Annotated in this window: 50 protein-coding genes and 1 pseudogene; 27 read left to right on the top strand and 24 right to left on the bottom strand. The window is 45.6% G+C overall.

Annotation, left to right across the window (positions count from 1 at the left end; genetic code table 11):
• Positions 1-79: 79 nt before the first annotated feature.
• Positions 80-1144: an L-asparaginase 2 gene (ansB, locus tag R2S67_RS13195; RefSeq protein ID WP_006741383.1), complete on the bottom strand. Its 1065-nt coding sequence runs from the start codon at positions 1142-1144 to the stop codon at positions 80-82.
• 371 nt (positions 1145-1515) lie between these two features.
• Positions 1516-2772 carry an adenylosuccinate synthase gene (locus R2S67_RS13190; RefSeq protein ID WP_005464135.1) on the bottom strand — a complete coding sequence of 419 codons (1257 nt, stop codon included), beginning with the start codon at positions 2770-2772 and terminating at the stop codon, positions 1516-1518.
• 105 nt (positions 2773-2877) lie between these two features.
• Here R2S67_RS13190 and R2S67_RS13185 point away from each other — a divergent pair, with 105 nt between their 5' ends.
• From R2S67_RS13185 to R2S67_RS13175, 3 genes are all read left to right on the top strand, one after another.
• The gene (locus R2S67_RS13185) at positions 2878-3747 is read left to right on the top strand and encodes a LysR family transcriptional regulator (RefSeq protein WP_006741384.1); all 870 of its coding nucleotides are present in this window, start codon (positions 2878-2880) and stop codon (positions 3745-3747) included.
• A gap of 3 nt (positions 3748-3750) precedes the next feature.
• Positions 3751-4143: a ribosome recycling factor family protein gene (locus R2S67_RS13180; protein WP_317344963.1), complete on the top strand. Its 393-nt coding sequence runs from the start codon at positions 3751-3753 to the stop codon at positions 4141-4143.
• Positions 4144-4222: 79 nt separating this feature from the next.
• Complete coding sequence (locus R2S67_RS13175; RefSeq protein ID WP_006741386.1) at positions 4223-4837, top strand: LysE family translocator; 615 nt, start codon at positions 4223-4225, stop codon at positions 4835-4837.
• A 93-nt stretch (positions 4838-4930) separates the two neighbouring features.
• On the opposite strand, the gene R2S67_RS13170 is transcribed toward R2S67_RS13175, so the two are convergent.
• The 10 genes from R2S67_RS13170 to doeA form a co-directional block, all read right to left on the bottom strand.
• Positions 4931-5452, bottom strand: a complete 522-nt coding sequence (locus tag R2S67_RS13170) for a DUF2058 domain-containing protein (protein WP_006741387.1) — start codon at positions 5450-5452, stop codon at positions 4931-4933.
• 47 nt (positions 5453-5499) lie between these two features.
• Positions 5500-6276, bottom strand: coding sequence for an Asp/Glu racemase (locus R2S67_RS13165; protein ID WP_124007664.1), 777 nt, complete (start codon positions 6274-6276; stop codon positions 5500-5502).
• A 56-nt stretch (positions 6277-6332) separates the two neighbouring features.
• Entirely contained in the window at positions 6333-7292 is a 960-nt protein-coding gene (locus R2S67_RS13160; protein WP_006741389.1) for a cyclodeaminase, read from the bottom strand.
• Between the two features lie 14 nt (positions 7293-7306).
• Complete coding sequence (eutB, locus tag R2S67_RS13155) at positions 7307-8281, bottom strand: hydroxyectoine utilization dehydratase EutB (RefSeq protein ID WP_256898850.1); 975 nt, start codon at positions 8279-8281, stop codon at positions 7307-7309.
• Positions 8282-8367: 86 nt separating this feature from the next.
• Positions 8368-9774, bottom strand: a complete 1407-nt coding sequence (locus R2S67_RS13150) for an aspartate aminotransferase family protein (protein ID WP_317344962.1) — start codon at positions 9772-9774, stop codon at positions 8368-8370.
• A 41-nt stretch (positions 9775-9815) separates the two neighbouring features.
• Complete coding sequence (locus R2S67_RS13145; RefSeq protein WP_317344961.1) at positions 9816-11336, bottom strand: NAD-dependent succinate-semialdehyde dehydrogenase; 1521 nt, start codon at positions 11334-11336, stop codon at positions 9816-9818.
• 155 nt (positions 11337-11491) lie between these two features.
• Complete coding sequence (locus tag R2S67_RS13140) at positions 11492-11971, bottom strand: Lrp/AsnC family transcriptional regulator (RefSeq protein WP_006741393.1); 480 nt, start codon at positions 11969-11971, stop codon at positions 11492-11494.
• 91 nt (positions 11972-12062) lie between these two features.
• Positions 12063-13076, bottom strand: a complete 1014-nt coding sequence (gene dctP, locus R2S67_RS13135; RefSeq protein ID WP_005392727.1) for a TRAP transporter substrate-binding protein DctP — start codon at positions 13074-13076, stop codon at positions 12063-12065.
• A gap of 318 nt (positions 13077-13394) precedes the next feature.
• Complete coding sequence (gene doeB, locus R2S67_RS13130) at positions 13395-14402, bottom strand: N(2)-acetyl-L-2,4-diaminobutanoate deacetylase DoeB (RefSeq protein ID WP_006741395.1); 1008 nt, start codon at positions 14400-14402, stop codon at positions 13395-13397.
• 54 nt (positions 14403-14456) lie between these two features.
• On the bottom strand, positions 14457-15644 hold the full coding sequence (gene doeA, locus R2S67_RS13125) for an ectoine hydrolase DoeA (RefSeq protein ID WP_005392731.1): 1188 nt from the start codon (positions 15642-15644) through the stop codon (positions 14457-14459).
• A 273-nt stretch (positions 15645-15917) separates the two neighbouring features.
• On the opposite strand from doeA, the gene R2S67_RS13120 reads away from it, so the two are divergent.
• From R2S67_RS13120 to R2S67_RS13110, 3 genes are all read left to right on the top strand, one after another.
• Positions 15918-17351: a PLP-dependent aminotransferase family protein gene (locus R2S67_RS13120; protein ID WP_005392732.1), complete on the top strand. Its 1434-nt coding sequence runs from the start codon at positions 15918-15920 to the stop codon at positions 17349-17351.
• Between the two features lie 132 nt (positions 17352-17483).
• Complete coding sequence (locus tag R2S67_RS13115; protein ID WP_167427291.1) at positions 17484-18041, top strand: TRAP transporter small permease; 558 nt, start codon at positions 17484-17486, stop codon at positions 18039-18041.
• The gene (locus tag R2S67_RS13110; RefSeq protein WP_005392736.1) at positions 18038-19315 is read left to right on the top strand and encodes a TRAP transporter large permease; all 1278 of its coding nucleotides are present in this window, start codon (positions 18038-18040) and stop codon (positions 19313-19315) included. The genes R2S67_RS13115 and R2S67_RS13110 overlap by 4 nt, the downstream gene beginning before the upstream one ends.
• A 64-nt stretch (positions 19316-19379) precedes the next feature.
• Here R2S67_RS13110 and R2S67_RS13105 read toward each other — a convergent pair whose 3' ends face one another.
• Entirely contained in the window at positions 19380-20381 is a 1002-nt protein-coding gene (locus tag R2S67_RS13105; RefSeq protein ID WP_317344960.1) for an AraC family transcriptional regulator ligand-binding domain-containing protein, read from the bottom strand.
• Positions 20382-20512: 131 nt separating this feature from the next.
• On the opposite strand from R2S67_RS13105, the gene R2S67_RS13100 reads away from it, so the two are divergent.
• From R2S67_RS13100 to R2S67_RS13090, 3 genes are read left to right on the top strand one after another with little or no spacing between them, the layout of a single operon-like run.
• Positions 20513-21274: an SDR family NAD(P)-dependent oxidoreductase gene (locus tag R2S67_RS13100; RefSeq protein WP_005392740.1), complete on the top strand. Its 762-nt coding sequence runs from the start codon at positions 20513-20515 to the stop codon at positions 21272-21274.
• Between the two features lie 49 nt (positions 21275-21323).
• Entirely contained in the window at positions 21324-21836 is a 513-nt protein-coding gene (locus R2S67_RS13095; RefSeq protein ID WP_134645453.1) for a 2,4'-dihydroxyacetophenone dioxygenase family protein, read from the top strand.
• A gap of 4 nt (positions 21837-21840) precedes the next feature.
• Positions 21841-22899, top strand: a complete 1059-nt coding sequence (locus R2S67_RS13090) for a zinc-binding dehydrogenase (RefSeq protein WP_301576695.1) — start codon at positions 21841-21843, stop codon at positions 22897-22899.
• Between the two features lie 83 nt (positions 22900-22982).
• Here the strand turns inward: R2S67_RS13090 and R2S67_RS13085 are convergent, their stop codons facing one another.
• Positions 22983-24107, bottom strand: coding sequence for an alkene reductase (locus R2S67_RS13085; RefSeq protein WP_226420404.1), 1125 nt, complete (start codon positions 24105-24107; stop codon positions 22983-22985).
• Positions 24108-24117: 10 nt separating this feature from the next.
• A complete protein-coding gene (gene grxB, locus R2S67_RS13080; RefSeq protein WP_317344959.1) occupies positions 24118-24747 on the bottom strand; it encodes a glutaredoxin 2 in 630 nt (209 codons plus the stop codon).
• A gap of 199 nt (positions 24748-24946) precedes the next feature.
• On the opposite strand from grxB, the gene R2S67_RS13075 reads away from it, so the two are divergent.
• Positions 24947-25882 carry a LysR family transcriptional regulator gene (locus R2S67_RS13075; RefSeq protein WP_317344958.1) on the top strand — a complete coding sequence of 312 codons (936 nt, stop codon included), beginning with the start codon at positions 24947-24949 and terminating at the stop codon, positions 25880-25882.
• On the opposite strand, the gene R2S67_RS13070 is transcribed toward R2S67_RS13075, so the two are convergent.
• Positions 25835-26746 carry a LysR family transcriptional regulator gene (locus R2S67_RS13070; protein ID WP_317344957.1) on the bottom strand — a complete coding sequence of 304 codons (912 nt, stop codon included), beginning with the start codon at positions 26744-26746 and terminating at the stop codon, positions 25835-25837. The two genes, R2S67_RS13075 and R2S67_RS13070, sit on opposite strands and share 48 nt — an antisense overlap.
• 220 nt (positions 26747-26966) lie before the next feature.
• Here R2S67_RS13070 and R2S67_RS13065 point away from each other — a divergent pair, with 220 nt between their 5' ends.
• Positions 26967-29825, top strand: coding sequence for an MGH1-like glycoside hydrolase domain-containing protein (locus tag R2S67_RS13065; RefSeq protein ID WP_317344956.1), 2859 nt, complete (start codon positions 26967-26969; stop codon positions 29823-29825).
• Positions 29826-29930: 105 nt separating this feature from the next.
• On the opposite strand, the gene R2S67_RS13060 is transcribed toward R2S67_RS13065, so the two are convergent.
• On the bottom strand, positions 29931-31499 hold the full coding sequence (locus tag R2S67_RS13060) for a DEAD/DEAH box helicase (RefSeq protein ID WP_317344955.1): 1569 nt from the start codon (positions 31497-31499) through the stop codon (positions 29931-29933).
• A 718-nt stretch (positions 31500-32217) separates the two neighbouring features.
• Here R2S67_RS13060 and R2S67_RS13055 point away from each other — a divergent pair.
• The 3 genes from R2S67_RS13055 to R2S67_RS13045 are packed head-to-tail and all read left to right on the top strand — an operon-like array spanning position 32218 to position 35915.
• On the top strand, positions 32218-33573 hold the full coding sequence (locus R2S67_RS13055; protein ID WP_317344954.1) for a diguanylate cyclase domain-containing protein: 1356 nt from the start codon (positions 32218-32220) through the stop codon (positions 33571-33573).
• Positions 33560-34876 carry a glycosyltransferase family 2 protein gene (locus tag R2S67_RS13050; protein WP_182018753.1) on the top strand — a complete coding sequence of 439 codons (1317 nt, stop codon included), beginning with the start codon at positions 33560-33562 and terminating at the stop codon, positions 34874-34876. The genes R2S67_RS13055 and R2S67_RS13050 overlap by 14 nt, the downstream gene beginning before the upstream one ends.
• 1 nt (position 34877) lies before the next feature.
• Positions 34878-35915: an HlyD family secretion protein gene (locus R2S67_RS13045; RefSeq protein ID WP_237284870.1), complete on the top strand. Its 1038-nt coding sequence runs from the start codon at positions 34878-34880 to the stop codon at positions 35913-35915.
• A gap of 62 nt (positions 35916-35977) precedes the next feature.
• On the opposite strand, the gene R2S67_RS13040 is transcribed toward R2S67_RS13045, so the two are convergent.
• A complete protein-coding gene (locus R2S67_RS13040; RefSeq protein WP_317344953.1) occupies positions 35978-36688 on the bottom strand; it encodes a lipoyl protein ligase domain-containing protein in 711 nt (236 codons plus the stop codon).
• A gap of 195 nt (positions 36689-36883) precedes the next feature.
• Here R2S67_RS13040 and R2S67_RS13035 point away from each other — a divergent pair, with 195 nt between their 5' ends.
• Complete coding sequence (locus tag R2S67_RS13035; RefSeq protein WP_005392758.1) at positions 36884-37213, top strand: DUF4156 domain-containing protein; 330 nt, start codon at positions 36884-36886, stop codon at positions 37211-37213.
• A 103-nt stretch (positions 37214-37316) separates the two neighbouring features.
• Here the strand turns inward: R2S67_RS13035 and R2S67_RS13030 are convergent, their stop codons facing one another.
• On the bottom strand, positions 37317-38345 hold the full coding sequence (locus tag R2S67_RS13030) for a hypothetical protein (protein WP_025592802.1): 1029 nt from the start codon (positions 38343-38345) through the stop codon (positions 37317-37319).
• 412 nt (positions 38346-38757) lie between these two features.
• Complete coding sequence (locus tag R2S67_RS13025; RefSeq protein WP_182018749.1) at positions 38758-39906, bottom strand: PLP-dependent aminotransferase family protein; 1149 nt, start codon at positions 39904-39906, stop codon at positions 38758-38760.
• 124 nt (positions 39907-40030) lie between these two features.
• Between R2S67_RS13025 and R2S67_RS13020 the strand changes: the two genes are divergently transcribed.
• Complete coding sequence (locus tag R2S67_RS13020; protein WP_203343479.1) at positions 40031-40900, top strand: GyrI-like domain-containing protein; 870 nt, start codon at positions 40031-40033, stop codon at positions 40898-40900.
• A 114-nt stretch (positions 40901-41014) separates the two neighbouring features.
• Here the strand turns inward: R2S67_RS13020 and R2S67_RS13015 are convergent, their stop codons facing one another.
• Entirely contained in the window at positions 41015-42052 is a 1038-nt protein-coding gene (locus R2S67_RS13015; RefSeq protein ID WP_317344951.1) for a DUF4382 domain-containing protein, read from the bottom strand.
• A gap of 232 nt (positions 42053-42284) precedes the next feature.
• On the opposite strand from R2S67_RS13015, the gene R2S67_RS13010 reads away from it, so the two are divergent.
• Positions 42285-42524: a YdcH family protein gene (locus R2S67_RS13010; RefSeq protein WP_005392770.1), complete on the top strand. Its 240-nt coding sequence runs from the start codon at positions 42285-42287 to the stop codon at positions 42522-42524.
• A gap of 73 nt (positions 42525-42597) precedes the next feature.
• On the opposite strand, the gene R2S67_RS13005 is transcribed toward R2S67_RS13010, so the two are convergent.
• Positions 42598-43269, bottom strand: a complete 672-nt coding sequence (locus R2S67_RS13005; RefSeq protein WP_317344949.1) for a cupin domain-containing protein — start codon at positions 43267-43269, stop codon at positions 42598-42600.
• Between the two features lie 207 nt (positions 43270-43476).
• Between R2S67_RS13005 and R2S67_RS13000 the strand changes: the two genes are divergently transcribed.
• The 6 genes from R2S67_RS13000 (at position 43477) to R2S67_RS12975 (ending at position 50284) form a co-directional block, all read left to right on the top strand.
• On the top strand, positions 43477-44619 hold the full coding sequence (locus tag R2S67_RS13000) for a hypothetical protein (RefSeq protein ID WP_317344948.1): 1143 nt from the start codon (positions 43477-43479) through the stop codon (positions 44617-44619).
• Complete coding sequence (locus tag R2S67_RS12995) at positions 44609-45535, top strand: metal ABC transporter solute-binding protein, Zn/Mn family (RefSeq protein WP_317344947.1); 927 nt, start codon at positions 44609-44611, stop codon at positions 45533-45535. The genes R2S67_RS13000 and R2S67_RS12995 overlap by 11 nt, the downstream gene beginning before the upstream one ends.
• Positions 45536-45537: 2 nt before the next feature.
• Positions 45538-46341, top strand: a complete 804-nt coding sequence (locus R2S67_RS12990) for a metal ABC transporter permease (RefSeq protein WP_317344946.1) — start codon at positions 45538-45540, stop codon at positions 46339-46341.
• 272 nt (positions 46342-46613) lie between these two features.
• On the top strand, positions 46614-47333 hold the full coding sequence (locus R2S67_RS12985; protein WP_005392780.1) for a beta-ketoacyl-ACP reductase: 720 nt from the start codon (positions 46614-46616) through the stop codon (positions 47331-47333).
• 312 nt (positions 47334-47645) lie between these two features.
• Complete coding sequence (locus R2S67_RS12980; RefSeq protein WP_012842374.1) at positions 47646-48377, top strand: hypothetical protein; 732 nt, start codon at positions 47646-47648, stop codon at positions 48375-48377.
• A gap of 533 nt (positions 48378-48910) precedes the next feature.
• A complete protein-coding gene (locus R2S67_RS12975; RefSeq protein ID WP_282150266.1) occupies positions 48911-50284 on the top strand; it encodes a carbohydrate porin in 1374 nt (457 codons plus the stop codon).
• A 63-nt stretch (positions 50285-50347) separates the two neighbouring features.
• Here R2S67_RS12975 and R2S67_RS12970 read toward each other — a convergent pair whose 3' ends face one another.
• Positions 50348-51334 carry a LacI family DNA-binding transcriptional regulator gene (locus R2S67_RS12970; protein ID WP_182033256.1) on the bottom strand — a complete coding sequence of 329 codons (987 nt, stop codon included), beginning with the start codon at positions 51332-51334 and terminating at the stop codon, positions 50348-50350.
• A gap of 235 nt (positions 51335-51569) precedes the next feature.
• On the opposite strand from R2S67_RS12970, the gene R2S67_RS12965 reads away from it, so the two are divergent.
• The 3 genes from R2S67_RS12965 to R2S67_RS12955 all read left to right on the top strand — a co-directional run bounded on the left by R2S67_RS12965 (position 51570) and on the right by R2S67_RS12955 (position 55584).
• Positions 51570-53009 carry a sucrose-specific PTS transporter subunit IIBC gene (locus tag R2S67_RS12965; protein WP_048624798.1) on the top strand — a complete coding sequence of 480 codons (1440 nt, stop codon included), beginning with the start codon at positions 51570-51572 and terminating at the stop codon, positions 53007-53009.
• A gap of 165 nt (positions 53010-53174) precedes the next feature.
• The gene (locus R2S67_RS12960) at positions 53175-54098 is read left to right on the top strand and encodes an aminoimidazole riboside kinase (protein WP_182033257.1); all 924 of its coding nucleotides are present in this window, start codon (positions 53175-53177) and stop codon (positions 54096-54098) included.
• Positions 54099-54129: 31 nt separating this feature from the next.
• Complete coding sequence (locus tag R2S67_RS12955; RefSeq protein WP_317344944.1) at positions 54130-55584, top strand: sucrose-6-phosphate hydrolase; 1455 nt, start codon at positions 54130-54132, stop codon at positions 55582-55584.
• A 66-nt stretch (positions 55585-55650) separates the two neighbouring features.
• Here R2S67_RS12955 and R2S67_RS12950 read toward each other — a convergent pair.
• A pseudogene (locus tag R2S67_RS12950) lies at positions 55651-55761 on the bottom strand (dihydrofolate reductase); the annotation flags it as partial.
• A 254-nt stretch (positions 55762-56015) separates the two neighbouring features.
• On the opposite strand from R2S67_RS12950, the gene yghU reads away from it, so the two are divergent.
• A complete protein-coding gene (yghU, locus tag R2S67_RS12945) occupies positions 56016-56873 on the top strand; it encodes a glutathione-dependent disulfide-bond oxidoreductase (RefSeq protein ID WP_053807951.1) in 858 nt (285 codons plus the stop codon).
• Positions 56874-57671 lie beyond the last annotated feature (798 nt).

The raw sequence follows: 57671 nt of genomic DNA, 5'->3' as shown, positions 1-57671 counted from the left end.
GGCACCAACATCGTCGTGTGCAAGAGGAGGCGAGTAACTCCTCCTCTTGTGCATCTAAAGATGCCTTACACAGAATGATTTAATAGTATTGGAACATCTTTTGGATGTCTTGATAGTTTTTGGTCTGAGTCAGTGACAGCATCAGTAAGATACGTGCTTTTTGTGGGTTTAGTGTGCCTGAGGCAACAAAGCCATATTTGTCGTCATCAATTTCAGCATCCAAAGTGGTTGAGCCGGTTGGTGTGCGAGAGCTCCTTACAACAACAACGCCATCTTTGCTCGCTTTTTCTAACTCATCAAAGACCGTGTGGTATAAGTTACCATTACCGACACCAGCACTTACGATGCCGTCAAACTTCGCATCCACAAAGGCTTTGACTGGTAAGCTCGACGCATTTGCATAGTTATAAACAATGCCTACTTTAGGTAGTGTGTTGAGTTTTGATACATCGAATGGGGTTTCTGTCGTATGTTTACGCTCTGGGCTTCGTTGATATTTGGCATCGCTATTATGAATGTAACCGATAGGACCAAAGTTAGGTGACTGGAAAGTACTGACGGAAGTGGTGTTTGTTTTAGTTACGTCTCGCGCATCGAAAATAGTGTCATTCATCGCGACTAACACGCCGCGCCCTTCAGAATCTTCATCGGTGGCTGTCACGACGGCGTTGTATAAATTAACTGGGCCATCAGCACTCATTGCGGTGGAAGGACGCATTGCACCGACGATCACAACTGGCTTTTTGCTCTTGACGGTCAGATCAAGGAAGTAAGCGGTTTCTTCTAATGTATCAGTACCATGAGTAATGACGATACCGTCAACATCATCTTGAGCGAGCAGTTCGTTGACGCGTTTGGCTAATTTAAGCCATACCTCATCATTCATATCTTGTGAACCAATACTGACCACTTGCTCTCCGGAAATATCGGCAATGTTGGTCATGCTAGGTACCGCAGAAATCAATGATTCGACACCGACTTTACCTGCGGTGTAGTTTGACTCTGTCGCAGATTGACCTGCGCCTGCTATGGTGCCGCCAGTGGCAAGGATTTTAATGTTCGGAAGATCGGATTGCGCAAAAGAGAACGAACTGATGCATAAACCGAGAGTTATCGTACTGAGGCGGAAAAGATTTTTCGTCATAGGAATCACCTGCTGTTAGGTTGGATGTTGGGGAACTCATCTATCCTAAAAACAGCAGGTTAGATTTTTTGAGCACTAGTTCAACAAATTGCAGATGAAGATCGTGATCAAGCAATCAGTTAAAGAACATTAATTCAAACAATTAACTTAAATAACGTGCTTCTTTAACAAGTGAGATGTACTAATAACGTGCACAATGCGTTATATGCTCTAATCTATTGATTGATAAATAAAGAGGGAAGGGAGGCGCGATTAGGTTACTAAACACGAATTGAGAAGTGCAATTTCTTCAAAGTTTACAGTGTAAAAAAAAAGCGGCTTTACCCCGGAACAGATAAAAGCCGCTTGCCAATGATGTGTTAATTCACATCTTATCGCATAATCATTTGTTCACGACCAGGACCCACAGACACCATTTTTACTGGTACGCCCATCAGTTCCTCAATGCGTAGAACGTATTTCTGTGCTGCTACTGGTAGCTCTTCAAACTTACGACAACCTGTGATGTCTTCGCTCCAGCTTTCCATTTTCTCGTAGATTGGTGCTAGTGCTGCCGTTTGAGGCCAGATTGGGTTTTCGCTGTGGTCGCCTTCGTAGCCAACACAGATTTTCAGATCGTTAAGACCAGTCAAACAGTCTACTTTAGTTAGCGCAATTTCAGTTGCTGCTTGCAGTTCAACACCGTTCTTTGTTGCTACTGCGTCGAAGTAACCCATATCGCGCGGACGACCTGTAGTTGCACCGAACTCGCCTGCAAGTTCACGAAAAGCGTCTTGTTCTTCCATTGCCGTGATCAACGTACCAGTACCTACTGATGAGCTGAATGCTTTTGCAACCGCAATAACGCGCTCAGGACGAAGTGCTGGAAGACCACTGCCGATACCCGCATACATTGATACAACGTTAGAAGATGTTGTCCATGGGTACTCACCGTAAACAAGGTCACGACCCGCCCCAAGCTGCGCTTCGAACAATAGTGTTTTGTCTTTTGCTTGTAGTTCTTTTAGAGGCAGCGTTACGTTGCAAATTGAATCACGCCAAGGTGCAGACACTTCTAGCAACCAGTTCGCCATTTCTTCAGCGGTTTGTTCAAACTCGAATGTTGGGTAAAGCGCACGCAGTTGCGGAAGTTTCCAATCCATCATGAATTGAAGGCGTTCAACCAATACTTCTGGTTGCTTCAACCAACCAACTAGGATGCCTTTCTTCATTACACGGTCACCGTACGCAGGTGCAATACCTTGACGAGTTGAGCCGTATGCTTTGTCGCCTAAACGTTGTTCTTCTAGCGTATCTTCTAGTGCATGTAGAGGTAGACACAGTGTTGCGCGATCAGAGATGCACATATTCACTTTTACGCCCGCTTCTTCAACTTCCGCAATCTCCTGAGACAGCAACGCAGGGCTGATAACCATACCCGGACCTAATACTGCCAAACAGTCTGGGTTGAAAACGCCACTTGGTAGCTGGTGCAGCTTGAACGTACCTAGGTCGTTAACCACGGTGTGACCCGCGTTGTTACCACCTTGGAAACGAATGCTTGCAGAAGCTTGCTCTGCCAAAAAGTCAACGATGCGGCCTTTGCCTTCATCACCCCAGTTTGCACCCACAACAACGATAGACGACATAATTTAATCTCCAAAAACAGATGTAAAAATCTTAAGATGTTCGCCATAATAAGAGAAATTAATTATACTCATTAACTTGATAAGAATCTCATATCGGAATTGGCAATGTTAGATTTGAACTGGCTGCGAACCTTCGTAACTCTTGCAGAGGTAAAGCATTTCGGCAAAACAGCGACGGAACTGCACATGACGCAACCGAACGTCAGCTTGCATATCAAGCAGTTGGAGCAGGCCACACGCACGAAATTGATTGAGCGAAATCCTGTGCAGTTGACGCAAGCGGGGAAGCGTTTGTTAGATACGGCGCAGCGGATGCTTAATGAGCTGCAAATTTGCCAATCGGATCTCAATGCCATCAATGATCTTACGCAAGGAACGCTTTCTATTGCGGCGAGCGATATCGTTTCACGTTTACTGCTTATCAAACCATTTCAGCAATTCAAAAGTGAATACCCGGGTATCGACTTGGCATTGTTCAATACCACGTCTTCTCAAGCGGTGGATTTGGTGAAAAGTGCGCGTGCCGATATCGGCTTTGTTATCGCACAAAAAGAGAGTCAACCGCTGCATTTTACGCCTCTCACGCAGATTCATTGGTGTGCGTTCGGCGATAACATTTTTGAGTGGCAGGACAATCGAAAAGAGAGCCAGACGTTGATTCTGCTAGGGCACGACACGCGAACCCGTGAGCTGATAGATGCGTCTTTACCTGAGTTAAATCTGCCGAAGCATCGCGTGATGGAAGTGGGCAGTGTGGAAGCACAAATCGACTGGGCAGAAGCGGGGTTTGGGACCGCCATTGTGCCGGATTTCTCTCTTGATCCGAGGTTAATGCTTTCCCGAGAAGTCACGCCTTTGCCTAGTTTTCCAAACACCGATTTCGGCTACATTGTGCGCCAAAATCAGGTGCTCTCCAAAGCCGCCAAACAGCTACTCACTTGGGTTGGAGAGAATGTGTCAGTGGTGGGAGAGTAACGGATGAAAGATGACGACATTATTGTTTCGCTGCCCTCTCTGATTCATCGCATTGGCGGTGAGAATTCTAAACGCATTAAAGTCATTGCGGCGGATTGCGGGTGTGACGTTAAGCGAGTTAGGCGCTCACGTCATTGGCAAGTTTCTGGAGAAGCTTTGAACTTAAAAGCGTTACTTGATCAGCTAAAAGCAGGGCAGTGTGAAGAGCTAAGGTTTGTGATGAATAAGTTGGAGAAAGGGTTATCCGTTCATCAGGACAAACTGGAACCGTTAGAAGAAAAACTGATTCGGTTGGTGGTGCAAAACCCAAATATCACCTTGGCGGAGTTGATGACAGAAACGCACTGTACGATTGCGCAAGCCAGAGCAGCTCGGTTTGAAGCGGAAATGCTCTAGCGTAGAATTTTTATTTACTCATTCTAGCAGCCAATGTTACGGTGCGGGCTATTACTAAAAATTAAGGCCATTTTTTATCATGGATATTTGGAAGCTCCTCCTTTTTATTCCCGCTTGCTTTGCTCTGAATATGACTCCAGGCCCAAACAACCTATTGGCAATGAATAATGCGCGTTGTTACGGTTTTCGTGCCGCGTTTGTCGCTAGTTTAGGGCGTATTACGGCATTTTCTGGCATGATCGCGCTGTCTGCCTCTGGGCTCGCAGTGATTTTGTACACATCAGAAATGCTGTTTTTAGCGTTAAAGCTGGTGGGGGCGTTGTATCTATTGTGGATTGCATTCAACCTTTGGCGTTCGGAATCGAGCCCGATCTCTGAATTAACGAACTCACGCAACTATGCAGGGCTTGCGAAACAAGAGTTTACGCTTGCCGCCGGTAACCCGAAGGCGATTCTTATTTTTACTGCATTTTTGCCGCAGTTTGTTGACGTGAACGCCAACGTTCAAGAGCAGTTTTTTGCCCTTGGCTCCACGTTTTTGATTTTAGAAATGGTCGCCATTTCAATTTACGCGATTTTTGGTTTGTACCTTAGACATTGGTTCTCAAATCCAAAAATGGCGAAACGTTTTAATCGCGGATGTTCGCTGTTTTTAGCCGCATCTGGTGTGAATTTGCTACTAAGTAAGCAATAACGCACATCATTTCTGTAGCGTATTTTTCTATTAAAAAAGAGCCGCTGATGTTATATCAGCGGCTCTTTTCGTTGATGCATCTATTGTTTGTTGTTACCACATCAAGTCATCTGGCACGACGAAATCTGCGTATGGGTCGTCTTCTGCTGGAATGTCCGATTCTGGTTCTTTCTGTTCGATGATGACGGATTCATCACGTTGAGCAATTTTATTCGCTACTCCGCGTGGAATGACAACGTAGCTTTCACCGACAATAGCAATGGCTAGAATGCCTTTAATCAACTGTTCACGGATGAGAGCATCAACATACAGTGACTTAACCAAGGTGCCATGGGTGAAGTTGTACTTAATATCGCCATCTTTTAAGTCGATCTTGTTCATCTCAATCAATTGATTGATTTGCGCTTTGATCTCTTTATTCAAACGCTCGGCATTTTGCTGTTCGCTCAATTGTTTATCACGCTCTAACTGTTGGCGTTTATTCTCTTCAACCGCCGCTTTTACTTCGCGTGCTTGAACGCGTGATTTTTTAGAGCCTTTCTTCGCTTTCTTTAGTTTCTTTTCATTAACTAAGCCAGCTTTTAGCATTTGTTCTTGAAGGGTAAGTTTTGCCATGTTTCATCCAGTTAGTGCGCAATTTTGTGCATTTTAGCGAGTCCTTATCAGCAAGGAAAGGGCGATGATGACACGTCGGAGAAATTATCGGACTCAAGCAAACGCAATGCGTCCCAAAGCATCACTTGGTTGGAGCTTAGTACAGGAATACCAAAGCGGCTTGAGAAATAAGGCAGTAGATGCATGACTCGCATGTTCGTGCATGAAATAAATACCGCGTCCACCGTGTAATCAATCGACTCAAGCAGCTGCGCTAAGGCATTTTCTACGTCTTGCCCTCCAATGGTTGGGATATGGGGATCGTAGTCGAGATTGAAATACCCAAAGGCCAGAACGTCAATGCCATGTTCGGTCATGGACTCATAAAGTGGGTGATTGACGTCATTGGTATACGGCGTCAGCATAACGATTCTTTGAGCTTGATGGTGTTCAAGCGCTCTCAGTGCGGCTTGCCAAGGGTTAGTTGTTATGGCTTCGGGTCTCTCTTGACGAATTAAATCAGTGATTTTATCGGAGCCAATGAGCACACTAGCTGACGTACAGCCAAACGCCATGACGTTGATTGGCCACATTGGCACGATGGTGCGTACACACTCGCGGATACTGTTTTGCATGTCTGTTAAGTGCAGAGGATCGACAGTACCTGTAGTGAGAAAGCGTGAAGTGTATAAGCGAACATCTGCGGGTAAATGCTCGCGCCATTCGTTTTCTAGCACATAGTCGGTCGCGAGTTGAATGAGTCCGATTGAACGTTGATAAGCGGATACATCCGCCGAAAACTCAAACTGAGTGGTTAAAGATTGAAACGTACAGAGCTCTGGCATGTTACGGCCCTCAAAAAGTGCGGTGGTTGCCCACCGCCAAAGTCACAGGGAATAAGTTACATCGTGGATTGAATGCTGGTGAGTTGTTGAGCAGTATAGTCAGCGATTGCGGTGTCTTGAACGCCAGTCCCTGTTAAATCACATACCGAAACATCGTCAACACGCCTTGAGTAGGGGTGCTTGCCGCAAATGATGTCGCCAAGTTCGACTAGGCTACGGGTGAGCGGTTTGTCTACACCACGTAATTCGCCAAGTGATTCTGACTGACTGATTCGATCAACCACCAGATGCTCAGCGTTTAGGATGACTGAGGTGGCAAGCTCACGTTTATGAGGGCTGTCTGAACCCATAGCGATCACGTGTGCTCCTGATGGGATATCTTCCCAATTCAGCAAAGGTTCTTTTGATGGTGTTGTCGTGACAATAATGTCGGCTTCTTGGCATGCTTGCTGGATAGAGGAATGCACGGATACGGATAGATCGTATCGTTGCTCCATACGTTGTTTGTAAGCCTGCGATTTTGTGTTGTCTCTTGCCCAGATGTTCACTTGGGAGATTGGCCTAACTAATTTTATCGCAGCGACTTGGAGTTCTGCTTGAAGCCCACTGCCAATAACCGTAATTTTGGATGCTTCTGAGTTCGACAGGTATTTCGCGGAGATAGCGCCGGCGAGAGCAGTACGAATGTCGGTTAGATACCCTTCGTCAAACAATACGCTATCAACCAGCCCTGTTTTCGCGCTAAAGAGCACCATCAAACCATTTAGGCTGGGTAGTCCCAGTTTTGGGTTATCAAAAAATCCTGGGCTGATTTTTATCGCGAAGCGCTCATTACCTTTGATATGCGCCGTTTTTACATCCACTTCGCCGTTATGCTCTTCGATTGCCATGCTAAGAATCGGAGGCATAGTGACGTTGCCTTGCCCAAGCGCTTTGAAGCCATTTTCCACGGCCGCTAACGCATTAAGATCTAACTGAGTCACTTGCTCTATCTGAGATTTATTATAGATTTTCATTCGCACGACCTCGGTTATTCTTTGACTTGGCGGCCAATTTTTAATGCCGTCTCAAAAGTGTCTGAAGAGACGTTTTTTCCACTGAGCACCAAAACGACTTTCTTACCGCGCAAGTCCAGTTGATGCTGGTGAATGGCGGCAAGCCCCACTGCGGCCGCGCCTTCTACGGCAAATTTTTCTGCATCGAAAATATCTGCCATGCCTTTGGCGATGTTGTGTTCACTGACTAAAAACGCTTTATCCATGACTTCTTGCACGAGTTTGAAGGTATAGCGATTGTCTAAACCTATGCCGCCACCTAAGCTGTCAGCAAACGATTCGTGCTCTTCAACTTGTACTGGTTTTCCTGCTTTAATGCTTTCTACCATCGCAGCGCCTTTGTCCATGGAAACGCCATACACGTTCACTTTGCTGCTGTTTGATTTTGCGGCTAAGCCAATACCACCAATCAATCCGCCGCCAGATAACCCGGCGAAAATGACGTCGACATCAGGAAGATCTTCAATGATTTCTAGCCCAATGGTCCCTTGTCCGGCGATGATGTCTGGGTGTTCGAATGGTGAGAGATAGGTCATCGACTCTTCTTCTGTTAGCCTCAATGCTTCTCGCTCCGCGTCGTCTTGAGCTTGACCAACTATTCGAACTTCTGCGCCTAATGCTTTAATTGCGTCGACTTTGTTTTGTGGTACTAAATTGGACATACAAATCACGGTGCGGACTCCTAGTCGTTGCCCTGCATAAGCCACGGCACGGCCGTGGTTACCAGTAGAGCAAGTGACGACGCCATGTTGTTTTTGTTCCTGACTCAGTTTGTTCATGGCATGAGTCGCTCCACGCAATTTAAAAGCACCAATAGGTTGTAGTGTTTCCAGTTTTAACCAAATTTCACATTGATATTGTTGCGATAACAGTGGTGAGTGAAGTAATGGTGTGCGACTGACTAATCCGTTAATCGCTTTCTTTGCGGCAAAGATTGCTTGTGTTTCCATGTAGTACGTCTCTTAGGACCGCCCCCTCTAATTTGGTCAGAGGGGGCGGTAATCGTTGGTAGGTTTGTGAGTTGGTTAATTCGCTGCTATTTTGGCTGCCACTGTTTAGACGTGACGAGGTTATCCATCACTTTATTGACCGCTTGGTGCGCTTTGTCGACAATAGTGTCGATGTCATTACGATTTGCGATAAGCGGTGGGGCAAAGCCGAGGATGTCACCATGTGGCATGGCGCGAGCGATTAAGCCTTGCTCTAAACAGGCTGCCGCGATTTGCGGACCCACTTTCAAGTTTGGATCAAAGTGTGCTCGGCGGAGTTTGTCTGAAGAAAACTCCAACGCATGCAACAAGCCAACGCCACGAGTATCACCGATCAATGGATGATCGTTAAACGTTTCCGCCATACGTTGCTGCAGGTAAGCGCCGACCTCGGCTGCGTTTTGCACCAAGCCTTCACGTTCAATGATATCGAGGTTGCAGTTCGCGGCTGCCGCTCCCATTGGGTGACCGGAGTAGGTATAACCGTGTCCGATAGCGCCCCATTGGTCGGTGCCGTTTTCTAGCACACTCCAAACTCGTTCACCGACGATCACGCCAGACAGCGGTTGATACGCTGAGGTTAACCCTTTCGCTACCGTGATGAGATCCGGTTTCATGTCGTAGTGCAGTGAGCCAAAATCGGAGCCGAGGCGACCAAAACCACAGACCACTTCATCCGCAATCAAGAGTACATCGTATTTGTCTAGTACTTTACGAATCGCCTGCCAGTACCCTTCTGGTGGTGGCACAATACCGCCAGTACCGAGCACTGGTTCCGCAATCATCGCTGCTACCGTTTCTGGGCCTTCTTCCAAGATCATCGCTTCGAGTTGATCCGCACAATATTGAGAGAATTCAAGCTCAGACATACTCTCGTCTTCACGGCGATAGTAATACGGCGCCATGGTGTGCTTGATGCGCTCAAGCGGTAAATCAAAATGTGCGTGGAACAGAGGTAGCCCTGTCATTGAACCCGAAGCGATACTTGAGCCATGGTAGCCGCGATCACGGGAGATAATTTTTTTCTTCCCTGGTAGACCACGAGCATTGTTGTAATACCACACCAACTTAAGTTGAGTTTCGTTCGCATCACTGCCTGACATGCCGTAGTAGACTTTACTCATGCCTTCAGGCGCCATTTTGATGATGCGATCTGACAGTGTCACTAGTGCTTCGTTGGTATGACCGACGTAAGTGTGGTAGTACGCCAGCTCTTTGGCTTGTTCATAAATAGCATCGGCCATTTCAGTCCTGCCATAGCCAATGTTCACACAATACAACCCGGCAAAGCCGTCTATCAGCTCGATGCCTTCTGAATCGGTGATGCGTATTCCGCTTCCGCTCGAGATAATTCTTCCCGAAAGCTCCCCAGCCGCATACTGCTTCAGGTGGGTTGAGGCATGAAATACTCTCTGACGGTCGATCTCTAAAAGTTGTTGGGTTTTGTTGCTCATGATCCTTCTCCTCGAATAATTGGATATCCATATTTCGTGCCTTAACTGCCACTGACGGTTGGTAAAGCGCCTAAGCAGCAGTATTTGATTTCACTGTATTCTTCAAAGCCGTGGCGACTGCCTTCTCGTCCAAGTCCAGACTGTTTCACACCGCCAAATGGGATAGGGTGGCCAGTCATCTTGACGGAGTTCACGCTCACCATGCCAAATTCCAAACCACGCATGCAGCGCCAAATTTGGTGAATATCGTGACCATAAACATAGGCAGCTAAGCCGTACTCAGTGTCGTTGCTCATTTCAATCACGGTATCTAAGTCTTGGTAAGGCAACACGCCTGCCACAGGACAAAAATTCTCTTCGCGATACACCGCCATATCAGGGGTGACATCGGCCAGCAATGTCGGCGCGAAGAAGTTTTCTTCTGGTACGGGCTGGTGGTATCCCGCTACCAATCGCGCGCCTTTGTCGAGTGCGTCACGCACCAAATCATGCGCTTTATCCACCGCAGCGCGATTGATCAGCGGCCCCATGGTGGTTTTTTCATCTAAACCATTGCCCAAAACAATGTGGTTCATTTCTTTGGCAAACGCTTCCAAAAACGCTTCGTACTTATCTTCGGGGACGAAAATACGGTTTGCGGCCAAGCAGTCTTGTCCTGCAGTTTGAAACTTGGCATCCACGGCGGCTTTGGCTGCTTGCTCGACATCCATATCTGGCAGCACGATGAAAGGGGCATTACCGCCGAGCTCCATACTGCACTTCTTCACGGTTTGTGCCGCGTCGCGCAGCAGCAACTTACCCACTCGAGTTGAACCGGTGAACGAGAGTGCTTTGACTTTATCGGAGTGACACAAGGTTTGTGACACCATCACCGCATCGCCAGTGATCACGTTAAATACACCAGGTGGAAAGCCAGCTCGGTCCGCTAATTCTGCCAAGGCCAATGCGGAGAAAGGCGTTTCACTGGCAGGTTTGATGAGCACCGGACAGCCTATCGCTAATGCTGCGGCGGCTTTACGGGTGACCATTGCATTAGGAAAATTCCATGGTGTAATCAGTGCTGCGACACCAATCGGCTCGCGTACCGTCGATAGTTGCGCATTCGGAATATGACTTGGGATGGTTTCTCCATAGCTGCGGCGTGCTTCCTCTGCAAACCAGCGAACAAAGGATGCGCCGTAGTCGATTTCACCCAAAGCATCACCTAATATTTTGCCTTGCTCCATAACCATCAAACGAGCAAGATCTTGTTTTGATTCTAAAATCAGATCGTGCCAACGCATGAGAATTTCAGCGCGTTCTTCTGCTTGCATTTTTCGCCATTGACGAAAGGCTTGGTCGGCTTCATCAATCGCTTGATAGAGTTGTTGCTGAGATAGCTTGGTAATGTAGCCGATGACCGTACCATCCGCTGGATTATCCACCGGATGAAATTGGTCACCACTTACCCATTTGCCATTTACGTACGCTAAACCTCTCACCAAACGTACGTCTTTCATTATCGCCATCATGTCGTGCGAGGCTTTTAATTCCTCAGCATGTAAGCTGTGCAGTGCTGTCATGAGTCCTTCTCCCAGCGTCGTTGTCCATAGTTAAACTGTAATGGAGAAGTGACCGAAATAATTTCTGATGCCGAGGTTTAAACCATCAAAACTTTCTTTTCCACACCGTTAGATATGGTGATTTTTCTGGTCGTCTTTTAAGCGTGTTTTCCCTTTTAGAACAAGGCGTTTTGGTTCACTTCTAATGTGCCTGCATCACGTTTGATTGTTTTCGTCACGATATAAGTAAAGTAGCGCTCAATGCCCACCTCTGACTCTAACCAGTTGTCGATAAGCCGCTGATATTGATCGATATCTTCCGACTGAATTTTGAGTATGTAATCGACACCGCCGCCTGTGGCATAACAATCAGTGACTTCTGGTGAGTGTTGAACCAGTTGCTCGAAACGTTTGAATGCTTGGGCGCTGTGCTCTTTGAGCGTAACTTCAACCATGACCGACGTTCGTTTGAACAAAACATCGGTATTTACTTTTGCCCCGTAGCCTTCAATGATGCCTGCTTCTTCCAGTTTTTTGACACGCTCCCAGCAAGGGCTCACGGATAGGTTAATGGCCTCGGCAAGGTGAGATTTGGTAATACGGCCATTGTCATGAAGTATTTGTAGAATTTTTACGTCGTAGCGATCGAGGCGCATAATTGGTCTCCCTGTAAAATACCAATCAGTTCAGAATAGTTGATGACTGGTCAACCGCTATAAGGTGGCCCGAAGGCCACTCCTTTTTCTGTTATTGATTGAACTCTTGTTCCAGTGAGCTCAGCACTGCTTTACCGCTGTCGCCTGTAAGCTCGATGTATTTGTCCCGCATTGGCATAGAAGCTTGTTTAAATGCTGCACGTTCGTCACTGTCGAGTTTTATCATCTGCATATCTGGTTTGGCTTGCTTAATTTGATCAAGACGTTTTTGGTTAAACTCATCCTGTTTTTCAAATATAAAGTCAGTCATACCAGCGATGACTTTATTGACCTGATCTTGGCGGGCTTGTGGGAGGGTTTCGAACCAACTGTTGTTGGTAATGACAGTCGTAGTAAATTGTTGCTGTCCTGCCCAGATCATGTAGTCGTTCACTTCGTAGAACTTCATTTCTTCGATAGCAAAAACGGGGTTTACTTGACCATCGATCATTTTAAGTTGCAGAGCACCATAGACTTCTGAGTAGGGTAAAGGCGTAGGGTCGGCTCCAAACGATTTATAAGCCTCAACCAGCATTGGCGATGCCATCACGCGCATTTTGAAGTTATCAAAATCTTTTGGAGAACGAATCTCACGGTTGGTCGTCCACACCATTTCACCTTCTGGATACATAGTGAGAAGTTTGAGGTTTTTCTGTTCTAGCTTTCCGCCGAGTGTGTCATAGATAGTAGGGCTTGAACTCAGCACTTTTTTATTCACATCATTGTCTTGCGACAAAAGGTAAGGGATGGAGAAAACCTGCATTTCGGGCACGAATGAACCAAAAATACCTGGCGATGCGTTGGTAAATTGGATAATACCGTTCGCAGTAAGCTCGGTAAGATCTTCTGACTGACCCAATGTACCGTATGGATAGACTTCCACTGTGACGTCGCCATCGGTTGCATTTTCGATGCGCTTTTTAAACTCTTGCGCATAAGCATCTTGCACCGAGCCTTTGACTTCTTCTAGAGCGAATTTCCACGTCTCTGCATAAACATTGCTGGTGGCAAAGCTGGCAGCGATCAGTACGGCACTCGTTAGGTAGCTGTGTTTCATCGGATTCATCCATTTCTTCCTTAATCAGTTTGTGAGTCAATTCACCAACGGCAGGTGATACACCAGACCCGATGTTGTGTCGTGTTTAGGGCGTRTTGACCTTTCGAGCTGATTTTTGCAGCGATTTGTGGGTGGCCTGCATAAAAAGCCGATAACGCAGTAGAAATGAACCACAAAGGCTGCCCGAAGGGTTCGGTTAAAATCGTTTTATGCTTTGTTGAAGGCCATTTGCTTAGAATGACTAGGCTGCATAGTCTTCGCCGCGCCTAAAACGATTTTACCTCGAACAAAATTTAACCGCGAAAGGTCAATACGCCCTAGTAAGAGTTAGTTTAATTCGCCACAGTCTTCGGCAATTACGGCGACCGTGTCACCAATGTTGACCATGGCAGGGAAACGACGTGCAGCAAAAATCCCACTGCGCTGCGCTTTGTATTCGATTGGGTCGCTCCCTGTACGCTCGGTTGAATAGATTCTTGCCAGTACATCGTCTTGTTTGATGGTATCGCCAAGCTCAAATAAGTATTCGGTGATACCGTTGTGCTGGCTTTGCACGTAGCAACTTGCATCGGGCATATCAAGCAACCTAGTTGGCAGGGTTGGTTTTTCGTAATCACCTGATAAGTTGCCCGAAAAACGCAAGAAGTTACGAATACCACGGTCGGCATAAGCGATGGTTTCTGGAGTGCTGGTTCCGCCACCTCTGAGCTCTGTGGTGACGAAAATTTTGCCTTGAGATTCCACTGCGGTGTCGTACAGGCTGGTGGCGTCCATTTCGAGCAAGATCATGGTGTAAGGTGCGCCAAACAGCTTTGCACCTAAGATGCATGCTTCTTCTTGATCGAGGTTGTCGAGGCGATGGGCTGCGGCGAAAGGCACGATGTCTAACGTTTTACCACCTGAATGAATGTCTAACGCAAAATCGCACATGGGTACTAAGTAACGAGTAAAGTAATCCGCGATTTTTTCGGTCACTGAGCCTACAGGGTTTCCGGGAAAGCTGCGATTTAAATTCCCTTTATCGATAGACGATGTGCGCGAGGCATTTTGTACCGCAGGTAAGTTCATCATTGGCACAATAATGACGCGACCTTGTATTTGCTCTGCTTGCAGCGAGTTTGCCAATTTTAGCAGGCTGGTGATGCCTTCGTATTCATCACCGTGATTACCGCCAGTAAGCAGCGCCGTTGGCCCGTGACCATTTTTTATCACGGTGATAGGTATCATGATGCTTCCCCAAGCGGAGTCATCATGGGAATAGGGCAGCGCTAAAAAGCCGTGCTGCACGCCTTCTCGGTCAAAGTCTACGGTGGCTGTGATCGAGCTCTTTTGCATATCGAGTCCTTTTTGTTCTTAAGCCTAGTTCAACAGAACTTACGGTTTGAAAAGTTAGTGTTTAACAAATAAGTGGCGTGGGAAATCACACAGTGTTTTTGCACCATCACGGGTGATCACAATGCTTTCGGTGGTTTCTAACCCCCAATCTTCAAACCATAGCCCCGGCATAAAGTGGAATGTCATGCCTTCTTTTAATACGGTTTTATCGGTGTCTCGCAAGCTCATGGTTCGTTCGCCCCAGTCAGGAGGGTAGCTCAGACCAATTGGGTAACCACATCGGGCGCCTTCACGTGAGAATCCTGCTTTATCGAGGACTTGGTTCAATGCGTTGGCGATGTCGGCGCAAGTATTGCCTGGTCTTGCGACTTCTAAGCCTGCTTCGAGACCTAAAGTTAATGCTTCATCTGCACGTTTGAATTTGTCGTCCGGTTCTCCAAGAAAAATAGTGCGAGAGAGTGGGCAATGGTAACGGCGATGCGCGCCAGCGATTTCGAAAAAAGTACCTTCGCCTTTTTTGAAAGGCCTATCGTCCCACGTTAGGTGAGGTGCAGAAGCATCAGAACCAGATGGCAAAAGCGGCACGATCGCGGTGTAATCGCCAAAGTGATCTTCATGCCCAAGTACTGCTTGGCGGTTAATCTCGGCGACAAGGTGATGTTTAGGCAATCCTGGCTCGATCATATCGAACGCGACGCGATGCATATTTTCAACAATGCGAGCTGCGCGGTACATATAAGCCAGTTCTTGATCAGATTTAACGGCGCGACACCAATTGACTAGCCCGGTTGCATCGAGAAGTTGAGCATTCGGCAAGTGCGTGGTGAGTGACTCGTAAGCGGTGGCACTAAAGTAATAGTTATCTTTTTCCACCCCGATACGGCCGCGATCCCAAAGACGCGGGGCGAGTACCGCTTCTACCAGAAAATCCATTGGGTGTAATGGTGGGTTCATTACATAATGGTCTGGGTAGTAGGTGATGTTTTCTGCCGACATATACGCAGTTCTGTATGCCCCATTGGCATCTTGGCAGCGCCCAAACCAAACAGGCTCGCCAGATGATCCTACAACGACACATTGTGGGACATAAAAAGACCAACCGTCATAACCAGTCAGCCATGCCATGTTAGAAGGATCGTGAATGATAAGGACATCCAACTCTCGTTCTTCCATCGACTGCCGAACTTTTGTTAATCGGTCCTGGAATTCATCCAGTGTAAAATGCAAAGCAACGCCTCTCATATTTTCTCCTTGTTAAAAATCCGACGCCTTATGGGCCTTCGGAGACGTTGAGGTATTTCTACCTTCCACCAGGTCAGCCAGACCTGCGTTTAAAAACTATTGCAACTCACCACTGCGGCTGGGTTTGGATTAAACGATGCCATTTAACATGTTTGTTGAATCTATATTTCTCATGTCAATCATTACAATTGTGGCTCATTTTTGTGCATTACACCGCATTTGATGGCTAAAAACTCGCCATTTGTTAAATTGAAGTTACAATGAGCATTAAAAATGAATCAATTAAAATATTGTGTCATGACAATTTCTTTGAACCCGATCATTCGCCCAGGCACCGCTAAGTACATCTCCATTGGCAATTATCTTGTCGAATGTGTCCGCAGTGGTTACCTAAAACCCGGTACTCGACTACCCACACATCGTGAGTTTGCGGAGCAAATTGGCGTGAGCGTACAAACCGTCAGTCATGCATATGGTTATGCAGAGAAAAAAGGTGCGCTCGAGTCTTGGGTGGGAAACGGTACGTTTGTAAAATCAGGCTTTGTGGATGAAAGCACGGACACGGAGTTCATGCTGACGCAAGAGATGAAAGAAACGCCGGATGAAATTGATATGTCGATCGCTCATCCGGTAGTAACCGATCGCCACATTACGCTTTTTAATCAGGCGTTAATGGAAATTGCTGGGCAAACAAACAATCGCAGTTTGATCAGTAAAGCAAAGCCAGTAACAGGTCAGCCTCATCATATTGAGTCCGGAGCGCGATTTCTCAGTAGCCAAGGACTGGACGTTGGTACCGATCAAATATTACTCACAAATGGTGCATGCCATGGCTTGACGTTGGCTTTAAGCACCGTTGTTGAACACGGTGATTTAGTCGCTTGTGGTCACTTAGTCGATCATGGCTTGATCTCTCGCTCGAGAATGCTTGGATTTAAGTTACAGCCGCTTGAGATGGATGAGTTTGGTATCACGCCGGATGCATTTGAATGGGCATGTAAACACAAACCAATCAAGGCGCTGTGTTGCACACCGAGCATGGCCAATCCGAATAGTGCGCATATGGATATTGTGCGCCGAGAGGCAATAGCAAATATTGCGAAGCAGTATGAGATCTACGTGATTGAAGATGACGTGTATGGGGCACTAGAGCCCAATCGTGTCCCACCTCTCGCCGCACTGTTACCCGAGCAGGCTTTTTATGTCACCAGTTTAACCAAAGTCGTAGCGCCAGGTATGCGTACGGGCTACTTAACGGTCCCACGTCATTTTTTGCAGCATGCGATTGGCCGTTTAGCTGCGACGAGTTGGTCTGCGACCCCGTTACCGTTTGAAGTTGCTCATTTGTGGATCGAAAACGGTACATTAAATCGACTTATTCGATTTCAAGTCAATGAATTTGCCAAGCGCCAGCGAATAGCAAAAGCCACCTTAGAAGGGCATGTTTATAGCTCACACCCGAATGGTCAGCACATTTGGTTGAGGTTACCCGAGCAGTGGAGCAGTGATGATCTGGTCGCTTCGGCTAAGCGTTCTGGGGTGCAGATCACGGGGTATAAACCTTTTGTTCTCGATACTAATCAGCCAATGCCTTACGTGCGAATCAGTTTGGGAGCAGAGACTAATCGAGGCTACATCAAGCATGGGTTATCTGTGATTGCAGAAATTCTCGATACAAACCCTCCAACCTCTCACTTTTTGGTCTGAGCAGTATGCTCTGACCAATTTTTTCTGCGAAAGCGCCAAGTTCAGAAAATCTTTCTTATTCACCTGATTGACTTGATTGTCATGAAAAAGATAACGTTTCATTAACATTTTTGTTGATCAGGAGCAGCGCGGATGAAAGGGATTTTTCAGTGGCTAGATAAATATATACAGAAAGCGGAGGCGGCACTGCTCATTGGCTCGGTGCTTCTTATTGCGTTGAACTCAATTGCTAACGTATTAGGGCGCTACCTCTTTAGCCAAAGCATCTACTTTTCAGAAGAACTCAATTATTTCCTCATTATCGCCGTCACGTTTATTGGTTGCAGTTATGCTGCCCGCCAATCTCGCCATATCCGTATGACGGCATTTACCGATATGCTTCCAAAGCGTATACAAACTTTAGCCAACGGCATTATTTATTTACTCACCGCTGCATTGGTGGCGGTACTAACTTGGTATTCGTGGCAATACATTGGCAAGGTGAGCCAAATGGGGCGTCTTTCTCCTGCAATGCAAGTACCTTTGAGTTGGGTGTACTTAATCGCACCGATTGGCCTTTTCTTTAGCACGGTTCAGTTCGCGCGTGTGGGTGGTCGCCATATCAAACGTTTCATAACGCTGACAAAACTTTCACGCTCATCTCGACCAGATAGAGTCGGCTCTGCCACTAAGCAGGAGAAAGCGCTATGACGACCGCTCTTGTTGCAACGATGATCACGTTGTTGGCTTTTGGATTTCCGATGTTGGTACCGCTATTAGCGGCGACCATGTTGGGATTTATTGTTTTTCTTGGTCTGGGGCCAGATTTTATGATCCAGCAAATGCTTGCTGGCATCAAACCCGCTGCGTTGATCGCAGTACCGATGTTTATTCTCGCGGCAGAAATTATTACCCGAGGCGTGGCAGCAACGCGCTTGCTAGATGTCGCAATGGCGTTTGTTGGGCACGTTCGTGGCGGTCTGGCGATCACCTCATCGCTTAGCTGTGCGATGTTTGGTGCGGTATCTGGGTCTACACAAGCCACCGTTGTTTCTGTTGGCTCTATTATGCGACCGAAAATGTTGGAGTATGGTTACAAAGACAGCTTTGCTCTGGCTTTGATTATTAACGCCTCTGACTTAGCGCTCCTTATTCCACCGAGTATCGGTATGATCATCTATGGTGTGGTGTCTGGAACATCGGTTGCGGAGCTGTTTATTGCTGGTATTGGACCGGCGATCGTGATTTTATTGATGTTTTCTGCCTACTGTTATTTTTATGCAGGTAAAAGCTCTGTAGAAAATGCCCCGCGAGCCAGCTGGAAAGAGCGTTGGACCACAATACGTAAAGCGGTTTTACCATTTGGTTTTCCGATCATTACTGTTGGCGGTATTTATGCTGGAGTATTTAGCCCTACCGAAGCGGCGTCGGTTTCGGTGTTGTACGCTGTGTTATTAGAAATGGTTATCTTCCGTAAAGTGAAATGGAAGGAGCTTGGCGAAATCGCGCTTTCTACGGGCATGGTTACCGCGGTGGTATTTATCTTAGTCGCAGCAGGGGCTGCTTTTTCTTGGGTAATTTCATTTGCCCAGATCCCGCAAGAATTGTTGGGTATGATCGGGATTAATGATCTTTCGCAGACCGAGTTACTGGTCGTTATTTCAATTGCGTTCTTTATTGGTTGTATGTTCGTTGATCCAATCGTAGTGATGCTGATTTTGATCCCTATCTTTGCACCTGTGATTAAGTCCTCTGGCATTGACCCAGTACTGGTCGGCACCATCGTGACCTTGCAAGCTGCGATAGGCTCTGCAACGCCGCCATTCGGTTGTGATATTTTTACCGCGATTGCCGTGTTTAAACGCCCTTATGTAGAAGTGATTCGCGGCACACCACCGTTTGTGTTCATCTTGCTGTTGGTCTCTGTGATGTTGATTTTCTTCCCTTCGATTTCACTTTTCTTACGTGATCTAGCGTTTCGATAGTATCGACTAAACGCTCAAAGCCGCTGAATATCAGCGGCTTTTTAATCTATGCTCTCAAACTGGTTCAACTTATCCTGTTCTCCAGTCTCCATTGGCTAGGCGACTTTCCTGTCCAACTGCGAAAGTGGCGGCTGAATACCGCAGTTTCTGCATAGCCCAGTTGCAACGCGATATCGGTAATACTCTGAATATTCTCACTTAAACGCTGCTCGGCGAAATCCTGTCGTACTTGTTGTAACAACTGTCGATAACTTGTTTCCTGCTGTTTCAACTTGTTTTGTAGCATTCTCGGATGCAGGTCTAATGCTCTGGCGACGCGCTCAACGCTGCATTCTCCCGTCGATAGCAAACGACCAATCATATTGGCCGCTTGGTCACTGAGATTGTTAGGATAGCGGGTTTGCAAATACTTGAGGTGCTGTTGAAAGTGGCGATCCAGTGCGTCTTCGTCTTGGTGATTCTTAGCGTTGAGCAGGTTGGCTTTGAGCAATATACCGTCAAACTTATCACCAAAACGCAGTTTGTTCTGTTGGGCAAACTTGCTTTGCTCTACTTCCAATGTTGCGTGTTGAGTCAAATGCAGCGCGAAGTGGCTTGCTTCAATATCGAGCAAACTGGCGATAAACATGGCTAAATGTGACACACTGAGCTGCATCAACTGCGCAATACCGCGGTCACTATTCACATCAATATTGAGCGACAATCGTACCCAATCATCTTGTGGCGTCATGTTGAGAGTAACGCCTGACGAATGCAGATAGAGATAATCATTCACCCGCGCCAATGCATCACCGACCGTTTCAGCACGAGAAACCAGCATCGGCAAATCGCCTAAACTTTGCAGGTTTTGGCGCTCGGCGAGTAACGCACCAAACAACGGTTGCTTACAACGAGCAGCCGCTTCTTCCAGTAATTCAGCCAACCTAGGGTAGGCGAGATAGGTATCGGGATCGCGAAACTGCGCGGCAGACAGGCCAACAGCGGCCATTATCTCTTGCGGATTCTGACCTAATTCTGAAACCAAGCTATCAAATTTATCGGCAGCGCCACTTCGTACGATATACATGTCTCGATTTTTAAATGTTAACAGGTTGTAAATCGCAATATATCAAATTTACTTCGTAAAAGGTCAAGTGAGTGCCAGTGAGTTGATCTAAGTTACATTTCGATAACAACAACGCATGGATGAGAAGCTGTATGGAACTTATCAATAAAACTGCCATAGTGACTGGCGCTGCGGGTGGAATTGGGCAAGCTATTATTGCAAAGCTAAGAGAGCAAGGAGCCAAAGTGCTTGCTGTCGATATTTCAGAGCAATCACTGCAAATGTACGCAAGTTTTGGCTCTAAGCAGTTGGAAACCTTTGTTGCGGACGTCACCGATTACCAACAAGTCGAAGCCATGGTGAAGTACGCGGTCGAACAATTTGGCTCACTTGACATCATGGTCAACAATGCAGGCATCGGCGCACCGAAACCTCTGCTTGAACATGATCCTATCGCCGACTTTGAGCCTATCTCTAAAGTCAACCAAAACGGCGTTTACTATGGCATTCTCGCCGCTGGACGACAATTCCAAGCGCAAGGGACACCGGGCGTGATCCTCAATACCTCTTCCGTTTACGCCCAAATGGCCTCCGAGATGACGTTTACCTACAACGTCAGCAAAGCCGCAGTCGATATGATGACCAAATGTGCCGCTCTAGAGTTAGCGCCTCTTGATATTCGTGTGTGCGCGGTTGCTCCGGGACGCGTTGATACTCCGATGTTAAGGCAATACGAAGAGATTGGCTTGTGGAACCACATCCGCAAAGAACAGATGCGTCAAAACTTCACGCAACCAGAAGAGATTGCCAACGTGGTGGCGTTTCTTGTCAGCGAGAAAGCCAACTGTATCAACGGCTGCACCATTAGCGCATCTGACGGTTTCGAGAATTTTAAGTACCCACTCATGGGATAGATGGAATAGGCGAGCACGCCAAATTACAGCAATAGTGAGGATGTAAGTTATGTCATTACCAGAAGTTATTCAGCATCAAGATTTCCTATTAACTCTTAATACTAATGAAGAGTCGATCATTAAAGACGCTCTACCGGGTGTTGATGTTTACCCACTGTTTCTTGATCCAGAAAACGGTACGTGGGTGATTCGCGCCAAGTTCAAACCGGGCGTGACTCTACCTAAGCACTTCCACACTGGTGTGGTGCACTTCTATACCCTAAGCGGCGCTTGGCACTACATTGAGTACCCAGATCAAGTCCAAACCGCTGGCAGCTACTTATATGAGCCGGGCGGCTCGATTCATACTTTCCACTGCCCTGAAAGCTCAGGCGGTGCCGACGGTTTTATGGTGATCCAAGGTGCGAACATTAACTTTGACGAAGAGGGTAACTTCCTCAACATCATGGACGCAGGTTGGATTGAGCAAGTGGTGGTTGCCGCCGCTAAAGCGCAAGGCTTTACTGCACGCTACATCAAGCCGGGTGCGATTGCTGGCCTGAGTGATGATCTTGCGGAGTAATCTCATGCAACAGATGAACAGTATCGTAATGCTAGATGGCCGTGTCCGCCTGCAGCAAGTCGAAATACCTCAGCCCGCAGCAGGACAAGTGTTGGTTCGCAGCCTTGCCTGTGGGATTTGTGGCTCCGACCTACACATTACTCGACACGCGGATGAGGTGTTTGATGTATTCCACCAGCTCGGGTTGATGCCTGATGAAGTCGGTGAGCACGCTCAAGTGATGTTGGGACATGAATTCTGTGCGGAAATTGTCGAATACGGCGCTGACACGCAGCAAACGTTGCCTGTAGGTAGCCGAGTCACCTCTGTGCCGATGTTGCTCAGCCAAAATGGCGCAGGCGTTGGTGTCACTCCGGGTACTTACGGCGCTTACTCTGAGTATTTCCTACTTGATGAAGCGCTCCTACTGCCAGTGCCCGACGAAATGCCGTCCGAGGCGGCGGCATTGACCGAACCACTGGCGGTCGGTTTGCACGCGGTCAATCGCAGTGAAATCGAGACGGAAGAAACAGCGCTGGTTGTCGGTTGCGGTCCTATAGGACTGGCTGTGATTGCTGCACTGAAACAACGTGGCGTGAGCAATATTCTTGCGGTCGATCTTCAGGAAGAGAAGTTGCTACTTGCTAGTGAGTTTGGCGCAAATCGATTGATCAACCCGACCAAGGAAGACGAGATCGCCGTCGGGGCACAGTACGCAATGAATTCACGTTTGGTCATTTATGAGTGTGTTGGCAAACATACTTTAATTGATGATTTCATGCGCCGTGCTCCTGCCCGAGCACGAATCGTTGTATCAGGCATTCATACGACTCCAGCAACCGTTAACTACGCGTACGCGACGGTAAAAGAGCTCGATTTGAGATTCTCTTACTACTACCAACCACACGAGTTTGAGCAATGCCTACAAGCGATTGCCGAACACAAGTTGCCTTGGCAGAAAATGCTCACTGCCAAAGTGGGAATCGATGGTGTGGAAGATGCGTTTAGACAGTTAATGACGCCAAATGATCACATCAAAGTCGTTATCGAACCTTGGCGCAGCGGCGCGTTAGAAGTGGTTTAACTCTTAGCCAACTTAAGCTAGCCAAAACCAAGTTTAGTTTGGTGACAGCCCCAACCGTAGCAGCTAGGTTGGGGCTTTTTTTGTTAGGCCTGTTCTGCGCATTTCTGTTGCAGAGCAGGGTAATCGGTGTAGCCTCGTTCGTTTCCGCCAAACAACGTTGAGCCATCGAGTTCTGCCAACGGATGGTGATGTTGCAAGCGAGAGACTAAGTCTGGGTTTGCTACGAATGGTCGTCCGAATGCGACAAGATCCGCGTAGCCTTTCTCTAATACTTCGTTTGCTCGTTGAGGATCGTAGCGACCTGCAACAATAATAGCGTTGCGAAAGCGCTTTCTAAGTTCGACTCGAAACGCCTCAGGAATCGTTGGAGCATCGGCCCAATCGGCCTCGGACAAGTGTAAGTAGGCAATGTCGCGCTCCTGTAGTTGCTTTGATGCTTCTAAGATTGTTGGCACGATATCTGGGCAGTCCATATCTTTAAACGTAATGAATGGTGCCAATCTCACTCCAACTCGATGCGCACCAACAGCGGCGATAACTGCATCCACTACTTCGATAAGAAAACGGATACGATTTTCTCGTGGACCGCCGTAGTTGTCTGTTCGATGGTTTGAGTTGGTTCTTAAGAACTGATCGATCAGATACCCATTCCCGCCGTGGATTTCTACCCCATCAAAACCCGATTCAATGGCGCGTTTGGCTGCGTTCGCGAAATCACCGACAACTCGGTTGATGTCCGCTTGTGTCATGGCGCGTGGCTCAACACAATCGACCATATTGCCGTTGCCTTGTTCATCCGCAATCCAAACTTGCGTCTCTACCGGAGCGAGCGCAGATGGTGCGATAGGCTGTTCACCATTTTGGAATGTTGGGTGAGACACTCTGCCCACATGCCATAGCTGACAAAACATCGCTGCACCTTGTGATTTGACCGCTTGGGTCACTCCTTGCCAGCCCGCCACTTGCGCATCGGTGTAAACGCCAGGGGTGAACGAATAGCCTTGAGAATCGTCCGAAATTTGTGTGGCTTCGGAAATGATCAGCCCGGCAGAAGCGCGCTGTTGATAATACGTTGCCATCATCTCATTCGGGATGTTGCCCGGCTGAGTGGTGCGTGCGCGAGTCATTGGTGCCATGACAATACGGTTTTGTAGTGACAACGCTTTTAGTTGAGCTGGTTCAAACAGCTTATTTGTTCTTTGTTTCATGTTGCGCTCCTCAGATAAGTACTGGCACGTTGGTCTCTTTACGAGCGGTTGCCATCCAGTGAAGTACGGCTGGATCCCATTGCACTTCGGGCGCACTGAAAAAGCCGCGTAGAATGGAGAACATAATGGCCTGATCAACCAGTGACGTTTGCTTTTCTGAACTTAGGTTGAGCAAGGATTTGGTTTGTTCTATCAAAGCGGCGACTTCTTTCGCAATCGCAGGTGTATCGTTAATCAAGGCTTCAAAATTTAATGCTTCGGTTTCTTTTTTTGCACGCCATGCTTGTTTAGCGGTTTCTGTTGCAAATTCCGGTAACGTCATGTTTGACCAACGCGGATACCCGACTTTTTGTAGCGGTAAAAACGCCTGTTTTTGCCAGTCTAAAACCGGTGCTGAGGGTTGGCTGCTTTCATTGGAAGATGCCAATTCAAGGAAGTAGTTGATGATGTCTAAGCTTTCCGCCATCGCTTCGCCATCGTCTTTGATCAAAAGAGGAACTTGTTTTGCGCCGATGATGTTTGTGGTGGTGCTCTCGTCGTCATAAGCAATGTTGATGACGTCGAGCTGAATATTCAGCATGCCTGCAACAAAACGGACGCGGGCGCTAAAGGGGCAATGTTCATAAATGTACAGTTTCATTTTTTGTTTCCTATCTCTTGGCTGGGCAGGGCGTGTTGTTGTGCGTTGAACAGCGTTACTGCGTTTAACTTTTCCCTGTCACATAACGTTCTGGGTCTAAACAATGTCGATAGGGTCAGTATATGGGTTCGACTTAATTTGATAATTGGGTAATATCTGAATTGATTATTCAGTTTTTCCAAATAATAAGGGTGCGAAGATGGATAAGTTTTCGGATATGACGTTGTTTGTCAGCATCGTTAAACATCAAGGTCTGGCGGCGGCGGGAAGGGAGTTAGGTTTATCTCCGGCGACGGTAACGGCAAGGTTGCAAGCGATAGAAGAACGCTATGGCGTAAAGCTGCTCAACCGAAGCACACGCCATGTATCACTCACGGACGCAGGGGCAATGTACCATCAAGCTTGTTTGAACATCATTGATAGCGTGAAAGAGACGGAAAACTTACTGCAAACGGGTATTTCGCAAGTGCGCGGAACGTTGAAAATTTCAGCTCCACGAGATATTGGCAAACAAATTATTTCGCCGATGGTGTCGGCTTTTTCTGAGCAATATCCGGATGTGACGCCTTATCTTTATCTTAATGACAATTTGTCGAACTTGGCTGAATCGGGGCTCGATTTAGTGATTCGTTACGGCGAGTTAGCGGACAGCAATCTCATTTCGCGCAAGCTGGCATCGAGTCAACGCGTACTGTGCGCGTCACCTGATTATTTGTTGAAGCAAGGTATCCCAAACTGTCCTCAAGATCTCGCGGATCATCGCTGCTTAGCCATGGTGCGCAGCAATGAAGAATTAAAAACCTGGCACTTTAAAGATGAAGAGTCTCACCAAACGATCACGGTCACGCCAAAGCGCTTTTCTGATGATGGTGAAGTGATTCGACAATGGGCGTTGGACGGTGCGGGGATTGCGTTGAAATCGATTTTAGATATTCAGCAAGACCTAAAACAACAACGTTTAGTAACGGTTTTGGATGGGTATATGAAAAACTTCAGCGCCTTTTCGCAAGGCGAAGAAGCGGATCTGCATGTCATTTATCAAAGCCGCCAATATCAACCGAAAAGAGTTCGCCTGTTTTTGGACTTTCTAGTTGAGCAATTTAGCGCGCTGAGTGATACCAGCAATCAGATCTAGATGCGATTCAGAGGTTTCTCGGCGGTGGCGATAAATCCCGACGGTGCCAGGGTTTGGTTCGTTTTCCATGGTTAAGCATCGTAAGCCAAAGGATTCCAAATACGGTTTCAGGTGGCCGGTATAAGACATCACCGCGACGCTTTCTTTCAGTACATCAATACTGGCGAGCAGAGAATCCACTTCGTAAGCCGGTCTGTCATCCAGTTGCTGCCTTTCGCGTTCATTTTGTTTCGGGATTGGGTTATCGATGACGTGAGCGAATTTCTTAGCGTCATAAGTGACTGAAAGAGCGGGGTATTCGTGCAGCATCTCTTCGGTGACGGTTTTCCCTAGCAGTGGATGGTTTGGGGAAACAAAATAGGCATCAACCGTTTGAAATAAAGGAATAAACGTAACATCGCATTTAGACGACAAGCCGACAATCTCGTGGCCGATGAAGAATTCAATCTGTTCGTTGATTAATGAATCCATCAAGCCTAAGTGGTTACCAAATTCGACGTGCGTAGATGCCGATGGCTGCTTGGTCAGATGTTCATTGAGTGCTTGTTTGACGAACAGCGGCCACCACGCATCGCCAGTACCCATTTTAATTTTTCCGACTTTGTACTGTTTCCGTTCATCAATGCTTTGCATCATTTGGTTGTATTCATGCTGCATCGCGTTGCTATGGCGATAGAGGATGCGCCCGTATTCGGTCAACACCATGCCATTAGGGTGACGTTCAAACAGCGTCACGCCGAGATTCTCTTCCAGCTTCTTTAAATTGCTTGTTACCGTTGGCTGGCTTAACCCTGCCATTCTTGCCGCAGCGCTGATGCTTTGGCAGCGTGCAACCAGTAAAAATTGCTGCAGAGATTTGTCCATTTTCTTTCCCCTCTAAGAACGAGGGGTATTTTGCACAATTTCATTTATAAATCACAAATCTGTAATCTCATTTGATTGAAATTATGCGCATTTCATAGATCTACATCACTGTTGGGGTTTGACGTATAGATGTTATCTATAGCTCGCTCCTGACTTCCTATTTTCCCCTCAACAGGGTGTTCTTTAGACTGTCGCTAAAACAACAATCTAAGGGATGAACATGAAACCGAGTTTTATTGCGCTTGCTGTCGCGTCTTGTATTGGTCTTGCTGGGTGTGGGTCAGATTCCTCTGATGCGCCTGTGCAGGTCGACAAACCAATTATTTCAGCCGACTTATATTTACGTGGTTTAAATGGGGATTGGGGCACGGCAGAGCATGCCAAGCTAAACTATTTGGGTAATAACGAGTACGAAACCGTACTGCGCGTCGCTCGAGGTAGCAATCAGTTCAAGATTGCTGATCCGGGTTGGCAGATCCAATACACCTATTTTGAGGAGCCCGCGGCGTTCGATAAAGCTCAGGAGTACCTGCCAAAACCAGACACAAATGAAGCGTGTATGAACGATGATTGCAACTCTGAGATCACGTTTGAAGACAAAGGGTATTACAAGTTTTCTGTGAGCTTTGCCGATGAAAGTCGCGCGACAATGACTGTGACGAAAGCAACGCAAGAAGAAGCGGAAAAATACTACTCTGATGCGATTCTCGACCCTGCAATGGTGCATGAAGGGCATCAGAGTAAAGAAGTGAAACTGTTCGCCAATTACGATGACTCGAGTGATACCGTGATTTTCTCGGTGAAAGATCCTAAAGCTGAGCTGCGTGAATTTGGTATTTCAACGACGACAGAATTGCGTGATGCGCTCGACCAAGGCTTAGTGATTAATGAACAAACAGGGCCGCGAGTGGTATCGGGTGATGTCGCGTTTGACGCGTTGTTTGCGTTGACGATGAAAGAGCTAGACCAGCTTGCTGTTTCTGAAATCAAAGACGGCAATTACAACTACAACAACCCAATCAAAGCGGAAGTTTTTGAGACGGGCACGAAGTGGCATTACGTGTGGACGCGTGATTTGGCGTACGCAGCAGACCTTTCGCTTGCATTGATGAATCCAACTCGCGTGCAAAATGGTCTTAACTTTAAATTGTCTGCTTTCCGCGATACGACTGATCAGCAATATGATGGCGAGCAGATTGTGCAAGACACGGGCACTGGCGGCAGCTGGCCAATCAGTACCGACCGCACGACTTGGGCGCTTGGTGCAGAACGCTTACTTTCGGCATTGGATGGAGAAGAGTACAACCAGTTTGCTGAGCGCGCATATAAAGCTATCAGTAATACACTTGAAGCCGATCGCCTGGCGGCTTTTGATGCGAAATCTGGTTTATACACTGGTGAGCAATCATTCCTCGATTGGCGTGAGCAAACGTATTCAACGTGGACGCCAAACGATGTCAATGCGATTGGTAGCAGCAAAGCGTTATCGACAAACGTGGTTCACTACCGCGCGATTCAGCTCGCGGCTAAGTTGGCAGAGAAGTACGATTCAACCAACGCGGTCAAATACACCGAGTGGGCTGAGCAGTTAAAAACCGCTATCAACGAGCAGTTTTGGAATGCCGAACGCGGTATGTACGTAAGCTATTTGTTTGATAATGGTAAAGACATCGCGGTCGACAAATACGACATGTTGGGCGAAGCACTTGCGATCATCAGTGGCGTGGCAAGTGATGCGCAGGCGAAACAAATCATGGCCAATTACCCACACAGTGAGTTTGGCGTGCCGGTTTACTTCCCTCAACAACCGGACGTGCCTGTGTACCATAACCGCGCAATTTGGCCATTTGTTACCGCGTACAGTTTGCGCGCCGCGCATCAAACACAAAACGTGGCAGCGGCGAACAATGCCATTCAATCGTTGGTTCGTGGTACGGCAACCAATTTATCCAACATGGAAAACTTAGAGTGGCTTTCTGGTAAGTCATTCATCATCCATAGTGATCATGGCGAAGATCCGAGCTTGGATGGCCCAGTGATTAACTCTCAGCGTCAGCTTTGGTCTGTGGGTGGCTACTTGAACATGGTGGTAGAGACCCTATTCGGCATCCATACCGAAACAGGTAAGTTGGAAGTGAAGCCATTTATCACAAGTTGGGTGCGCAATAACTTGTTGGCTCAGTCTGAACAAATCACGTTGGAAAACTTTGTTTTCAAAGGAAAGAACTACTCGGTAACGATTGACTTGCCTGAAGCAAGTAAAGATGAAACAGGTTACTACCCAGTTGAAAATGTCACGATGGATGAAGAGGGGCATTTCCACGTGACACTGGGCGCGCTTGTGAATGTAGATAGCAGCATTACTTTAGTTTCTGGGGTGAAACCGTATGCGAGTGAAGACAGTCGCGTTTATTCTCCGCAAGAGCCAAAACTGGTAGTAAAAAGCGTTGATAATTCGGTTTCGATTGATGTGACGAGCAAGTACAACGTGAACTTGTATCGCAATGGCGAGCTGATTCAAAAGAACGTGATTGCTCAATCTTATTCCGATACGCCAACTGGTTTTGCTTGTTATTTGGCTGAAAGCATTAACGATAAAGGCTTCCGTTCTAACCCAAGCCAACCGGTTTGTGTCGGTGAAGAGATCCGCATCAAACTTGATGGCGAATATCAGCCACTCAAAGTGAGCAAAGACAGTGGCATCGTAAAAGGTGCAGAGTCGTTTACAGCTCCTGTAACGGGCACTTACCAGTTCGATGCTTGGTACAACAATAACCTAGGACAACTTAATACCGGCATCACGAACACCGTGAAATTGTTAGAGGTATTGGATGATGCAGGTAAAGTGGTTGGCCAAGGTTACTTGCAGATGGGCCATATTGGTGAAAACCAAGGTATGCGTTACTCAACGCCAATTGAAGTAGCGTTGGAGCAGGGGAAAACCTATCAGATCGTGCTGAAGGACCACTTCAATATGAGTTACCTCACATCGAATGAAACCTACATCTACGCTGGTGGTATTGAGGGTGAAAAGAACGAAGCGCAAATCGCAGATATTCGAATCACACCTTTAATGTAGGCTGTTTTAACAAAGCTGTGTTCTAAAAACGGTGTTCTAAGAAAGACAAAGCCGCTGAGATTATCAGCGGCTTTGTTGTATTTGCTATCGGGGGCCGTTTACAGGTTAGTTTGCAGCTTGCGGACGAGGCTTACGGCGTTGACCTGATGGTTTGTTTCCTGCAGGCTTAGCATTGTTTGGCTTGCGGTTACCAGACGGTTTACCAGCGTTGCCACTCTTATTACCGTTTGGTTTATTTCCATTCGGTTTATTGCCATTTGGCTTGTTGCCGTTAGGTTTACGGTCATCTGGTTTACTGTTTGTACGACCTTGGCCTTCACGGTTGCCTTTAGGCTTGCCCGCACCACCTTGATTGGTGCTGTTTTTGTTGCCGTTGTTACCACCGTTGAAGCGACGTTTAGGTTTGTTTGCACCATTGCCTGCTTTCTTTTCGGTTGCTGGAGCGTTTTCACCCGCAGCATTTGGCGCTTTTGGTTTTTTCGGCTTCTTAGGTTTTTTTGGTTTGATTGGTCGAGTATCCAGTTTAGATTCTGGCACTATATTGGTTGGCGCAAAACCTTCCAACTCTTTACGTGGTAGCACTTCTTGAATCAAACGTTCAATCGCAAACAGCTCAGATGCTTCTAGCGCACACACCAGTGAAATCGCTTTACCTACTTCGCCCGCGCGGCCAGTACGACCAATACGGTGAACGTAGTCTTCTGCCACTTTAGGTAGCTCAAAGTTCACCACTTGCGGTAATTGAGGAATATCGATACCGCGCGCAGCAATGTCCGTCGCGACCAACACACGAATTTCACCCGATTTAAAATCCGCCAGTGCTTTGGTACGCGCGCCTTGGCTCTTGTTACCGTGGATGGCAGCAGCAGGTAGATTTTGTTCGATCAGGAACTTCGCCAGACGGTTTGCTCCGTGTTTCGTTTTCGTAAACACCAGCACTTGCTTCCAATCGCCGTCTTTGATCAATTTAACCAACATCGGAGCTTTCTTCTTCACGTCTGCTGGGTAGATGCTTTGCTCAACCGTTCTCGCTGTCGAGTTTGCCGGGTTAACGGAAATCTCAACCGGGTTGTTCACCAAGCCTTTCGCAAGGTCGCGGATTTCATCCGAGAAAGTCGCCGAGAAAAGTAGGTTCTGACGTTGTTTTGGTAGCAGAGCTAGGATCTTACGAATGTCACGGATAAAGCCCATATCCAACATGCGGTCTGCTTCATCCAGTACCAAAACTTCTAGTTGGTCGAACTTCACTGCATTTTGGTTGTACAAATCCATCAGGCGGCCTGGTGTCGCAACCAACACATCCGCACCTTTGCGAAGACGCAGCATTTGCGGGTTGATCTTCACACCACCAAAAACAACCGCACTGCTTAGTGGAAGATGACGGCCGTACATAAACACGTTTTCTTGCACCTGAGCCGCAAGTTCACGCGTTGGCGTCAGGATAAGTGCACGAACTTGGTTAGCACGAACGCGAGGGCCATTCGATAAACGCTCAAGAATCGGTAGCGTAAAGCCTGCAGTTTTACCTGTACCAGTCTGCGCTGCTGCCATTACGTCTTTCCCTTCCAAAATAGCAGGAATTGCTTTTGCCTGAATTGGCGAAGGGGTGTCGTAGCCTTTCTCTTGAATAGCTTTAAGGATTGGAGCAGATAGACCTAACGAGGTAAAACCCATATGTATGATTCTCAATTGTAGAGTTAGATAACAACGCGCCGAAAACAAATCGGTACGAAAAGTGCGACATTCTGAGGCTTTTACGCGCTGGCTTCAACTAATTCTGTTATGGATAAATATTTGAACTGGATCTCATTTCTTTTTTGAACAAAAAAGAGCATAGAAAAGTGACGTAGATTCATTCTGTAGTTTGAATGTGTTACGTGTTCTTTCGGAAAAAACAGCGAGACAAATGGTGATTATTAATCACTCAAACGGCTTAAAAATACTTGTTTGATAAATAATCAGAATGATTGAATGTTATTCAGTGTTTTGCCACTCAATTTTAATGGGAATTAGTTAGTAAAGTATTACCAAGTCTCAGATTTGATACATGTCGGTATGGTTAAATGCTGAGCAGAAAGGAATCGACTGATATAAAACAATGAGCTTGATGTGAATGCAAGGATCTCATTCATCATCAAATCGCACTATTATCCCAGCTTGCTAACAAAAGGTTGTACTATGCGCTTTGCTATCCGATTTCTCTACTCACGGCCTCCTTCACACTTTATTCAGAGATCTTTCTGCTTTTACTGCCTGAGTTAAAGCTCTCTAAATATTTGTTCTATTGTTGTATTTAACGGTGGCAAGGCTTGTCTACCTAGAGTGCTTTGTTACTGCAAGTTCTATATTTCTGATGTTATGAATTAATTTTGTGGTTGTGAGAACTAATAAAATGTCGTCAATAAATAACAATTTCTACTGGGTTGGTGAACAGCCTGTCAGTGAGTTAGCTGAAGATATGGTTTTGGTTAATCATATTGATGAGGTGGCAACGGGACTCGGTGGCATGGTGTGTATTGCTTATCAAGATCCACACCAAATAGATACTGCTCTGAAAGCGTTTTATCAGCAGAAAGGGCGTTGGTCTTGGGCGGTTTATGTCTCCGTGGAAACCCCTTATTCTCGATGCGTTACCGACGGTGTATTTGAAGTTAGAGAATCAATAAAAATTTGGCGATCTATTCAAAATAAGCTCGATGCCATTGATGAACCGGAAGTGTTAGACCCTTTGATTGGTTGGCTTGGGGTCAATCGTCAGCGAAGAGTGACTGCTTTAAAAAGCTTAGAGTCTATGTCGGTTTATTCGTACCCAATCATTGATATGTTGTTTCCTGATATTTATTCGACTTATCGATACGTGCTCTCAGAGCAAGGTCGCGGAGTATTAGAAGCGGAAGTACTGCTCGATAGAATTCGTGTTTGTTCCCATTGCAACAGCGGACACTTGAATTATGTAGAGGTGTGCCCGGATTGCAGCAGCATCGATATCGACTCTCAAAGCTCTTTGCACTGTTTCACTTGTGGCCATGTTGGTGAACAACACAGCTTTCAGCGCCGTGGAAAGCTTGAGTGCCCTAAATGTTTGACCCAGCTGCGCCATATCGGTGTTGATTATGATCGCCCGCTTGAAAACCACGTTTGTAATAGTTGCTCCAGTTTATTTGTTGAAGCGGCGACGATCAGTCAATGTTTAAGTTGTGACTCAAAGATCAAAGTCGAAGAGCTTGTTGTCCGTAAAATTTACCAATATCGACTTGGTGAAGTGGGTGAATACATTTTCCAACACGGTAAGTCCATTCAAGCTCCTGAACTCTCGATCAAAGGCAAAGTGGAAGTCAGCTTTTTCCAAAATTTGCTTGCATGGTTAAATAAAGTCGCGCTGAGACACAAAGAACAGCACCTTCTACTTGGACTGCATTTACCGACGATCGATGAATACGGTAAGCAATATGGCGATGCAAAATTGTTCTCATTGATGGATCAACTGACGCGTCGTCTTAGCGGCTTGTTTAGAGATACCGATATCTGTTGTCAGTACAAACAGGATGTGTTGCTTGTCCTAATGCCAAATACGACCAACGCGAGCCTGTCCATTTTACAGCAAAAATTATCGGATCTGGGTGAGCTTGTTGAAGACGAAGAGTTTGAGTTGGATGTCTTTGCTTGGGACCTGCCCGATCCGATCATCGAAGACGGTGTTTCTGTTTGGATGGAATCGCTGATGGGTGAGATTTATGCTGCAAGATAGTCTCGTTCTGCTCGACTATCTTCGAGGTATGCTACTTCACAACGAAGAGTTATGGCTATTGCTGTTTCCCGTCATGATCATTATCGAGCTACCTCTATATTTGCTGGTGCTAACAGGGATATTTCGTTGGTCATATGCGCAAGAAGATCCAGAATTAAAACAGTTCCCTTCAGTGAGTTTCGTTATTACTTGTTATGGTGAAGGTGATGCGATTGGGATCACTATCGATACGTTAGTTGAGCAAGTTTACCCAGGTCATATTGAAGTACTTGCTGTGGTTGATGGGGCGGTACAAAACCAAGATACCTATCAAGCCGCGTTAAATGGTGAGAAAAGGCATGCAGGCGTTCGTAATCGTAAAGTGCGCGTGTTGCCAAAATGGCAACGAGGAGGTCGGGTTTCAACACTGAATGCCGGCTTATCAATGGCTAGTGGGGAAATCGTCATTAACGTGGATGGAGATACGTCATTCGATAACGACATGGTCTTCACCATGATGAAACAGTTTGCGGATAAAAATGTGATTGCGAGCGGTGGTGCGTTAAGAGTTCGCAACCATAACGCCAACTTGTTGACCAAAATGCAATCCTTGGAGTACATGCTGTCGATGCAAGCCGGTAAAACGGGGATGGCGACATGGGGAGTGCTCAATAACATTTCTGGCGCCTTCGGAGCGTTTCGTAAGAACCTGCTTAAGCAAGTGGGGGGCTGGGATACGCATACCGCAGAAGATCTCGACTTAACCATGCGCTTGAAGCAATACAAACGTCGTTATCCTGATAATAAGTTGGCCTTTTCGACGCACTCCATCGGCCATACTGATGTGCCAGATACGTTGAAAGGTTTGGTATTGCAGCGGCTGCGTTGGGATGGCGATTTATTGTTTTTGTTTTTGCGTAAACACAATGAAGGGTTGTCTCCACGGCTACTTGGTTGGGGGAACTTTTTATTCACTTTGGCTTATGGCGTGATTCAAAACGTTTTATTGCCGCTGCTTGTGGTGATATTTAGCGTGTACATGGTGATTGTCTATCCAATTAAATTTGTATTGGCGTTGATGCTAATGCTCTATTTTGTCTACCTCTTCTTATCTGCTCTGATTTTTGTTGTCTACATTGGGCTTGTATCAGAGAGAAAAACAGAGGATTTGAAGTCAGCGAAATGGTTATTTCTTTACCCTGTCTACCAGTTTTTCATGCGTCTGATTACCGCTTTCTCAATGGTTAATGAAGTTGTGAGGAGAAGTCATGAAGAATCGAGTATGGCACCTTGGTGGGTATTGAAGCGAGGTAAAAAGTTTTAGTATGAAAGTTAACTTTCACTTAGATAAGAAAAACAAGCCGCAGTCTGAGAACGGGATGAAAGTCGTCTACGGACAGGCAAAGCGTGGCGGTTATCGTCTCCGTTGGTACTTGATTTTAGCGATTGTAATCAGTCCGCTTTTGTTTATGGCTTATTACTTGTTTAGAACGCAAGTGTTAGTGACGGCGCCTGCCGTTATCACGTCACATCCACTTACGGTGACGGCAACTCGCTCTGCCATTGTTGGGCCAGTGCCTGTGAATGTCGGTACGGAAGTGACTCAGGATCAAGCGCTGCTGTTGTTAAAAGATAATGCGTTGAACAAAGAGATTGATTTCATTAAAGATGAGCTGGTGAAACTGTCTAAAAATCAGGTGCAAAGTACTGATGAGCTATACAAAAGTGCTATTGAAAGCTCAGCCGAAGGCTTGAAGAAGGTTCGTGATATTCAGAAAAAATACGACCTTTACAGAAAGAAAGGGCAAGTGTCTGAGGTGGATTACGCGGCTATTGTGAGTGTGAATAACTCACTGAGTAATCAGTTAAGCAGTCAGAAAATTGCTTATGTGGATGCGATGCGTAACTTGGAAGAGTTAGAGTTGGCTGGTCCAGTGACACAAGAGTATCGTTCTTTAATGCGTGAGCTGGTAGTAAAGCGTGCTCAACAAGAAGATCTCACCTTCCGTTCTCCTATGAACGGTCGTGTACTCGATATTCATGTGCATGAGGGGCAAAATGTATCGGAAAATACGCCATTGCTCACGATTGCTCGCAACGTGACACCTGAAATTACGGCTTTTCTAAATCCTAAATACCTCGAATACAGCAATATGGAAACCAAAGCAAAAGTCGTATTTCCTGATGGTCGAAAGTTTAATGCGACGGTATCGAAGCCGGTTGAGGTTGTGAACAAATTGCCTTCAGAACTTCAAAGCCCATTTGAAGGGCAGCCAGCCTATTTAAAAGTCACACTGAGCTTTGATGAGCCGTTGGAAAAAAGTCGATGGATTGAAGGGGTCGAAGTGGAAGTTCGCTTTTAACGTTGGTTGATTGAGTAGGAAAGGAGCGAAAAGCTCCTTTTATTTTGGTTGTTAACGCGCCTTTAGTGGCCTTTAGCATGCATTAAAAACGCGCTAGTCAGTTGCTGAAAGAGTGAATCTATCGAGGGGCGGTCGGATATATGATTGAAGAGCGGTGTGTGGACATCACCACGAATATCATCGTTGTGACCGCACAGTTGATTACACAATTTTACCGGTGCGACAATCTTTTCAACGTCGGCATCAATCAGAATGCATGCTTGTGATAACACCACTTGTCCACCGCCTTTTTTCAATAAAACGCGCTGCGCGGTTCCCACAACTTTTTGACCACCAATATTGAGGTTGTACTCGCCGTCACAGTACGAATAAGGCGTAGCATGGACATCTACTTTCACGCCCAGTTGCTCAAAGAAAACTGTCAAAATCGCACACAAATCGAGATACGCTTTCTTGATGTCGTAAGGCTCACCGTCTGGCCAGTGATAGATGTGGGATAGATTAATAATACCCGGTACTTGAGGGACGGGGGCACCGCCAGTTTTACGAGAAAAGAGTTTCCAGCCAGACGCATTTAACGCATGTTCTAACTCATTAGACACTGGCCATTTCTTACCCGCGGGAAGCACGAGCGTCGGGCTTTTTACTTGCCAAAGTAATAGCACTTGCGAGAGTTGGTTGGACTGAACTTGTTTAATGAGCTCATCTTCTTTTTCAAATGCATCAGCGACTTCCGTAGCCGTATAGCGAATTAGCTTATTTTTAGAAACCAAACTCTATCCCTCATCCGTATATTATCGCTACTGTTTTATCTTAGATGCCATGTGATTACTAGCGGTATACGCTGCCTTTAGAGTTTTCTTCGCTTCCATTATTTCTATTTAAAGGGGCGATAGAAATATTTTGTTGGTCATCACATAAGCAATTCATAAAATCCGCCATCTAAATAATTTTTAGGCGATATGACTATGAAAAAGCGAGTGATGTGTCTTGCGTTAGCGGCATCATTGACGGGATGTGTGACGTTCCCGACCCAAGAATCTGAGCAAGTCCAAGTGCTTTGGGACAACGTGAATGCGATTGAAAACTGCGAGCTAATGGGAACGGTAATTGGCTCGGAAGGGCACTTTTATGATTATTGGCTGCACGCAGATAAAGACATGGTTTGGGGTACGTTAAACCAAATGCGCATCAAAGCGGCAGATTTGGGCGCAGATACATTGTATTTATATGAGCCGTTGGACTTCTCCACATCGGTTACTATGTTTGCCAATGCTTATAAGTGCAAACAGCCATAATTTTACTTTTCCGAAAGCAAAGACAGGCGAAATGTGCCTGTCTTTGAGTTTGCTGCCAAACAACAAGTTTACGTCTGTGCGCGTTGTGATGAGCACTTTTCAGTTAATTTACGTTCGCTGTAGCCACAGCCGTCGTGTCAGAAAATGACAGCGTGAAGTCTTGTTCGGTATTTAATACTTTGGCCGGGAACTCTAAGCTTAACTGTGCGTGTGGTGCGACTTCTGACGCGATACTGGTGACGAATTTTCGGGTTTCACCCGGAGAGATTGACAAGTTGTTTCCCCCTCGTGATGAGAGCTCTGCGATTCCCATGGTTTCAAGCGTATTACCCGCAGTATCTGCTAAGTTCAACAAAGACTCCGATTTATACACTAGCTCTCCGCTTTCGGTGCGATAGGCATTAAACGTGTTGAAGTTTGGCTGTAATGAACCTTGTGAACCGACGTTAGTCACGGAAAACGTCACATTAGAGCCATCAAAATTCTCGACTTTCACCAACACGTTACCGTCTTGGTAACGCGCTGCTGCGGCAGCACTGGCTTGCTGTTTCTGTCTCTGTTGTTCTTTCTCAATGTTGCTTAACTGTTCCTGCTCGCTAGCAATTCTATTTTCTGCCATGGCGTAAGATTGATCCACCATTGCTAGCAAAGCGGGGATTGAATACAACGTGAGACCTTCCAAATGGTCAAAGTCGATTTTGGCATGCTGAGTAAGTTCGTGGTTCGAGAACTGGCAGTAACCATCAATCAAGCTAACAAATGCGACTTCAAAAGTGCCTTGTAATCGGCTCACTTCCAGTGCGGCTTTTTCCAAATCTGAGCGTACTTTTCTGATCTCTTCCAATGTCTTTTGTGGCAAACGTCCATTGGGTGACACGTCGTTGGAAACCGAGACCAGTGCTTCGGTCACAAATGGATTGTTTTTGGCTGGAATCACCGTGGTGATGCGGTTGGATTTAGTGATGTCTTCGCCCAGTAAAACCATCATTTTTTGCGATACGGCAGTTGTGTTGCCCGCTAAAACATCACTACAGTTTGGAGACGTATTCGCATACGCGGCGAATGCGGTAAAAAGTGAAAAGATAACGGACCAGCCAGTGGCGACGAGTCCTGTCGTGGTTCGAGTGTTCATCCTGATAACCCCTCTGTCATTTGGTGCGATTCACTGACGTAATTGCCAATCAAAAGATTGGCTCGCGACATTCAGAATGGTTCTGGTCAATCCTTCGTAGTGGGTATGCCCGCAGATGCTTTCTAGTCGTTTTCTCAATCGCTAAGCCACGACTGAGTAAAGTGTCTGAAATTGAGAACATTAATGCTGCGAAGTTGATGTCTTTTGTTTGAAAGATAGACGTAACTTTTCTAACCATCAAATACGTGATTAGGTTCTCATTTTTATATGAGTGAGAGGATCAAGAGAAAACAGGCACTTACTGTAGAGAGTTGATTTGAGAGAAAAATATAAAATTTTTTGGGGAACTTTTTTGATGCTGCCTTTGAGACTTTTTCGAATCTCAAAGGCAGATTCTAACGCATGCGCTCAATTACAATGCGTTAAGTACATCCGCAAGTCGAGTGACAGCAGTCGTCAGTTCTTCTGGTGTGGCATTGGTAAAGTTAAGACGCAGAGCGGCTTTTACCTTTGAACCTTCCGGATAAAATACCGGGCTTGGCACCACAGCAACCCAGTTTGCGAGAAGGGTCTTCGCAAGTTCGAATGTGTCGCATTCTGGAATTTCTACCCAGACAAACATGCCACCATCGACAGGTTTGAGTACGCAACTTTCTGGCAGCTGTTTTTGCAGCTCAGTAAACATGACATCGTAACGCGATTTGTAAAGCGCACAGATGGTTGAAATGTGCGTTTCGAAGTTGTCATGTTGCAGTAGACCATGCAGCAAAGCTTGCATAGGAATACTAGAGTGCAGATCGGCACCTTGTTTGATTTTGATGAGTGGCTCAAGGTAACTGCGTTTGCCCGTTACCACACCAATACGCAAGCCTGGTGAGGCGATTTTGGAGAATGAACGCAATACGATGGAGTGCTGCGGGCAGAAATCCGAAACCAGTGGCAGTGCTTCACCAGAAAAACGCAGCTCGCGGTATGGTGCGTCTTCAATGAATGCAACGTCGTATTGGATACAAAGTTCGGCAACTTTTTGGCGAGTCTCTAGCGCCCAGCATACGCCCGTTGGGTTGTGAAAATCAGGTACGGCGTAGAACATTTTTGGTTGCTGCGTGGCAAAGCATTGCTCGAGTTCTTCAAGGTTTGGGCCACACTCGGTTTGCGAAACGGTCACGATGTTGGCTTGCACTAAACCGAATACTTGCATAGCACCAAGGTAGCTTGGTGCTTCCATCACCACTTTATCGCCCGGATTCACGTACGCACGCGCAATCAAATCTAGCCCTTGCTGAGAACCCGTTGTGATCATCGCCAAATGAGATTCTGGTAGCTGGTAATAATCGGTCAAAAAGTTAAGTAGCGGTGCGTAGCCTGCTGTTGCGCCGTATTGAAACACCTCTGGCATGTTCGCGAGGTTTTCGAGCGTCGGTTTCATTAAGTCGATCGGGAAGGTTTTTTCGTCCGGTAAGCCACCCGCAAGAGAAATGACGTTCTTATCACTCGCTGCTGCGAGGATCTCTCGAATGTAGGATGACTTAGTTTGTTGTAATGACTGTGCTATTTCCATGTGCTGTGCTTCTCGTAATTGTCTTTTTTATGTCAGAAATAGTATAGGTAAATTGCCAAGCTTGGTGTGTCCATTTATGCTGTTAAACATGTCTATTTATGCTATTTGAGCGAAAGTTTACTCCGTGAGCCATCAACAAGTTTCCAGAATCAATGACGTGTTGTTTTACATTCATCAGGACATTAGCAGAGAGTTATCGGCTAAAGAGCTAGCAGATGTAGCAGCCTATTCTGAACAACACTTCCATCGTATTTTTAAAAATGTGGTAGGGGAATCTGTCCATCAATATATCCGCCGCACAAGAATGGAATACGCCGCCAATCAACTGATGTTTGATACCAGCTCATCGGTGTTAGACATTGCTAACAAGTGCGGATTTAGCTCAGTATCTTCTTTTAGCCGAGCGTTTAAAGCAACGTTCGCTATGTCACCTGGTGCGTGGAGAAAGCATGATTTACAAGTCGCAGAAAAACCGTATTTGAAGGATCCGGAAGTAGCAGCGGGTTATCATCGTGTTGCTAAACGCGAGTTGCCAGAACCTAAAATTATGGAGGTTCCACAACGCTTTGCGGCGTATGTACGGCATGAGGGTTATAGCCGTTCCATTCGCAACGCGTGGCTGATTTTGAAAGCGTGGGCAAGTTCTGAGAATCGGGACTTTTCGGTTCAATACGGCTTGCATCACTCCAATCCTGCTTGGGTTGAACTCGACAAGTGTCGTTATGTGGCTTGTATGGCAATTGATACGCCGCTCAAAGTGCGCGGCGTCGTGAATCAAATGACCATCCCAGGCGGTTTACATGCCGTCTTTCGCTTAACGGGAGTATATGGTGAGCTTCTTCCTCAACTGAGTATGGTATTAGAGAAGTGGTTGCCTAACTCTGGCTTTAAACAGCGTTCTACGCCCGCTTATGTCCATTATCATAAAAATCACTTTCTCAGCCATGATGAGGCGTTTGAGCTGGATTTCTATCTGCCCATTAGCTTCTTCTAAGGATGAAAACGAACGTATTATCTTGTGAGTCGATTTGTGGTGAGCAAAGAGCTGACCAAGAACGCCATGAAGAAAAGGCAGAGCTTGTGCTGACTCTGCCATTTCTAGGGGATCTTAAAAGTTTGCGTCTGTATCAGTACCAACGGATACGTTAAGTCCGCTAGTTGATTGATAAATGCTGAAAGTTTCGCCAGCGACAATACCTTCTTCAGAATCGTCATTTGCCGTACAGGTATAACCGACCGAGTAAGTACCAGGTTCTACAAAACCGAATTCGTACTCGTAATTTGCATCATCAACGTCTTGAACCACGTTCGCTGCTGCGATTGGCATTGCTTGGCCTTCTGCGCCGGCAAATGGCCCCATGTTTTCTTCGGCGATATTTCCTTGATATAAGTAGACCGCGTGCGAATATCCATTTGCACTTGGGGTATCCGTTTCGCAGCTTTGATAGGTCAATGTTGCGACATCACCCTGAATCTCCCCCGTTGTAACCGTGTTAATTAAAGTGACGGAGGTGCGTTGAATGCTGTAGCCTTCGTTTTGGCCTGTTCCGTCTTTTAAGCCACGGCGCAGATCAAATTCAACTACGAACTCATTATTGTCAGGGTTGACTGCAAAGGTGTTGTTAAAGAACAGTACTCCAGAGTCAGGATCCTTTCCGACACCTTGTGGGCAAGCACCATCACCTTTGACGGTCAGTGGGATTTGATTTCCTGTCGCTTCGTCAATCACATACGATGGGTAGTTTGGATGATCGCCATCATTAGCAAACACGCAGAGTTTATAATTACCAGTTGGTATCAGTTCATCATCCACCAATTCTTGCGCGTCACTGCCTTGGAAGTTGAGTAAGTTAACACTTAGTGGGAGTGGATCTTCACCATCGGGAAGGGGGTTACCATCTTCGTCGACCAAATTGCCTTCTTCGTCTGTTTTATACACATCGAATACTTGTGGTGTGCCACCATCCAGAGGAAGAAATGCAACTTTGTTATATGTGATCACCACTTCTGATACGTCATCAATAGGGGCATCTGATACAGACAAAGTAACAGGAGTCATTGTACTGACAGAGTCACTGTCTGAATTACAGCCAATAAGTGCAACGGCTATTGATGCACTGATTAGGCCAATTTTCATGCTGTTCATTAGATGTACCTTTTTATGAGAAGTGTATTAAATGTAGCTTATTATTGACAAAATACAGAATAACAACGAGCGGAGTTACCGGGTCGAAAACAGTGACGAACCATCATTAAGACGTTCAGTAAAAGTGTGCTCAAATCGACGATATTGTGCTCAATGAAGTGCTATGGTTAAGAATGTGTCGCTCAAAAAATGAGCGGAGATATACATCAATAACTCTAGCCAAGAGGTCTCTATGTTAGGTGAAAATCACTCATTAACTCATGAATTCCCAGAACATTTGGATACCATTACTCAGCTTGCCGAAAACGATGCATCATTTGCTGAAACCGTTAAAAACTACAATGCTTTAGATAAGGAAATCCGCGTACTAGAACTGCAAGGAAGCCCGATTGATGATCACGAAATGAACGTGTTAAAACATAATCGAGCTGAGCTCAAAGATTGGCTCCACTCGAGAATTATGGGCTCTTAGCGACGCAATGATCATCGGCTCGTAATCTACGAGCCGATTTTAGTTTCAAGGGACGATGCCAAGTATTCCAACATTAGAATTGCTGAGCAGGAGCTTGGAGTGGCAGGTGGCCTGTTTTTACCCAAATGACCGTTTCTTGCTCTACAAAAGGAAAGTGCTCACTCATATGTGGACTGCGTATCCAAGAGTAGGGAGGATAGGTTCCTAGCTCGTCTTTAAATTCCCCCGATAACACAAAAATTTCTTCACCACCAAAGTGACGGTGTGCTTGAAACTTCTCGCCTTTCAGCCATTTAACCAATGCGACATGTTCATGCTCAAAATCATGCAATGGCATGACTTTCAGCCCACCGATGCCAGGTAACCAATTCGCTTCGTTCGTGTTGATGCGAACTGTTTCAAGATCATCAGAATTGAATTGATTTAGTTTAACTAAAATCACACAGCCTTCTTTGCTATAGGGCGCATGTTGACTTCCAGGAGGGTTACGCAAGTAGGTTCCAGCAGGGTAGTCACCATGTTCGTCAGAGAACACTCCTTCGAGCACTAATATTTCTTCTCCGTGAGGATGAGGATGAGTCGAAAAGTGCGAGTTTGGCTCATACTTCACTACGCTGGTGGTGTGCCCTGATTCTTTGGCTTCTCTTTCCAAAGGTTTACGCCACACGCCTTTGGAAGGGCTGGCGATCCACTCCTGTTCACCTGTTTCTATCACGATTCTTTTCGAGAAATCCATATTCAACATACTGAAATTCCGTTACTTATCTAATGATTGACTCTCAATAGTATACGTATAAAAAACATCAATTGATTCACTTGTTGATAGTCAAAATCAGGGATTGAATACGAGCTAGCAGTCGGAACCGAGTTAAATTTCTGCTTGTGTAATGATAATTGTTATATTATAACATCGCAAAATTAAATGTTATAACATAACAAAAGGAAAGAAGTAGTGAATAAGAAATTGGTTTCTCTCGCGATCGGTAGCATTTTTGCGTCCCCTGTTTTTGCCGATACATTATCGAACCCACAGATTGGTGTTGTTGTTGATGGCTACTACCAAGATGGTCAACGTCATAATTCTGAGCGCGAAGAAGGCTTTGGCCTAGGCCATACGGAATTGAACTTATCATCAAATATTGACGATAAGTTTCACGGTGCGTTGACCGCTGTTCTTGAAAGTCATGGCGATGAGACAGAATTAGAGCTTGAAGAAGCATTCATCGAAACTTTGGCATTGCCATACGGTGTAAACGTGCGCGCAGGTCGATTCCTATCTGACTTCGGTTACCTCAACAATCAACACATGCACACTGACAGTTTCGTTGAACGCCCAATTGCTTACCGTACTTTCCTTGGTTCGCATTACTATGATGACGGTGTACGCGCAAACATCGTTCTGCCAACCGATCTTTACGTGAAGTTTGGTGTAGAAGCATTAAGCGGCAACAAGATGTCTTCTGTTGAAGATGGCTCTAAAGTTGGTGTTTACACGACAACGATGAAGCTTGGTAATGATTTCTCTGAATCTTCAAGTTGGCAGTTTGGTTTAAGTTACCTGCGTAACGAAAATGGTAAAGTTAAAGAATTCGAAGATCACGACCATGGTCATGGTCACGAAGAAGAACATGACCACAGCCACGCTGCGGCTGTAACGGGTGCGAACCTATACGGCGCAGATTTTGTGTGGAAGTGGGCAACAGATGGTAATTACAAATACAGCAACTTCACGCTATCGGCTGAATACATGCTGCTAGACGGTGTGGTAGACAGTAAATATAAGAACGATACAGAGTCACCAGACAACCTAAGCGCATACTATGTTTCGGGCGTTTACCGCTTCAACCCAAGTTGGTCTGCAGGCCTACGTTACGGCGAAGCAGAAAGCTATGATGGCCACGCACACGGCGATCACATGCATTTCACAGCACTGAATGATAAAGAGATGGATGCGATGATCGCATGGGATTCTTCTCATTTCGGTACGATCCGTGCGCAATTCACTCGCATTGATAACCAAGACAGCGAAACAGACAACGTGTTTACTCTGCAATACGTAATGACATTTGGAGCGCACGGTGCACATGCGTTCTAAACTTGCGATAAGTAAATGCAGTTTAGTGATGATGGCGGCGGGATCTGCCATCATCTCTTCGCCTGCTTTGGCTCTCAACATTTTCGTTTGTGAGCCTGAATGGAAAGCTTTTCTTGAAAGTCATGCCCCAAACGCCACCATTTACTCAGCAACCACGGCTAAGCAAGATCCGCATTATGTTCAAGCTCGTCCGTCTTTGATTGCCAAGATGCGCCAAGCTGACATGGCGATGTGCTCTGGCGCTGAGTTGGAGGTAGGTTGGTTGCCGATGCTTCAAAATCGAAGTGGCAATAGTGCCGTTCAAAATGGTGCTCAAAGCATGATTTATGCAACCGATTTCGTGCGTATGTTGGACTCTCATGATCATGTTGACCGCAGCATGGGGGACATTCATGCGCACGGAAACCCACATGTTCAATTTGCGGCAAATGACATGATTCCATTATCTCGTAAAGTAACGGAGCGCTTAAAAGCGATTGATCCCGACAACGCGCAAAGTTACCAAGTTAATGGTATGAAGTTTCGCGCGCAGTGGCAAAAAAAGCTCAATGAATGGGAACAAAAAGCTCAACCATTACAGGGGAAACGGGTCGTTGGATATCACTCCACCTACCGATACTTGTTTGATTGGCTAGGTATGGTTCAAGTCGCGGATCTTGAACCGAAACCGGGGATATCGCCAACGACCTCACATCTACAATCTTTAACTCAATTGGATGCCAAACAGTTTGACGCTATTGTGTTTTCATCTCATCAAGATCAACGTCCGGCTATGTGGTTACAGCAACAAACGGATAAGCCTTTAGCGCAGCTACCTTTGACGGTCTCAAAACAGCAAAGTTTAGATGAGCTCTATGATGAAGTGATTACTGATCTGCTCGCCATGTTGGTATCACCCAGTTCAGTGAAATTTTAATTATGGGTGAATACCTTTGGTTAGCGCCAGCGGTTTTGTGTGGCTTAATTGCGTTAGTTGGGAATGTTGTGCTCGGGCAGCAAGTCTTACAGCGGCAGATCATTTTTATCGATCTGGCGGTTGCTCAGGTCGCAGCATTGGGAGCAGCGCTAAGTCACTATTGGCTGAACTCTTCTTCTTGGTATGCTGGTTCTCCTTGGCTATCCGAATCATGGCTTGGCAGCATGCTTGGTCCTTGGATGATGTCTTTGGTGCTTTGTGGTGTTATTGCTGCGCTTGAAAAGCGTAACCATCCTCACCTAGAACCGATGATCGGCAGCTTGTTTGTTGTGTCCGCTTCATTGGCAGTATTACTGGTTAGCAAAGACCCACACGGTGCCGATTTTATTCAAGGGATCTTGAATGGTCAGCTACTGTGGTCAACATGGCAAGATGTTTGGCCTTTGGCTGTCATTACGGGGGCAATGTTATTGTTGCTAACGCTAAAACCAGAGTTTATGCATGGTAGCGGTTTTTACCTCATCTTCGCTATTTTGATGCCTATCACCGTCAAACTGACAGGGATTTACTTGGAGTTTGCCTTGCTTGTGATTCCAGCTTTAGGTGCCGCAAGCCTTAAAGGTAGACGTTTTTTAATCGCCAGTTTAGGTATCGGAACAATTGGTATTCTGCTGGGGATAGCAGCTTCTGCAAAGTATGATTTACCGAGCGGTGCGACGATTGTTATTACGTTGTTTATCATCGGAGTGATATTTAACCTGCTCCCACCCTTCAAAAGGCACGTCTTGTTAGAGACAAAGCATTAACACGGCATTTACTCAAAGCACCACTGGCATTGTTGGTGCTTTTTTCTTCAAAGGCTTAGGGCTCACCATCGTATTTCTATCTTGATTCTAGGAATAATACGGGCTGAAACATCATCAAGTTGTCTTGATTCATTCACATCCTACTTCCAGAATATTCCTATAGTTTCATTATCTAAATAAACCCCTTTGCGTATGAGAAGCACAAAACCACATAACGATAAGCGCTTAGGAGCAAGCAAGATTTGTACTCTCAACATTTAAGGAAGACCAAGATGAAAGACGAAAAAGTCGCCGTCGTTACAGGGGCTGCTCGCGGTATAGGGCAGGCCATTTGCGAACAATTACTAGAAGATGGATTCCACGTCGTGGGGCTAGATATCTCGCCTGTGGAGTGGAGTCAGTCGCCAAACCTTTCAAGTTATCAAGTGAATCTCTGTGAGGCCGCAGCGGTAAGTGAAGTGGTCGACCGCATCGTCGCGAAACATCAACGCATTGATGTTCTGGTCAACAACGCCGGGATAACGAGAGATGCACTGCTGCCAGACATGTTAGAGCAAGACTGGGACAGCGTTATCGACGTGAACCTAAAGGCGGTGTTTTTACTCACCCAGCGAGTTGCACCTGTCATGCTAGAGCAAGGCGCAGGCAGTATTGTCAGTATTTCGTCTATCGTGGGAACGGATGGCAATATTGGTCAAAGTAATTATGGCGCGAGTAAAGGTGGCGTGATAGCGATGAGCAAAGGCTGGGCGAAAGAGTTCGCAAGAAAAGGCGCTCAAATCCGAGTCAACTGTGTTGCTCCAGGTTTTATCGCTACCGACATGACAAAGAGCTTGCCTGAAAAAGTCATTCAAATGATGGAAAGTAAAACGCCTCTGGGACGCATGGGCTCGGCGCAAGACATTGCCAATGGCGTTGCGTTTCTAGCGTCTGATAAAAGTGCGTTTATAACCGGACAAGTGCTCAAGATTGATGGTGGGTTGGTGTTATAGCTCGCTAATCAAAATCTCAAATAACAAACGCCCTTTACTTATGTTAAGGGCGTTTTTGTTGGGTAACGCTATTCGGGCTTTTGACACGTTCACTTTATTCGTTTCGCACTGCCGGATTTGTATGATTAAGTATAGAGTTAGAACACGTAATTCATTCTGGCATCGTTCTCAGTTATTAACCTAGCAATTTAGCTAATCAAAAATATTAACTTCGAAATAGAATAACTATTGAGGTATTAAAGTATGATTTTATTGCCCATGATATTGTTTTAAATGATAATGCCACTAAATAATTAACTTTGAATACTCACTATGTACTTAAAAACTGTACTGTTTAGCGCGTCAACTCTTCTTATTTTGGGCTGTAACTCCGAATCAACTAACCCATCTACTGAAGAAAGCGGATGGATAGTTGTAAGCTCTCACTCCGAGCCAAGAAAACATCAGGTAATTTACGAAAAACATAGCAGGAAAGGTCTAAGTCTTGCCACTAACGTTCCGGATCTTGACCTGCCTTTAACTTACCAATTGGCGAACCAAATTATTGAGGTCAAAGAAGAGCTTACATTTGGTGAAAATATTGATGGGAACCGCCTAACTTGGAAAGCTATTGGCAATTCTAAACTTAGAGAAAACCAAGTCCACTACGGAGTTAATAAAGATTACTCAGCTTCTAATGAAGGTATTGCTATCGGCTATGTTAACTTTGAGTCGAGGTTTGAGGCTGAAGGAAAGCTTGGAATCGAAAAGTTATTCATTGCGATGTATGACGATGTCAAGAGTGTCAAATTTTACTCTGGATGGGATAGTTCTAAAATATCTTGTTACCAAAATACGTTTGATGAAGACTTAGCTTGTTACGGTGAAATTTTAATTAACGACGATATAGTTCATGTTTTTGATAAATATCTGCCGTATGAATATGTAAACATGGTTTACGACACCGTTATGTCCAAAGGTCGAGAAGAGATAATTGAGGCAGATTTTCAACATCAAATTAAATACTTACTAGTCGCCAAAGAGAATAACGTTGAGATGCATTAGACTACATTAGCTTGATTACTTTTTGGTAATGAGTGGCTTTTCGAAACCGATGTGACCATGAGCAAGATTATTGGATTTTACAAAACTCATTTATGTTCAAAAAATGAGTTTTGTAGATATTAAAATGCATGGAGCCAATGCTCTCACTGATTCTATGAAGTTTTTTGTGCGCTCTAACCACAAGACAATCTATAAAAGACGTTGAGCCAACGTCTCTGCCACAATGCCACCTGTTAATAAGGCTGAATTTCAATGCCTGTTTCTCATTACCATTCAAATGTGCGCTGGTTAATGATTTTTCTGTAATTAACACAATTGAACGTGATAGAAGTAACAAAATCGCTTCCTTGCGGTAACGTTCCCGAAATTTTTATATATTATCGCCTTCATTGATACAAGTGGTAGAGACGCTCTGTATCTGAGCGCTCTGAAATTCAGGCTTTAGATGGACATTTAAAGTCACCATAAGTTTGCAATTTTTCTTGGGAACGTTTGCAGATAACCTAAGTATAAATTTACGTGAGACTATGGAAATGAAACTACACACTTTGACGATGGCAGTAGCGCTTGGGCTGGTTACTGCACCTGCATTCGCAACAACAGATGTTGACGCTCTTGAAAAGCGAATTAATGAATTAGAACAGAGACTTGAACAGACAGAAAAAGTATCCACAGAAGCAAATGAGAAAGCCTCAAGCTTTGAGTTTCATGGCTACGCTCGTTCCGGGCTGCTCATTAATGATGATCTGAATGGTGCAGTGGGTACTGGTCCTTACATGACGGCAGCTGGTGCTATTGGCGCCCCAATTGGACGATTAGGGGTTGAGGATGATCATTATGTGGAAGCAAACCTTATTCACAAACGCTTTGCAGATGATGGTTCCAGCGCATTGTTCCGAATCATGCTGGCAGATAGTACGGAAACCAATAACGAATGGACAGCGAGTGAGAGTCAATTAAACGTTCGTCAGGTATATGCTGAGCTAAACAAGTTGAGCATGTTCTCTGAATCAAGTGCGTTTGCTGACGCAACGTTTTGGGCAGGTAAACGATTTGACCGTGATAACTTTGACATTCACTTCTTTGACTCGGATATCGTTTTCCTATCTGGTACTGGTGCAGGTGTGTATGACATCCAAATGAGCGATTCGTGGAAAGTAAACTTCTCGATCTATGGTCGTGATTTTGGTGAGATTGATAGCTCGTCAACGGATGTTGAAAACTATATCGCGACAATGAACAACCGCTTTGGTAATTGGCAATTGATGCTGAGCGGCATGACGTCTGCTGATAACAATGATCGAGCAGAAGGCTCTGCGGACAAAGGTTTACATGCGATGTTTGCCTACCATGGCGATACCTTCTTTGGCATGAGTGAAGGCTTCTCTAAAACTGGTATTTTGATGGGTGATGGACTGGGGGCGGAACTTAAAGGCATAGGTTCAAACGGTGATTTGCTAGAAGACGCAAAAGCCGTACGCTTGTTCAGCTATGGTGTAACACGCATCGGCGACAATTGGCGTGTAGCACCTGCGTTGTTAGCAGAGCACAGCCAAGATCGCTTTGCCAAAAATGATGAATTTACGTGGGCATCGTTCAACATCCGCTTAGCGCAAGAGTTTACACAAAACTTTGAGATGGTTTATGAAGGCTCATACCAATACATGGACCTAGACAATGCGATTGATAAAGCAAGTGGCAGTTTTTACAAAGCGACAATTGCACCAACGCTTAAGATGTCTACCGCAGCAGGTTTCTTTGACCGTCCGGAGCTACGTTTTGCAGTTAGCTACGTTGATTGGAGCGAAGACTTGAATGGCTACTCGATTAGCCAGGATGCGGGCGCTGCAACGATGGGGGATGGTGGTGAAGTTCTGTTTGCACTGCAAATGGAAACTTGGTTCTAAAGGGCTCTAACCGACAAAGAGTAATAAGAAAAGCGCCAACTGAWWTCAGTTGGCGCTTTTTCATTAACAGGACTGACGCTCAATCGTTTTGAAGGTTAGTACCATCTTACTCATTTCAAAACTTCTGTTGGCAATTCTATCTAGTAACAGTTTCGCACCATTTTCACCTGCTTTATCAAATGCATAGTTAAATGTTGATAAGGTTGGGGTGCACACTGATGCGAGCTCATCATCACCAACTCCTAGCACTAAAACGTCTTTACCCGGTGTTAACCCGAGCTCTTGAATAGCTCTCATCGCACCGATAGCAATACGGTCTGTCGCACAGAACAAGCCATCTAGCTTACGGTTCTCTGTTAAGTGTTGTTTTGCCAATGAATAGCCAGAGTCGATGGTAAAGTCACCACGAGCATGGAAGGCGAGCTCAAAACCATGGTGTTGCAGCGCTTGAACAAATCCTTCAGAGCGTTGCTTATCTACCGCGATATCGTCACCTTGTACGCCAATAAAGCCCATGGTTTGGCAACCTTTTGCAACCAGTCTATTTCCCGCTTCAAACCCTACTCGTGCGTCATCATGAATGATGCTTGGAATATTAAACATGGAACCATCCTGACCGACGAGCACAACTGGGACCGCTGAGTTTTGAATTGCTTTGACCAGCTTGGAATCGAGGTGGGTCGCGTAAAGAATGATCCCTTCAACCCGTTTTTGGTTAAAGATCTGAATATATTCCAGTTCTTTTTCGTGGACTTGGTGAGTGCTAGCAAGTAAGACATGTTTCCCCGCTTTTTCAAGGACCTCGGTTAATCCATCGACGCCTTGGGACGTGGCATGAGAGGAAACCCGAGGAACAATGACACCAACCAGATTGGTCTTTTGAGATTTTAGATCTTTAGCGACTTGGTTTGGCACATAGCCACACTCAGCTACTGCTTGGCGGACTTTCTGTTTTGTCGCTTCTTTTACGCCATACTCATCGTTTATAACCCGTGACACTGTTGATTTTGATACGCCAGCCAGACGGGCGACATCATGCAGACTCGCCATTGTTCCTATCCATTCTGTTTTTCGTTTTTGGGATTGTTTGCAAAGAGAAGATGAAAGGCTCTTTGATAAGTAGCGATTCTAACCTCCTATACTGCTCTTAGGGAGAGAATTTGACGATCATTCTCACATTCTCTCTGCTTTATCTTTGATCATTTGGTTTTGTTGAGCAAAAATCTGTTTTGCAAACGTTCCCGAAAATTTCGCAAGCTCAGATAATAATCCAATGGGGTATGAAATGAATTATCCGGCAGTAGCAAAAGAGTTGTTAACTCTATTAGGTGGTAAAAGCAACATCACTGCACTTGCGCATTGTGCGACACGCTTACGCCTTGCCGTTGCAGATGAGCAAAAAATAGATGAACAAGCGATTGATAGCCTTGAAGGGGTAAAAGGGCAGTTCAAAGTTGCGGGTCAGTACCAAATCATTTTTGGATCAGGCATCGTAAACCAAGTTTATGCAGAAATGGCGAAGTTGACGGGGATGAGTGAAATGTCCACCAACGACGTTGCGTCTGCTGGCGCAGAGAAACAAAACATCGTTCAGCGCGCGGTGAAAGGGCTGTCTGATATTTTCGTCCCAATCATTCCAGCAATCGTCGCTGGCGGTTTGTTGATGGGTATTTACAACCTACTGACTGCCCAAGGCTTGTTTATTGATGGTAAATCCTTGATTGAGGCCAACCCAGGACTGACAGACTTGGCGAACATGATCAACACGTTTGCGAACGCTCCGTTTGTTTACCTGCCTATTCTGCTGGCATTTTCAGCCAGTAAGAAGTTTGGCGGTAACCCATATTTAGGGGCAGCGCTAGGTATGTTGATGGTTCACCCTGACTTGCTGAATGGTTGGGGATTCGGCGGCGCATCTGTGTCTGGCAACATTCCGGTTTGGAATATTCTTGGTTTTGAAATCCAAAAAGTGGGTTACCAAGGTTCAGTGTTACCGGTTTTGGTATCGGCATTCATTCTTGCGAAGGTTGAGCTAGGCTTACGTAAAGTCATACCTTCTGTTTTAGACAACCTTTTAACGCCATTACTGGCGATTTTCATAGCGGGTTTGCTGACGTTTACTGTCGTCGGTCCGTTCACGCGTGATATCGGTTTCCTATTGGGTGATGGTCTGAACTGGCTATACAACACAGCTGGCTTTGTTGGTGGTGCGGTATTTGGTCTTATTTATGCTCCGTTTGTTATTACTGGTATGCATCACAGCTTCATTGCGATTGAAACTCAACTTCTTGCGGATATTGCAACGACGGGCGGCACCTTTATCTTTCCTATTGCGGCGATGTCTAACGTTTCTCAAGGAGCGGCAGCGTTGGCGGTGGGCGTGATGAGCAAAGATAAGAAGATGAAAGGTATTGCGATTCCATCTGGTGTTACGGGTTTGCTGGGTATTACAGAACCAGCCATGTTTGGTGTTAACTTAAAACTACGTTACCCATTTATTGCGGCAGTTTGCGCTGCGGCGTTATCAAGTGCGTTCATCACAATGTTTAATGTGAAAGCTCAGGCATTGGGTGCAGCTGGTCTTCCAGGCATCATTTCCATCACGCCGGATAAGATTGGTTACTACATCGCGGGTATGGTGATCGCGTTCTTGACCGCATTTGTTCTCACCATTGTTCTAGGTATGCGTGACCGCGCTAAAGTCGGTAAAAAAGCAGCGGCTTAATCTGAACTCCTTAAGGGTGGAGTCCCCCAAAGTCCACTTCTTTTCCTAAATGTTTGGGGTGCTAGCCAAGCACTCATGGTTTGGCTAGCCTTTTTCAATTTTTACTTGGTAGTGAATGTGTTCAACACGTTGGACTATCAGGGCTTTAATTTTAAGGTAAGCAAGATGAATCAAGTGTGGGTAACTGGTGATGCTGTTGTCGATCTAATACCGGAATCTGAGACTTCTTTACTCAAATGTCCCGGAGGTGCACCAGCGAATGTCGCCGTAGCAATTGCTCGTCTATCTGGTAAGAGTGCGTTTTTTGGACGTGTGGGTGATGACCCATTTGGTCGCTTCATGCAATCAATACTCGATCAAGAGGGCGTTTGCACGGAGTTTCTCATTAAAGACCCTGAGCAAAGAACATCAACAGTGGTGGTGGATTTAGACGATCAAGGTGAACGCAGCTTTACGTTTATGGTAAAACCGAGCGCTGATCAGTTTATGTCTGTTGAAGACATCCCAAACTTTAAGCAAGGTGACTGGCTGCATGTTTGCTCGATTTCACTGGCAAATGAGCCAAGTCGAAGCAGCACATTTGAGGCGATCAAAAGAGCAAAAGCCGCTGGTGGTTTCATTAGCTTTGACCCTAACTTGCGCGATGAAGTGTGGCAAGATCAATCAGAAATCCAAGCTGTCGTGATGAAGGCTGTAGCGATGGCTGACGTGGTTAAGTTCTCTGAAGAAGAGCTTTTGTTCTTAACTGACTCAACTTCGATGGCACAGGGTTTACAACAAATAGCCGCTTTGAATATTGCGTTGGTCTTGGTGACACAAGGTGCGAAAGGCGTTTGGCGCGTCTTTGAAAGTCAGAGTGAGCTGATCACTGGTCAAGTCGTTAGTCCGATTGATACCACAGGTGCGGGTGATGCTTTTGTCGGAGGGCTACTGGCATGTCTGTCTCGGCATGCCGATTGGAAAAATCATCCTGTTGTTAGCTCTGCGATTCAATGGGCAAATGGCTGTGGTGCATTAGCGACGACGCAAAAAGGCGCAATGACCGCGCTTCCGACCCAGACAGAATTGCTGCGATTTATTGGGCAATGATCTTCAGATCCAATTTCAGTTGAGAAAAATTATGAGCTTAAACAACCGTTGGACTGTAGAGCAAAGGTATCGCCGACTTGAGCAAATCCCTCAGTGTGATATCGAAGAAATGACACTTTCACGTCAGCAAGATAAAGGCTTTCCTAGTTTTCATATCGCCCCTAGATTTGGGCTGTTAAATGACCCAAATGGGTTGTGCTATTTCAATGGTGAGCACCACATCTTTTACCAGTGGACGCCAGTGGGACCAGTCCATGGAATGAAGTATTGGTATCACCTTTCTACTAAAGACTTCATCCATTTTACTGATCATGGTGTTGGTCTTCATCCCGACCAAGACTACGATTCACATGGCGTTTATTCGGGTGGCGCTTTGGTGGAAAACAACCAGGCTTTGCTTTTTTTTACTGGCAACAAGCGTGACCAAAACTGGAATCGAATCCCAACACAGTGTTTTGCCACCATGGACTCAGACGGCAACATTGAAAAGCATGGTGTGGTCATTGAGAACGAACATTACACGGAGCACTTTCGTGATCCAAAAGTTTGGAAGAAAGGCGACGACTATTTGATGGTGGTGGGTGCTCAAACCAAAACTGAGCATGGCTCAATGGCGCTTTATCAAAGCAAAGATTTGAAAACGTGGCAGCATAAAGGTCCTATCAAGACCAAGTTTTCTGACCTTGGGTACATGTGGGAGTGTCCTGATTTCTTTGAGATTAATGGTCAATCGGTGATGCTGTTTTCTCCACAGGGTGTGAGCAGTAGTAATCCTTATGATTTCAAAAACATCTATTCTGTCGCGTATATCGTGGGTGATCAGTTGAACCTAGAGTCGATGACTTTAGAAAACCACCAAGATATTTTACAGCCAGATTATGGGTTTGATTTCTACGCCCCCCAAACCTATTTAGATGAGAGTGGGCGTCGCATTCTTATTGCATGGATAGGGTTGCCAGAAATCGACACACCATCGGTCACACACCAGTGGGCAGGAATGTTGTCTCTTCCTAGAGAACTAACGTTGAAAGATGGTTTTCTTGTTCAAACTCCACTCCCTGAGCTGGAGAGTTTAAGAAAAGAAGAGGTGGTCTTTGCACAATCCCATACACTGGAAAGCACAAGTTGTTTGATCCAATTAGACCTTGTGGGTGATGGTTTTGAACTTGAGCTGAGTAACCTCAAAGGTGACAACATCGTCTTTAGTGCGACAGAGCACGAGTTTATGCTGGACCGTCGTTACATGTCTCATTTGTACGCAGAAGAATTTGGTAGCATTCGAAAAGCACCAAGATTGGACGCTAAGCAGACGATTGATATATATATCGACAACTCTGTCATCGAGATTTTTATTAATGGTGGCAAACACACGATGACCAGTCGTTTCTTTATTGATGACCTCAACAAGGTAACGTTGAAAGGGTTGGAGCAAGCAAGGCTTTTCCCTTTGAAAGGCATCACTGGTTTATTTGAATCTGCTAAGTAACGGTTTCGATTACAAAGATATTAAAACGCCCTTCAYTGASTCARTGAAGGGCGTTTTTCTTTTTAACTATCTTTCACGTACGTAAGTCTTCTGAACCAAAGTATCTAACACTACTTCGCTCTTAGTGACTGTAAAGTTAAGCGGTTGTTCTAAATCACCAAACAGAGGTGCGCCGCCGAGTTGGGCTTACTCATTATTGTTAGCATCTCGAACCTAACTCACATTAACACAACGTTTTTCCTTATAGCGTGAAAGAAAATCCCATAACCAAAGGTTCTAATTAAGTGAAAGGTCAGGACTTTTATTTGAAGATTCCGGCCTAATATCTTGGGTATGCCCATTTATCGAATGCGGTGGGTTACTTCATCATGCTTGCTGGCGCACTGAGTTTGCCAGTTTGATAATGCATTCAAACACAATAAGGGATAACAATGGCTAACGAATACATTCCACCAAAAGTTTGGACAAACGATAACGAAAACGGTGGCCAGTGGGCGAGCATTAACCGCCCGGACTCAGGCGCTCGTCATGAGCAAGAATTGCCTGTTGGGGAACACCCATTCCAACTTTATTCCATGGGGACTCCAAACGGCCAGAAAGTAACGATCATGTTTGAAGAGCTTCTGGCGGCAGGCGTAAAAGAAGCAGAATATGATGCATACCTGATCAAGATTGGTGACGGCGACCAGTTTGGTTCTGGTTTTGTTGCTGTGAACCCGAACTCGAAAATTCCGGCCCTAGTTGACCGTTCAGGTTCTGAGCCAGTGAACGTGTTTGAATCAGGTAACATCCTATTCTACCTAGCAGAGAAGTTTGGTCACTTTCTACCAAAAGAGGGCGCAAAGCGTGCTGAAGTGATGAACTGGTTGTTCTGGCTGCAAGGTTCTGCGCCATACCTAGGCGGTGGTTTTGGTCACTTCTACGCGTACGCACCAGAGAAGTTCGAGTACCCAATCAACCGTTTTACAATGGAAGCAAAACGTCAGTTAGATGTATTAGACAAGCGCCTCGCAAACAATGAATTCCTAGGTGGCGATGATTACAGTATCGCTGATATCGCAACATGGCCATGGTACGGCAACCTTGTACTGGGTCGTGCTTACGATGCGGCTGAATTCTTAGACGTAGAAAGCTATAAAAACGTTGTGCGTTGGGCGAAAGCGATTGATGAGCGAGAAGCTGTCCAGCGTGGTCGTATTGTGAATCGCTCATGGGGAGAAGAGTGGGAGCAGTTACCTGAACGTCACAGCGCAGAAGATATTGATAAGGTATTGAAGCTTAAACCATAAGCAAACTTGGCTCAGTCACTTCAAGTAAGTTTGTTTTCATCCGAACTCATACTCCAAAACTGATCAAATCCATAGCGCATCTTACTAGATGCGCTACTTTTATTTGAATTGTAACCCCGTTGAAGATTATTCAATCTATAGATGGTTCTTTGCTTCTATTTGTCGTTTTCATATTCAACAAGCCCTCTGCATTTCTATTAACTATTAGCTGATGATATTCTAAAAATTTATACTTTAGATAACCTTAAATTTATAACTTAATTTTATATCTAGTATAAATAAACTTAATGATAATTAATCTTTGACATAACCTTTTATTTTGTGTGGAATGTGCAGGTTAATCTATTTAAATTAAAATTTATAGATAAATAAAATTTAAATAATTTACTGAATTCTACATCTAGCTTTGAGCAATGTTTAATTACAACTGCTTATACCATGAAAGAGGATATGTATAATGTCGTCGTTTGATTCGTACTGGGTTGGGGTACGTGAAAGAATTGCTATACAAACTGAAGGTAACCGAAATTTAAAGTCTTTAGTGATAAAAAAGCAGAGAGTGAACTTAAATAACAGTGGCTTATCTTTTCGTGCTAAAGCCGGATGCCTTATCCCTCATTGTTACACTCAGTTTACTGATGACGATACAAACTCAAAGGCATCGAAAAAAGCCTCCCTTAGTTTTAAGAAAGGGAAATTATACTTTTCTCCTGTCTAGTAATAGATAATATTTAGGTTATATATAAATTAAATTTTTATTTTTATCTGAAATTCTGACAATAAATTATTATGTTGTTA

The organism is Vibrio sp. T13N, assembly GCF_032970445.1.
Classification (GTDB): Bacteria; Pseudomonadota; Gammaproteobacteria; order Enterobacterales; family Vibrionaceae; genus Vibrio; species Vibrio diabolicus.
The sequence above is the reverse complement of the archived record's forward strand: the minus strand, read 5'-3'. Positions and strand labels throughout refer to the sequence as shown.

Bases quoted from the DNA above. Each gene is read 5' to 3' on its own strand.
- ansB (WP_006741383.1), bottom strand. From the start codon at position 1,144: ATGACGAAAAATCTTTTCCGCCTCAGTACGATAACTCTCGGTTTATGC.
- R2S67_RS13190 (WP_005464135.1), bottom strand. From the start codon at position 2,772: ATGTCGTCTATCGTTGTTGTGGGTGCAAACTGGGGTGATGAAGGCAAA.
- R2S67_RS13185 (WP_006741384.1), top strand. From the start codon at position 2,878: ATGTTAGATTTGAACTGGCTGCGAACCTTCGTAACTCTTGCAGAGGTA.
- R2S67_RS13180 (WP_317344963.1), top strand. From the start codon at position 3,751: ATGAAAGATGACGACATTATTGTTTCGCTGCCCTCTCTGATTCATCGC.
- R2S67_RS13175 (WP_006741386.1), top strand. From the start codon at position 4,223: ATGGATATTTGGAAGCTCCTCCTTTTTATTCCCGCTTGCTTTGCTCTG.
- R2S67_RS13170 (WP_006741387.1), bottom strand. From the start codon at position 5,452: ATGGCAAAACTTACCCTTCAAGAACAAATGCTAAAAGCTGGCTTAGTT.
- R2S67_RS13165 (WP_124007664.1), bottom strand. From the start codon at position 6,276: ATGCCAGAGCTCTGTACGTTTCAATCTTTAACCACTCAGTTTGAGTTT.
- R2S67_RS13160 (WP_006741389.1), bottom strand. From the start codon at position 7,292: ATGAAAATCTATAATAAATCTCAGATAGAGCAAGTGACTCAGTTAGAT.
- eutB (WP_256898850.1), bottom strand. From the start codon at position 8,281: ATGGAAACACAAGCAATCTTTGCCGCAAAGAAAGCGATTAACGGATTA.
- R2S67_RS13150 (WP_317344962.1), bottom strand. From the start codon at position 9,774: ATGAGCAACAAAACCCAACAACTTTTAGAGATCGACCGTCAGAGAGTA.
- R2S67_RS13145 (WP_317344961.1), bottom strand. From the start codon at position 11,336: ATGACAGCACTGCACAGCTTACATGCTGAGGAATTAAAAGCCTCGCAC.
- R2S67_RS13140 (WP_006741393.1), bottom strand. From the start codon at position 11,971: ATGCGCCTCGATCGCTACGACGTAAAAATTCTACAAATACTTCATGAC.
- dctP (WP_005392727.1), bottom strand. From the start codon at position 13,076: ATGAATCCGATGAAACACAGCTACCTAACGAGTGCCGTACTGATCGCT.
- doeB (WP_006741395.1), bottom strand. From the start codon at position 14,402: ATGCAAAAGAGCTCGATCACAGCCACCGTAGACTTTGACCGAGAAGGC.
- doeA (WP_005392731.1), bottom strand. From the start codon at position 15,644: ATGAGAGGCGTTGCTTTGCATTTTACACTGGATGAATTCCAGGACCGA.
- R2S67_RS13120 (WP_005392732.1), top strand. From the start codon at position 15,918: ATGAATCAATTAAAATATTGTGTCATGACAATTTCTTTGAACCCGATC.
- R2S67_RS13115 (WP_167427291.1), top strand. From the start codon at position 17,484: ATGAAAGGGATTTTTCAGTGGCTAGATAAATATATACAGAAAGCGGAG.
- R2S67_RS13110 (WP_005392736.1), top strand. From the start codon at position 18,038: ATGACGACCGCTCTTGTTGCAACGATGATCACGTTGTTGGCTTTTGGA.
- R2S67_RS13105 (WP_317344960.1), bottom strand. From the start codon at position 20,381: ATGTATATCGTACGAAGTGGCGCTGCCGATAAATTTGATAGCTTGGTT.
- R2S67_RS13100 (WP_005392740.1), top strand. From the start codon at position 20,513: ATGGAACTTATCAATAAAACTGCCATAGTGACTGGCGCTGCGGGTGGA.
- R2S67_RS13095 (WP_134645453.1), top strand. From the start codon at position 21,324: ATGTCATTACCAGAAGTTATTCAGCATCAAGATTTCCTATTAACTCTT.
- R2S67_RS13090 (WP_301576695.1), top strand. From the start codon at position 21,841: ATGCAACAGATGAACAGTATCGTAATGCTAGATGGCCGTGTCCGCCTG.
- R2S67_RS13085 (WP_226420404.1), bottom strand. From the start codon at position 24,107: ATGAAACAAAGAACAAATAAGCTGTTTGAACCAGCTCAACTAAAAGCG.
- grxB (WP_317344959.1), bottom strand. From the start codon at position 24,747: ATGAAACTGTACATTTATGAACATTGCCCCTTTAGCGCCCGCGTCCGT.
- R2S67_RS13075 (WP_317344958.1), top strand. From the start codon at position 24,947: ATGGATAAGTTTTCGGATATGACGTTGTTTGTCAGCATCGTTAAACAT.
- R2S67_RS13070 (WP_317344957.1), bottom strand. From the start codon at position 26,746: ATGGACAAATCTCTGCAGCAATTTTTACTGGTTGCACGCTGCCAAAGC.
- R2S67_RS13065 (WP_317344956.1), top strand. From the start codon at position 26,967: ATGAAACCGAGTTTTATTGCGCTTGCTGTCGCGTCTTGTATTGGTCTT.
- R2S67_RS13060 (WP_317344955.1), bottom strand. From the start codon at position 31,499: ATGGGTTTTACCTCGTTAGGTCTATCTGCTCCAATCCTTAAAGCTATT.
- R2S67_RS13055 (WP_317344954.1), top strand. From the start codon at position 32,218: ATGTCGTCAATAAATAACAATTTCTACTGGGTTGGTGAACAGCCTGTC.
- R2S67_RS13050 (WP_182018753.1), top strand. From the start codon at position 33,560: ATGCTGCAAGATAGTCTCGTTCTGCTCGACTATCTTCGAGGTATGCTA.
- R2S67_RS13045 (WP_237284870.1), top strand. From the start codon at position 34,878: ATGAAAGTTAACTTTCACTTAGATAAGAAAAACAAGCCGCAGTCTGAG.
- R2S67_RS13035 (WP_005392758.1), top strand. From the start codon at position 36,884: ATGAAAAAGCGAGTGATGTGTCTTGCGTTAGCGGCATCATTGACGGGA.
- R2S67_RS13030 (WP_025592802.1), bottom strand. From the start codon at position 38,345: ATGAACACTCGAACCACGACAGGACTCGTCGCCACTGGCTGGTCCGTT.
- R2S67_RS13025 (WP_182018749.1), bottom strand. From the start codon at position 39,906: ATGGAAATAGCACAGTCATTACAACAAACTAAGTCATCCTACATTCGA.
- R2S67_RS13015 (WP_317344951.1), bottom strand. From the start codon at position 42,052: ATGAACAGCATGAAAATTGGCCTAATCAGTGCATCAATAGCCGTTGCA.
- R2S67_RS13010 (WP_005392770.1), top strand. From the start codon at position 42,285: ATGTTAGGTGAAAATCACTCATTAACTCATGAATTCCCAGAACATTTG.
- R2S67_RS13005 (WP_317344949.1), bottom strand. From the start codon at position 43,269: ATGTTGAATATGGATTTCTCGAAAAGAATCGTGATAGAAACAGGTGAA.
- R2S67_RS12995 (WP_317344947.1), top strand. From the start codon at position 44,609: ATGCGTTCTAAACTTGCGATAAGTAAATGCAGTTTAGTGATGATGGCG.
- R2S67_RS12990 (WP_317344946.1), top strand. From the start codon at position 45,538: ATGGGTGAATACCTTTGGTTAGCGCCAGCGGTTTTGTGTGGCTTAATT.
- R2S67_RS12985 (WP_005392780.1), top strand. From the start codon at position 46,614: ATGAAAGACGAAAAAGTCGCCGTCGTTACAGGGGCTGCTCGCGGTATA.
- R2S67_RS12980 (WP_012842374.1), top strand. From the start codon at position 47,646: ATGTACTTAAAAACTGTACTGTTTAGCGCGTCAACTCTTCTTATTTTG.
- R2S67_RS12975 (WP_282150266.1), top strand. From the start codon at position 48,911: ATGAAACTACACACTTTGACGATGGCAGTAGCGCTTGGGCTGGTTACT.
- R2S67_RS12970 (WP_182033256.1), bottom strand. From the start codon at position 51,334: ATGGCGAGTCTGCATGATGTCGCCCGTCTGGCTGGCGTATCAAAATCA.
- R2S67_RS12965 (WP_048624798.1), top strand. From the start codon at position 51,570: ATGAATTATCCGGCAGTAGCAAAAGAGTTGTTAACTCTATTAGGTGGT.
- R2S67_RS12960 (WP_182033257.1), top strand. From the start codon at position 53,175: ATGAATCAAGTGTGGGTAACTGGTGATGCTGTTGTCGATCTAATACCG.
- R2S67_RS12955 (WP_317344944.1), top strand. From the start codon at position 54,130: ATGAGCTTAAACAACCGTTGGACTGTAGAGCAAAGGTATCGCCGACTT.
- yghU (WP_053807951.1), top strand. From the start codon at position 56,016: ATGGCTAACGAATACATTCCACCAAAAGTTTGGACAAACGATAACGAA.